Genomic DNA, 57,671 nt, shown 5'->3' with positions numbered 1-57,671 from the left:
CTGCCGGTGATATAATACCAACGGAGTCACAAGTTGCGCCAGACAAGCTAGTAACATTTAGTAAACAATGGAGACAGGGTGTTTGGCCTGGAAGGATGGTATAGCTCATTCCAGTACTTCCAACACATGATCCAAAAATCCAAGGTATGTTGTGGGACTGAAGCAGATCATTGATTGTAAAACGGATATCAAAGTTATCGGTAGCGTCAATTAGGAGGTCAATGGTGTCTAATAAAGGAGTAAGAGATTGACTTGTTGCATCTATCACATGGGCATCGATGATTACATTCGAATTTATCTCTGCTAACCTTTTTTGGGCAGCTATTGCTTTCGGAATTTGATCAATTGCATCATTCTCAACAAATAATTGCTGCCGTTGGAGGTTACTAAATTCAACATAGTCCCGATCAACAATCGTGAGTTTGCCTATCCCCGCACGGACAAGTGCTTCAGCACTAGCGGATCCTAAAGCACCACAACCAACAATCAACACGTGCTTATTTTCTATTTTGCTTTGCCCTTTGCCACCAATTGGCTTAAATAAAGCTTGACGAGAGTATCGCTCAGTCACTTTTTAAACTCCCTTTCCCGTTCTAACTAGTTCAAATGGGTATTTCTATCCGCCAATATAAGACATTTCTATTTTTTTCCTGTTTTTTGCTGTTTCCTCTGTTCGCTCATCTGAATAGCGATCACTTCTTTTTTTCCATGTAGGTACAATCGCAGCTTTCACTTCTTCATCGCTAGCACCTGAACGAAGTACCTCTTTTAAATCGAATCCACCAGCCGCGAACAAGCACGTGTAGAACTTACCATCAGCAGCAACTCTCGCTCGCGTACAGGTAGAACAAAAAGATTCAGATACTGATGTAATAAAACCTACCTCAGTATTGGTTCCTTTATAGCGGTATCTCTTAGCTACTTCACCAACATAGGCAGGATCCATCGGCTCAAGCTCAAATTCGTTAGACAGTTGATCAAACAGTTCTTTTTTTGTAATAACCTTGTCAAAGTTCCAACCATTATGCTGACCAACATCCATAAACTCTATATAACGTAGTGCAATTCCCTGCTCTTTAAAATATTTAGCCATTGGAACTACCTCATTATCGTTCATGCCTTTTTTCACTACCATGTTGACTTTTACTTCTAATCCAACCTCTTGGGCCTTTTTCATACTTTTCAAGATGCGATCTATACCTACACCACTATCATTTATCGATTTAAACAGGTTATCATCTAAAGCATCTAAGCTAACATTTACCCGCTTTAATCCTGCCTCTTTTAGTTGACCTGCCATTTTTTCAAGCAAGAACCCATTAGTAGTCAAACCTATGTCTTCCAAGCCATCAATTGCTACAAGTTTTTTAATCAAGTCCGGTAAATTTCTCCGTAACAGTGGCTCGCCACCTGTTAATCTGATTTTCTTAACTCCTAGTTCAACAAAAATAGATGCAAGACGTTCAATTTCCTCAAAACTTAACAGATGCTCTTTAGGCATAAACTGAAAATCTTTTCCGAATATTTCCTTAGGCATGCAATACGTGCACCTAAAATTACAACGATCTGTTACTGAAATCCGTAGGTCTTGCAGTGGGCGTCCAAGTTTATCTTGTAAAGGTGAGTTTGCCATGGGATGATCTCTCCTTATTTTTTTCTTATTAAAAAACATATTATTCAATCTATAATTTTTTTGTTTTTAATGTAGTGATAAGATAAAACGCCACCACAAAACTTTTGTAGCAACGTTTTATCCTATCATAACATATTTAAATGTTTGCTATAAATTACTAAATTAGCGTAAGAATTAGTTAATCTCGGGGGATTTCTAAAACAACTGTTGTCCCTTTTCCTGGTATCGATTTGATTTGAAGCTCTCCATCTACAGAACGTGCTCTTTCTTCCATACTAATCAATCCTACACCTGAAGTTAACCGATCCTTAATGAATCCTTTGCCGGCATCCTCAATCATTACTCGAACTACGTTTTCTACTTCTCGGATTGTAACGGAAGCTTGCTGAACCTCAGCATACTTACGCACATTTGTCAGTGATTCTTGAATAATTCGGTAAATTGTTATCTCAATTTGGTTACTCAATCTTCGTTCTAAGAAACATTCAAAAACAACATCAAAATTATAGTTCTCGGAAAAACGATTCAAAAAAGATCGAATCGCTGGAACAAGTCCTAGATCATCTAATACAGAAGGCCTGAGTTCCCAAGAAAAATCTCGGATTTCTTCAATTAATTCTGTTGCTTCTCTAACCATTTGTTCGTGTAGAGGGTGTTCTATCTCGTTAGCTAATCGGTTAATAGTTATCAGATGACTATATAAATTCTGTCCTATCCCATCATGTAGCTCACGGGACAACCTCTTTCGCTCATCTTCTTGAACGTTAATAATTCGAGTCATCGTATGTTTCAATTCTTCTTCCACTTGTTTTCTGTTTGTTATTTCAAACCGTATGGCTAAATATTGATAAGGCTTTCCATTTTCATTAAGAAACGGGACAATTGTCGTATCCACCCAGTAATAAGAACCATCTTTTGCTTTATTTTTAATTTCTCCATGCCAGACATTGCCATTACCAATTGTTTTCCAAAGCTCTTTGAAAAAGGATTTAGGATGGTAGCCCGAATTGATTAAAGTGTGTGAATTTCCAATTAATTCTTCCCTAGAATAGTTAGAAATTTTGACAAATTGATCATTAACATAGGTAATCTTTCCTTGTTGGTCTGTTATTGCTACAATCGAAGACTCATCTAATGCGAATTTAATATCTACTAATTCTTGGATAGACTTTTCTAATTCATTCAAAACACGCTTGTATTCTGTGATTTCTTTTCTAATTGCTAAATACTGGTATGGCTTTCCTTGATTAGTTAAGAAGGGTACGATTGTGGTATCCACCCAGTAATAGGTTCCATCTTTGGCCTTGTTTTTAATCTCACCATGCCATACTTCACCGTTAGCTATTGTTCGCCACAGATTACGGATAAATTCTTTTGAGTGATACCCAGAATTGATAATTCTATGGTCCCGGCCAATTAATTCCTCACTCGAATATTGAGAAATTTCGCAGAATTTATCATTTACATAGGTGATTTTACCGGTTTGGTCTGTGATCGCTACGATTGTTGATTGATCAAGGGCATATTTCATGTCGAGTAATTCGTCTGAGACCCTTTGAGGCTCCATCCCTAAATAAGAATGGTCGTTACTCCTTTGGATAACAATGATTGAATAATGCTCTCCCTTAAGTGAAAAGGTACTTTTACGTACAAATAAAGGAATTGACTTACCCTGTTTATTTTCCGCAAAATGTTGAAAGGTTTTTCCTTCTTTAACCAAGAAAAGATCTAAATCAGGCATAAGATCCTGGATTGCTTCACCAAGAAAATCACTTACTTCAAGATGGAGTAGTTGCATAGCTTTTGGATTAACCGTTTGGATTACGCCAACTTTATCAACGATAATGGTTGCATCTCCAGGAGTTTCACTGTTGTTCAAAATGGTATTAGGATTTGACTTTGTCATAGCTTCAGTTTCTCCTCCTAGCGCCCGAAATAATTGGAAGCTAACAAAGCTTCCACCTTCTGTACTGTTGTTTGCACCTTATCTTTGTCATCTTGACTAAAAGTACGTGAGTCTCGGAAACCGATTAGAAGAGCACCCTTAGGTACCCCTTTAAATTGTAATGGATATGCATAGGCAGATAAGAGCTTTTCGGCTAACATAATTGGGTAATCTGTAGATCTACCAATAATATTATTCGGAAACGATGCTATCGTCATTGGACTTCCGGTTGAAATAACTTTTCCAGCAATACCTTTTCCATAACGAACCGTAAGATATTTGTACTTCTCATTTCTGTTTCCACTAACATATGGCCATACAATATCCAGCTCGTCAGGTTTTTGTATAGCGATTCCAGTAAAATCACAAGAAATGTTTTCTCTCAATAAATTACATTCTAACAAAAACGAGTTTACTAAATCATCATTATTAGGGCTATTCCTTTTACATTCCATAACCTAGCAAGCCTTTCTTTAAAGCGTAGGAAACAAGTTCTGGCCTTGTTTTCATTTGTAATTTATCCATTAGATTACTTTTATGTGTCTCAACTGTTTTCACGCTAATAATCAACTGCTCACCAATATCCTTATTTGAATATCCTTTAGCAATTAAAGTTAATACTTCCTTTTCGCGGTCGGATAATAACTGATAGTTGTCAGACCCGTCATTCTTCACTGACCCCAAATATTCTTCCATTAATCGCTTGGTTGCTGCAGCATGAAGATAGGCATTTCCATTACACACAGATTCAATTGCGTTAATAAGCTCTTCATGTGGAGCACTTTTTAAAACACATCCTGAAGCTCCAGCTTGAATAGCCCTGAATAAATACTCCTCATCATCATGCATCGTCAATATTAAGATGGCTGTTTCCGCTAAACGTTTCTTTAATTCAGAAGTAGCAGACAGTCCATCTTTCCCGTGCGGCATACTTAAATCCATTAATACAACATCGGGTGTTAATTCTAATGCTTTTTCTATACCTTCATTACCTTCAGATGCTTCTCCGACTACTTCCATATCGGGTACAGCGTTTAGTAATACCTTTAGCCCCATCCGAACAACTGCATGGTCATCTACCAATAGGATTTTTATCACTCTACACCCCTCCTAATTCCCGAATAGGCAAAACAATCGTTACCTTTGTTCCCTTGCCTAGACTAGAAGACAGATGACAATCACCACCTGCAATAATCATCCGCTGTTTCATCGCTGCTATGCCCTTAAATAGTTTTCTATCTATCGCTTCTTGTACATCAAAACCCAGCCCAATATCATCAATGACTATCCTTAATGATTCTTCTTCCCATGTAAAAGATAAGTTCGCTTCGGAAGTATCAGCGTATTTAGCTATATTGATCAAAGCCTCTTGACATGTTCTGAATACCGCCAAACTTTTTTCTTCAGATACATTTCGTTCAATACCAACAGTTTTAATATTAATTATGACTCCAAATGTTGAAGTAAACAACTTTATATAGCTTTTAAGAGCAGCACTTAATCCGAGTGTCATTAGTGTAGAAGGATAGAGTTCAACAGACAATAGTCTTACTTCTTTAATCGTTCGATTGACTAATTCTGTTAATTCCCTTGTGTAAGCTTGTATATGTGGCTGCCCTATGCCAGACTGTATAAACTCTAAACCTGTGTATAAGCTATATAGGTTTTGACTAATACCCTCATGGAGCTCAAGAGCAATCCGTTTTATTTCCTCTTCTTGTGACTGAATGATATACGTACTGGCGTGATTTATATCTTTAAGCTCCATAATAGTCTATCCTCCCCCCTTAATGCACTAGCTGGTTTATAAACAATGAACAAACCTGAAAGGAAGTCACTTAGCCCTAAACTGTATGTCAGACTTCCTTCAGTTGTTTTATATAAACGATTGGCAATTTTAATTCACTATTCTTTTTTTTGTATTAGCTTGATGTGATTTAGTTATGCCGTTGCTTTCAGTAATATCGCTAAATACGCCAGCATATTGAATGACTTCTTCCGCATCATCTTTAATAGCATTAATTGTTAACCACTCAAGATAATGCCTACCATCTTTTCTTTTGTTCCAAATTTCACCCTGCCAGTATCCATTATTTTTTAAATTATTCCACATATCTTGATAGAATTCTTTTGATTGTTTCCCTGAGCTAAGCATTTTTGGACTATTTCCTATTGTCTCCTCAGCGTCATAACCAGTAAGTTTGGTGAAAGCTGGATTGATAGTAACAATTTTACCATTTTTGTCCGTAACCATCATCCCTAAAGGAGTTGTCTCCATGACCTGATGTGATAAAGTGAGCTTCTCTTGGTAATACATCCACATCGCAATAATTAAGCTCGCTAGTGCTACCTGAGACAAAGCCATAAATCCAATTGCATAGTGCCCAGTCAAGTCATAAAGAGTAGTTAGTATAAGTGGTGGGAAAAACCCTCCAAGTCCGCCCATTGCAGCTACGATCCCGTTTGCAATTCCTGCTTGTTTATTGAAGTATAACGGCATTAATTTAAAGACTACGCCATTTCCAACACCGGCGCAAACTGCTATCGACAAACAACCAACAGTATATAAAGTAATAGATGGAGCAAATGATAGCAAAATTGCAGCTACAGTAAAGCCACCAAATACATACATAAGTAGAACTAATGGATTAAATCGATCACCAAGCCATCCACCTAGTGGACGTGTGAAAGTAGCAACAGCAATAAACCCTGCAGTTCTTATTCCGGCGTCTACCTTATCTAGATTAAAATTTGTTACAAGGAAATTAGGTAAGTAAACTGTAAACGCAACAAACGAGCCAAATGTTATGAAATAAAACAAACAAAAAATCCATAACTTTTCGTTCTTATAAACACTTTTAATTTGTTGAATTAAAGGTGTCTTTACTTTAACTTCATTTTTGTCACCTAGGAAAATATTAGCTAGTATAAAAATACCAAGTAGAACCATATAAAACTGTACTGTTGCTGACCATCCGAATCTAGCCGCGATTACTGGAGCAGCAAATGCCGTAAGAGCTGTTCCTAGATTACCTACACCATAGATTCCATTTACAAAACCATGACGGTCTTTTGAGTAATACTTAGGTAAAGAGGTTACCCCAACAGAGAATACAGCACCACCGATACCGATAAATAGTCCACCAATAACTAAGTCCAAAAATGAATTGGCAATACTTATATAATAAACGGGCGGAAGTAAAAGAATAAAACTAATAATGAAAACTGTTCTTGCCCCAATTAAATTAGTATAATAGCCAATTGGAATTCGTAGAATGGATCCTAATATTACTGGTATTGCTGTAACCCAAGCAGCTTGCTGTGGGGTAATTTGTATGTCTTCTATAATAAATGATAGTAAAGATGAAAGAATTACCCAAACCATAAAACCTACGGTAAGATTCATTGTTTGCAATGGGAGTTGTATTTTTTTAATCATTCTATTTTCTCCTCACTTCTAATTACATAATATAGTTCTGCATTCTTGTCATAAGCAGACCATTGTTGTTCGTTTTGATCAACTTTACTTTCCAAAGGAACGGCGAAAAAAAAGTGCTTATCAAAATAAATGCGTAAATGAGTCTGATCCGGACAAAGTGCTAACTGACTTATTTGCCTATCAATCCAAGGTGCCCTGTCTTCTCCTTCTTTCCCATGGATACAAACTTGGACAGGAGAATTAATATATTTTTCTAGATCACTTTTCTTAACAGTAGACATAATTAACACCCCTTCATTACAGGAAGTACTTGAAATTGATAACCTTGTAGCATTGACCAAAAATTTTCACTTGCATTTTCCTCTAAATGATCAATAACTTCTTGTTCTGATAACCATCTACTCATGCCCTTGACTTCTGCTACAACTATTTCAGCTTCCATTTCTTCTTTTTCATCTAAATACCAATGGAGACGCTCGTATTTAAAAAGCTGCTCAAATGCCGATTGAACTTCAGTTGCAAGTTGACCTGATTTTTCCCTTATGAAGCAAAAATCCAAGTAAGTCTCACTTTTTTTCATAGTTAGCGCCCCCTTTGTTTTTTTCCTTTTTATAAACAAATATAGCAACAGGAAATAAGATAATGTTACAAGTCATATATATTAGTACGTTTATATAATTTTCGTGGTAATATTGGTGAACTAGTAACTGAGTAAAGACAATATTCATACTTAAAGTAATACAAAGTATAATCACTCCAAAATAACTACGCTTCATAACGTTTCACCCTCACCGCAAATATTGCACCATCCTCCACATGTACTACAATTTCAGGAAGTGCCCTTCTTGGTGGACCAGCAGTTGGAGCACCCGTGTTAACATCAAATACTCCATGATGACAAGGACATACCATTTCCTTTTGTTCCTTCACCCAATAAACAGGGCATCTCAAATGTGTACAAGCATTTTGGTAGGCTACATATTTACTTTCTTCTAAACGAATCAACACAGCACTATCATGTTCACTAGGAAAGTGAAATTCAACCGAATCTCCAACCGCAATATCGTTTACATTTGTTATTTTTTGATGTGGATATTCTTTATCTGCGAGTCCCATTAGTTCCTTAGCGGCTAGTGCCCCCCAAGGAAGGGAGGCTACTGCGAAAACCCCTGCAGCACCCGCTAATGTTTTCATAAATCCTCGTCGATCTAAAGAACGTTCATTATTTCTATTAATATTATGTGTGTAATTGTCATCTTTTTTTGGAACACTATTGTTTTTGTTAGTAGTCACTTGATTATCCCCCTAAAACAGTTTCACTGTCCCTTGTAGTACACCCGGAAGATTAACTGTTACATGTGTTTCACCTTCAAGGTAAGGCATACTTGTTACCCACTTATCGTTACCAACTTCAGTGGCTTGTTTTTTATCTGCAATTTCGTCCTCTGTAAGCCACTGCAACGTGTTTGATGGGCATACACTCGCACACATTGGTGGAATATCATCTTTAGTACGGTCAATGCAAAGATCACATTTGTACATTAGGTTTTCTTCTTCATCAAACTTAGGAATTCCATATGGACAAGCAATCGTACAGTTTTGACAGCCAATACATTTCTCTACCATCGCTGATAAAACAGCACCTGACTCATGGATTTGAATTGCTTGAGCAGGACAGCTTCTTGCACAAGCAGGATCTACACAGTGTAAACACATCAAAGGCATTGTTTGCCTATTTACTAATGGATTGACATCGTAGACATAGTTTCTATTTCTTTCTTCATGTCCGCCACACTGTGTACAGGCAGCAAGACAAGCTCTACAGCCAATACAGTTCTCAAGTTCCATATACAATTTTCTTCTTTTTTGCACATCTTTATCCTTTGGTTCAACAATACTAAAAGTCATTTAGAGCACACTCCCAGATTTAAGTTTGTCTATTTGAGCAGCACAAGCTTTAAACTCGGGCATTTTCGACATTGGATCTAATGCTGCAATTGTTAATAGATTAATTGATTCATCATGTCCAAAGTGGTAAGGGACAAATACAGTATCTTCTCTAATTGCCTCTGTGATTTTCACTTTATAATTAGCTTTTCCTCTACGCGTATAAAGGAGAATAAATTCATCATGCTTGATGTCATATTTCGCAGCTGTAATTGGATGAACTTCAACATATGGGTCTGGACACATATCATTAAGGAACTGAATTCTTCTCGTTTGATTCCCAGATAAATAGTGATAGACTACCCGACCGGTTGTTAACCTTAGTGGATACTTTTCACATGGTTCCTCAGCTGGTGGTCGATATGGAAGTGCACAGATTTTAGCTTTGCCGTCCGGATGATAAAACTTTTTATCAAGAAACATGTGTGGAGTTCCTTTGTCATCTTTATCCTTACAAGGCCAAAACACACCGTCTTGTTCATCGATCTTATCCCAAGTTGCACCATAGTAGTCAGCGTTTCCGCCTTTAGTAGCTAACCTAAATTCATCCGCTACATCCTTAGCTGTTTTTAAGTGAGAGAAATTCTTTCCTTTACCTAGTCTTTCTGCAAGTTCAACCTGCATCAGCCAGTCAGGCTTTGATTCTCCAATAGGTTCTTGTGCTTTGTTAATCTTAATAATTCGACCCTCAAGATTCGTCACTGTCCCCTCATCCTCAGACCAAGAAACAGAAGGTAAAATTACATCTGCATATTCAGCTGATTCAGATAAAAAGAAGTCTCCACATACCATGAAATCTAATTTTTTCAGTGCACCTCTTACAAAGTTCAAGTTTGGCGCCGAAACAGCTGGATTCGAGCAAAGTAAGTACAAGCCTCGAATTGTTTTATTGTCCATAAGTTCAAACATTTCATAAGCAGATACACCTGGCTTTGGCATTTCTTCTGGTTCAATGCCCCAAACCTTACTAACTGCTTTAACAGCCTCAGGATTGGTTATCTTTCTATAGCCTGGAAGTAAGTCAGACTTTTGTCCGTGTTCACGACCACCCTGGCCATTCCCTTGTCCAGTAAAGGTAGCAACACCAGCTTTTGGTCTACCAATCTTCCCTGTAACAAGAGCCATATTGGTGTATGCTGAAACATTATCTACACCTTTTTGTTGTTGTTCAATTCCTCTAGCAAACATAACAATTGCATTTGGAGCTTTTCCGTATATCTCAGCAGCTTTTTCAATTTTTTCAACTGCTACACCTGTGATCATACTTGTGTATTCCGGTGTAAAATCTTTTACAAGCTCTTTAGTTTCTTCAAAACCATTTGTGTGTTGATTAACAAACGATTCGTCTGCATAACCATTTTGAATTAATAGATTCAAAATGCCGTTAGCCAAAGCCAAATCAGTACCAGGGCGCAAATCTAAATGAACATCCGCTCTTCTAGCTATCGGTGTTTCTCTTGGATCAGCGATGATTAGATAGCCACCACGCTCTTGAACAGCCCATATCCTAAACATCGAGGTTGGATGGCATTCCGCTGTGTTACTACCAGCAATGAATAAGCAGTCCGTTTCATGAAGATCTGTCCAAGGTAAGGTTGATCCCCGGTCAACACCAAATGTTCTCAAGAATCCTCCAGCTGCACTCGACATACAAAAACGACCATTATAGTCTATATACCTTGTTCCTAGGGCTACTCTGGCAAATTTACCAGTTAGATAGCATTTTTCATTTGTCATTGATACTCCACTGAAGACTGATAGACTATCCTTACCATAATTCTCTTGTAGTTCACCAAATTTTTTAGCAATCAGATCATACGCTTCATCCCAGCTTGCTTCACGGAATCCTTCCTTAGTTCCTTTCAAAGAAGCATCATCACGAATTAACGGCTTAAGAATTCGGTCATCATGGTTTGTTTGTTGATAAGCGGTAACACCCTTTGGACACATCTTGCCCAGGGTTACTGGCCAGTCATATCTAGGTTCAACACCAATAATTTTATTTGTACTTTTATCTACTCTAAGGTTCATGCCACACTGCATCCCACAGTAACTACAATGAGTTTTAACTAATTCTTCATTAGGATGTTTTACATTTTCTATATCTCGGAAAAATTTATCCTTTTGCATTTTGATTTGCCTCCTTGATTGGTACTTCATGGGTAGCGAAGCCTGAGAATCTAGCAATGCGATATTTCCTTCGACAAGGTAGACATAATTCTGCTAAGTTGAAACCATCTTTCATGTTAAATTCAATTTCATTTGTTCCTAATACATTGATAACATCATTCGATTGCTCTGTTGAAACAAACTCATTTTCGCACACCTTACATTGCTTCATCGATTTTTCGCCATAATGCTCGCGGTAATTTTTTGCAAACACACTAAGCGGTCTAAACGGAATATGAGCAAGCTTACCAAATGGTAGATATATTAATGTAATGACCACCGAGTATTGATGAATTAATGACATCACGTAATGTCCTGCACCGTGGAGGAACACATTGATAAAGGTTAATGCAAGACCAGTAACACTAATAAAAATCAGTAGGTAAAGTGGTAAAAAGTCATACATGAAATTTTGCTCAGCTCTTGCTTGCATATTTTTTAACCTGCGATAAAGCGCCATGCAAACACCCATGATAACCATAATCGCACTAAAGTTAAGAGCGTTGTAGGACATAAAAGCGATAAAACCATCTGCAGGTACCGTCATAATATCCATACCCATACCAACAATCGTGTACATGCCGCTTTCTTCCATCGTAAAGTACATCCAACCAAAAACGAGTGGGAAAGTAACAAGGCACGATATAATAACACCCCACCCAATCAGAAGGTGTTGGGTCCATCGGTAAATTCCCCTATTCCAAATGAATTTATATGTTGCTAAATGATCCACGGATGTTTTTGGGGTGGATTTCCGAAATAACAACTTCATTCCTTTTTTAATAATGATTTTTGTTGGAGGTCTCTCTCCCCAAGCAATAAATCGATAGAAAAACCCACCTAGAAACACGATTGTTCCTACCATATATCCATAAAGATTCCAATCCACGTGAGTAAACATTCTAGTACCAAAAAAGGATAAGATCACTATTCCACATACTGCAATAAACATTGACTTTGCAAATTTTGAAGCAAATGCATCATTTATAGAGTTAGTCTTTTTTTTCATATTTTTCATTGGTTCTTTCAGGCTTATTTCTTCCATTTGAATTCCCCTTTACCAACTTATCTTTGTTAATTTAATTTTAGGCAAATAAATGGTTTTACGTAATAGGGGAACCTCCTCATCTTGTAGGGGAAATTCCCCTATTATTACTTTTTGCCACGTAAAATAAAAAAACACCTCACTTTATGTGGGTGCAACTAGAGAGTGTGGAATAGATATGGCAAGTCAATATCTATTTATCTGCTTTCAAAGTTTTCTTAATAATGATAAAATTCCACTTATGAATGTATCTATAATATCAAGCAAAGAGGGTCAAACACATGAATATAAAACAACGCTTTTATTGGCTTATTCCAGCGATAGGAATACTAATCGCTATTGGATTGTTATTTTACCAAAATCTATCCAATGTAGCTGAAGCTCCAGAAGAAAACTGGAGTAAAGCGTTGCCGATTGGAGAAACCAGCATAAATAAATATCCCTACGTAACTAAAACTGATGAGCTAACTACCGAAATTGTTGAATTTGATAGTGAGACATTAGTTAAGAGAACCTATGGAGACAAGTACACCATAATTGATGAGGAAGAATTCCCCGATATTCCTTTTAACAAATGGACAAAAGTATTTGCGTATAATAATGAATTGTTTTATTTTCAGTATAAAACTATCTATGACGGTGTTACAGGCAAGAAAATAACAGAAGCAGACAGCTTTCATCCCTTAAAGGACTATCTTGTTTACGTAAAAGGAAATACTGTTTTCGAATTGGATCCACAAACGAAAAAATCAAACTCCATTTATAATTTCGACACTACTATTGATGAGCTCGTCGCCTCCCAAACCGAAGGAGGTATTGTTTTTCTCACCTATACAAAAAAACAAGAAGATTTAAATGTTTCCGTCTATGAATATAGCAATGATTCAACAACTAACATACACCAGCAAAGTTTCTCTGTATCTCACAATGAACGAATACAAGATGCATCAGTGGCATACGAAGGCAATCGATTAGCATTTCTCTTTAGAACTGAAAGAAAAGGAGCAGGAGGAACGGCACCGGTAAACACCTTATATCTCTTTGATAACAACAGACCTACACTAAACCAAATAACATTTAATGACCCAAAAGGTTCTGCTAGATTAAATAATGTCAGTGATATTTCACTAGCATTTCACAATCAAAAGATAAAAATACTTTTCTCTGCTAATGGGAAGAGCAAAACAAAGTATAATGCAATGACAGCTTTCAATATTTATGAAGCAATTGAGCAAGATGGCAGTTTTGAAGTTTTTCGAAGAAGTAATACATCATCTTTTTCAGCTAAGCCCCAGTGGATTAATAATAATACTGTAACTTGGATCGATTTGAAGGGTGCTTCTAATAAAATTCTGCTATCGTCCAGTGACGAAGAGTTAATTGAACAAACGAGGACCCCTTCTAATACAGACTTAGTTGTTGCTTTAGGTAAAACTATTGGAATGTTGTCAGTAGCCTTCTTGGCTATATTGTTATCTAGTATATGGTTTATATGGCCACTAATATTGTTAATCATTATCTATTTATCGAGACGTAACCTACTTGACCGTGATCCTAACTGGGTCTACTATGTCGGTTTGGTGAGTTATGCTTTAGCGGTTATCTTGTTTAAACATCGCTTCTTCATTGACACTATCTATATGAAAGCACCAGAATATCTTACTTTCCAATACAGCGATTGGTTATCTATAACAGTTTTTGGAATAATTGCACATTTTTGTGCAACATATGGGGCTATACACAATGAATGGAATGTCCCGGTTAAGCTCGTCTATTTTATGGGAGTACATATTGTGCTATTAGCCTTCTTTTTTGGTCCATATTTTCTATAGTTTTTAAAAAAAGGTATTTTCTTAGTTGATATAAAATGCGACGTAGCTGCTAGTTGATTTGCGCTCCAGGCAGTCACTTTCCGCGGGCAACGCTTCAACTTCCTCGGAAGAAAACCGCTTCCTGCGGGATTTTCAGCCGTCGCTTTTCCCGCTGGGGTCGACTGCCCTCCACTCCAATCACCATCTTATTTGAACAAAAAGTAAAGGGAGACAGATAGGATTAAAACTAGCGTAGTTTAGTTAAACAAATTTTAAATAGCTGTGATTTGAAGAGTTGGAAATTATCTCAACATACAATCATGCACTTTCCCTCTCGTTAATCAGAACACCACACCAGTGTAGTCAGAATACGTAGACTCCTCGAAAATGAAGTTCAATTTTCTTGGTGCGTAGTGATTCAGGAAGATAATTCAAGTCCTATGGGAACAACGCGTGTCCGAAGACCCCGGAAGAAAGAATCGCTTTTTGATTCCGAGGAGGCTGAGGTCGTGCCCATGGAAAGCGAAGTATTCTGACGGAACGGCATATAATCATTCAACTTTAATTAGTGTCAGAGATAGAAGATACTACTTCGTATTTTATCGATTTTAGGTCATAAACAACAAACTTTTATAAAATAGAAAAAGTAAGGAAAGCTCACCGATAGTGTGCCTTCCTTACTTTTTCTTCTCTCCAATCAGAAAGCTACAACAATTTTCCCCGCTAACTATGCATGAAGTTGCAGCTATACTACTATCTTCTAAAAGCTCCTCAAATAAATTGAGTTCTTGCCCACAAATACCTTTATATTCACGAGCAACATTGGAAATAGGACAATTAAATTGTTTTAATGTGTAGGAGCCGTCCGCATTTTCTTGAAGCTCTGTCATATATCCTTTGTCCTCTTGAATTTGAACCAGCTTTTTTATCTTGCCATTATAATCTGGAACATCTTCTAACAATTTCTTATACTCATCGATTGATTTGTCAGTTCTACTGGCTAAAAGTTGATAAACAAAATCTATTCCCTGAATCTCTTCTACTTCCTTCAACAGATCAACGGAAAACTGCTGATACTGGTTAGGGAATAGTTCTCCACCTTTGTCTGTCAGTTGATATACATGATGCGGACGCCCCATCGTCTGTTTCTCTTGGAAGGATTGAATTAGCCCTTCTCGTTCAAGTGTATGGATGTGTCTCCGTAAAGCAATATCTGTAATATGAAATCCTTCCATCAATTGAACAATAGTTAGTCTATTTCCCCGCTTTAATTTGAGTAAGATCTTTTCTTTTACTGAACTTTTTTTAATCATATCGACCCTCATTTCAAGCTAGTCTTACCTTACTGATTCGAAAACGCAGTAGCTACATTTGTTTGATCATCTAGATAACCTCTTATTCGGTTACTAAACTTATCTAGTGAATCATAATTGATATTAATTATATGCAAAATCTTATCATGGTCAATGGTTAAATACTCTTTTACCAGCATTTTTCTAAGATAGATTACTTCTTTATAGCTTTCGGACTCTTCTTCTGGCAAAACCTTTTCATCAACAAGGATATCGATAATATCAGTGAAGCTACCCGGATCTCTCATAATGAATCCATCAATCATCATATTACCTACATCTAGAATAGATTCAATAATCATATGTGCCATTCTTTCCATACTTAATTTCTCTAGGAATGAATTAAAACGGTTTTGCTCCATTTCCCTGAGCAATCCCTCCATATATAACAACGTTTTCTCAATTTCGTTTCTATCAATAAAATACAATCTTAACTCTCCTTTTCTTGGCTTACCTAGTGTGAGTTACATATAGTATTATTCGACCTGTGATATCGGTCAAGGATTAAGTACTTTTATCAGATAGTAAAAACGGTATTGTCGATTTTACTAAGCATATTTTTTAAGCTATATTAATCATAACACATAATAATTATTAGCTTAAGATAAGTTCTGTTTTCTAGTTACCGTGACATTTGTTATGATATAGTTAAAATTACCACAGACTACATTAAATTAAGCTTTTAATATGGAGGAATATTATGAAGGATAATATATTTATAAAGGATACTATCGAAAATACTGAAACAAGATTCGTTAGTTTTAAAGGAAAAAATAGGAGATTTGATATAGCGCTTATTACTACAAATTATTATTCTAACGATAAATTAGTTTTAGATTTTAACGGCAACAGGTTTGCTTTGCTAAATAAGGAAAACATATATGAAAAAGGCCTTTTAGAGCATGCATATATGCTGACACAAATTGAGGCTGAGGATTTACGTGCGTTCTTGTACGATATTATTTAGAAAAAATTTGCACATAGAATCTTAGGATAGTTCATAAATAAATCCTCCTCTAATGGGTTAATATAACCAAAAGAGGAGGATTGTTATGTCTAAAAAGGATAAACAAAAGTATTCAGACTTCTCCAATGTTGAAGACATGAGGAATTATCTTATTCCTGAACAAATGCCTGAAGGTCCTTATGGCTCACCAAGAAATAAAAATGAACCTGTTACTAATAAAAGTTCACCATGGAGGGAAGGTCAAAGGTACCATAGTGCCTTTAATTTTCCTAATAAAGATTTCCATCAAGACCTTCCTAGACAATTGGAAGGAGCACATCCCTTACATGACCATGAAGGGGATGTAAAGCCAGAAGAAGAAGAGTAACTAAACATGAATCCGTAAAGGGGAAAGCTACCGAACTGGTAGCTTTTTAATTAGTAAATACGCTTTATAACAAAATATGCACAGCCAAAATTACAATACTCATATAAATAATCATCTAGTGTACTGATTTTAGTATCAAAAGCGGCTTTTGGATTTTGATCATCATAAAAACCCTTCAAACGTAATTGCTCGTAACCCCAGTCACCTACAATAAAATCATATTTATTTAATATTTCGCTATAACGTTCTGTAAAAGGCTCTTCTTGAAAGCCATCTTTTACATTTTCTATAATTTCATACGTTTTCCCTTCAATTTCAACCATGACAATCCACTCCTTAAACTGTATATAGTGTACCATATTTTTTTATAAATTGAATTCTAATCTTATCCTTATATGGTAAAAATTATAATTATTTGATTATTTTAGCTAGCATGGCTTTAGATAAAAAACTCACACTAAAAATGGGGAAATTTATTAAGTCAGGAGGGTTTTAATGAACACCAAAAAGTTCATTTTGTCATCTCTTTTTGCTAGTACTTTAGTTGTTTCAGGTTGTGCTACTGGTAATCAGGGAGGTCACGATATGGAACGCACCCTAAATGGTAATGACGGCAATCACAATTTACAAGGGGATAATGCTAGAGATGAGTTTCAGGCAGATGAAAAAGATGCCGATCAAGAAATAACGTCGCGTCTTGGCTATGTTAAATATAGCAAAGATGAAATTGATATGGAAGCAGAGAGTAATCATTATGTAGCGATGGATAGATGGGAAATGGCTGATACAATTACTCGTATGATCATTCGATATGATGGGTTTGAAGAAGTGGCAACATTAGTAACTGATAAAGAGGTATTAATCGCTTATAACAAACCAGAGAATATGGAAAGAGAAAAAGCAGCTACAATTGCCCGTAAAACAGGTCTATCACTTCTACCTCGTTTCTATGATGTTTATGTTTCTGACCAATCCGTAACGTTTCGAGACATACAAAGCCTACAAAATTCTCTGACCATCGATGATGAATATGATAATACACTAAATAGCATTATTGAAGAAATGAAGAAAACTCCTCAAGGTGAAGAAGTTTATGAAGAACATACCACCGAAAAGGAAGAAGCCGAGAACATGAATAGATGATGAAATTAAGCCTTTCATACTAGATCTCCATAGTCCAACCAATTAAGAGGTCACTTCCGTATCCCTCACTTAGACTTCGAAGCCTGACGTCTTAAAAGTGTGGGGGGTTACGGATTTTATTAAAAAGGGTGCTATTTCCAATTATCTTTCCAGAAATGTCGTACACACTACTTAGTATCTAAAATTATCTAGGAGGTGCTAATAATTATTCTGACTCGATACCTTAACGTATTGATTTTAATGTTGTTTATACTCGTCTTCCATCCTTCAGAATCAAGTGCTGAAGAAGACAAAGAAATAGACGTTAACAAGGAAAAGTTGGCGTTATACAAAAAGAACGAGGCTGTCACAAACATACCTTGGTTTTATTTGGCCGCGATTGATAAATATGAAAAAAACATAAAAAAAGATGCTGACTCTGAAAATTTAATATCCATTGCTATTCCGGAAATCAAATGGTTTGGTATAGGAAACCCTAGTAAAAACACAACAGCTTCATGGATATCTGCATTCGAAGGTTGGGGAAAAGATGGAAATGGAGATGGAAAAGCTGATCCCAATAATGATGAAGATATTTTATACAGTATGGCCTCCTATATTGAGCAGCAAGGAACCTCAAGAGAAGACATTAAAATTGCTTTATGGAAATATTATCAGCGTGAACTAACTGTACAAACAATAGCGAATATCGCTAAAGTGTATCAAACTTTTAATACCATTGTCCTAGAGGATAATGACTTCCCTTTACCTTTAAATATGAATTATAGCTATCGAAATACTTGGGGAGATGCTCGAGGATTCGGTGGCAGAAGAATCCACGAGGGGACCGACATTTTTGCAAATTATGGTGTTCCAGTGAAATCTACTACTTATGGAGTAGTAGAAATGAAAGGTTGGAATAGATTTGGTGGTTGGAGAATCGGAATACGTGATATTAAAAGTAGATATCATTACTACGCACATTTAAATGGTTATAAAGAAGGGATCAAGGTTGGCGATGTTGTAAAACCCGGGGATATTATTGGTTCTGTAGGAGCAACTGGCTACGGACCACCAGGGACATCCGGAAAATTCCCTCCACATCTTCATTATGGAATGTACAAGGATAATGGTTATAGTGAGTGGTCTTTTGATCCATATCCATACCTTAGCAGGTGGGAACGAGAAGCAAGAAACAAAAAATGAACATAATTCCGTTTATTATCATAAAAAAACCCTTACCTATAGTGGTAAGGGTTTTGTACTTTAATTTTGTTTTGATGACTTAACAGCATATGTGATGCTTGCTGCAAGTCCTCCCCAAATAATTACTACTCCAATAATCATCATTACAATAGCACTAACAGACATTATTGAGCGACCTCCTCGTCCTCGGAATCACTTTTTTCATCAGCTTTATTTGATGGCCATTTTTTGAGTGTAAATAATGCACCTACAAACATTGCACCAATAGCTACTACCCAACCAAAATTAAATAAATATTCTATTGGATACCCACCGTAGTTTTCTAACAATTCACTACGTAGATTTTGTAGCATCATATATCCTAAAACTACTGGTGTAATTATACCAAGACATACTCTCCACCAAAGTCCAAGTTTAATATCTGACACACTGTCTGCGTGACTCTGAAAATCCTTCAGTCCCTTAGCAAACCAAGCTATCGCTACTACTTGGAATAATCCTGAGAGTGCAACACCATAGCTATTTATGAAACGATCTACTGTATCTAATAAATTAAGTCCGCCTTGATTTGCAAAGAATAATGAAAGTACTGCAGCTAGACCGCCACCAAAAGCAACAGCTTTTCCGCGAGAAACATTAAACTTTTCTTGAACTGCAGCAACATATGTTTCAGAAATTGAAATCATAGATGATAATCCTGCAAGTACTAGAGATGCGAAGAATAGGAATCCAAATAGTCCTGCCATTGGCATTTGACTAATAATTTCAGGGAATACCATAAAGGCTAGACCTACACCACCTGCTACTACTTCTGAAACTGCTTCATTAGACTGACTAGCCAAGAAACCTAGTGTCGCGAATACACCAATACCAGCTAATAACTCAAACGACGAGTTGGCGAATCCCGTAATAAAAGCGTTATTTGTGATATCAGATTTTTTTGGTAAATAAGAAGCGTACGTTATCATGATTGCAAATGCAATAGATAAACTAAAGAAAATTTGACCATATGCTGCTACCCATACAGAACCATCTGCAATCATCGACCAGTCAGGTTTAAAGAAAGCATCCAAACCTAGAAGGGCACCTGGTAAAGTAAGAGCACGAACCACAATAATTAAAAAGATTACAACTAAAGTAGGAATAAAAATCTTATTTGCTACCTCAATACCTTTTTTCACTCCTCTTCCTAGGAAGAAAAATACAATTAGCCATACTGCTAATAATGGAAATAGAACCATAGGTACCATAGAACCAAATGTTCCTGGATCTGCTAACTGCAAGTAGTCTGCTACGAAAAATCCTGTTGCATCGCTTCCCCACTGTTGCCCAAAAGAAAAATATGAATACATAATTGCCCATGCAATAATAATTGGGTAATAGGTAGAGATAACGAATGAAACGGCAACTTGCCACCAACCAATCCATTCCATTCCTTTGCTAATCTTGCTGTAAGACTTTGGTGCAGAACCACGATACTTATGTCCTATTGTGTACTCAAGGATAAGTAGCGGAATACCTGCTGTTAATAATGCAAATAAATATGGAAGAAAGAAAGCTCCGCCTCCATTTTCAAATGCTGTAGCTGGGAAACGCCAAATGTTACCTAATCCAATTGCTGAACCCATTGCTGCAAGTAGGAAACCAAGACGTGTTCCCCATTGTGAACGATTTTCCATTAGTTACTCCCCTTTCAAATTTTAACATTCTAATACTAATCAAAAACGATTAAAACAGAGAATGTTTAAAATTTTAAATCTTTTCTGATAATTACTGATTATAACTAGTCCTTTAGTCATTGTCAAAGGTATAATCATCTATTGTAAGAAAAATTTACAAAAAGTCATATCCTTTACCTAGAATGGGGTAAAATATCTACAAAAAAATATAACCCCCCACTTTATAGTGGAGGGTTTTGTAAGATTTAAAAGTAAATATTTAATTTGTGGTTAGTTTTTTTATGATAAGACCAATAAGCACTACTAGAATTAATGTAACTAAAAGAGATAGTAATACTTGACCAGTGAATCCAAGTATTAAATATCCAAATACAGATGCTCCAGCTCCTATAAATGCATATGGTAGCTGAGTGATCACATGGTCAATATGATTCGCCCCGGCACCTGTAGAAGAAAGAATCGATGTATCAGAGATTGGTGAACAGTGATCTCCAAATACAGAACCTGCTAACACTGCCGCAAGTGCAGGTAAAACTAAATTAACATCTGTTACAGCTGCAATTTCTCCAGCTATCGGCAGCATTATTCCAAATGTTCCCCAAGATGTACCAGTAGCAAGAGCCATAAAACTTGCTACTACAAATAGTAGTAACGGAAGTAAAGCTGGATTTAAGGACGTCTGTTCAACAAGATGCGCTAAATATCTACCGGTTCCTAAACTATCTATAATTGATCCAATCATCCATGCTAAGATCAATATATAAATAGCAGGAAGCATCGTTTTTATTCCTTCCCAAATAACCTTTGCTGAGTTAGCCTTTGGTTGTAGTTGAACTAAATATAAGACTAAAGCAATCAAAACAGCTGATAACCCACCTAAAAATAGAGAAAGGTTCACATCTGTATTTTCAAAAATGAGTAATACGGTTGCTTGTCCCTCTGTATTAGCTAATCCGGTTCCAATCATAGCTAGGATAGTCCCTATTATTAATGTGCCAATCGGAACAATCAGATGGTATATTCTTCCATTTTTGTTTTCTTTAAATGATTCCTTCAAGTCTCCAGGAATATTACCCTTTTCAACATCATATAGTTCACCAGAATCTTTTGCCCGTTGTTCGTGCTTTTTCATCGGGCCAAAATCTAAATTAAATAACGCGACGAAGAAAACCAAGAAAATTGCAGCAAATGCATACATGTTTAGTGGAATCATTTTAACAAATGCTTCTAGTGGTTGATAATCGGTGATTTCATTTTCAACTAAAATAAATCCGATTGTACCAATTATATAAGCTCCCCAGCTTGATACTGGTGAAATAACAGTAATTGGTGCGGAAGTAGAATCAATTATATAAGCAAGCTTTGCTCTCGATATTTTGTATCGGTCAGTAACCGGCCGAGCGACTTGTCCAACCGCAAGGCTATTGAAATAATCATCGATAAAAATAATAACGCCTAAAATTGCTGGTAGGATTTGTCCGCCTTTACGTGTTTTAACTTTCTTTATTGCCCAATCTCCGAAAGCTTTACTTCCACCTGATGCGGTCATAAATGCGGTAGTGATTCCCAATAATAGTAAAAATCCAAATAAATACAAATTCCCAGTATTTGCTCCTTCATCTGTTACAAAAACATTTCTAAAAACAAGCCATATTTCGTTTAGGGATCCAAGTAAGTTGAAATTGTGCAGCATGAACGCCCCTACTACAACACCTACGCCTAATGATAGTAAAACACGTCTAGTTACGATAACAAGTATGAGCATCAACAGTGCAGGTATTAAAGAAAAAATCGTGCCTTCCATGGTATAACCTCCATTACTAATTTGTGGAAATGTCAAAAGTTGATAACTACGATCATATAAGCTTAAAAGTTAAATGTGTGATTTTTATTATAACGTCGTAAAACTTTTTTATGTTCACTAATCACAAAGGAGAATCACTATATTAAAAAAGACAGCAATAGAAAGTTACCTATTACTGTCTTTACATAGCATTAATTAGATAAAGTGAAGTTTACGAAATGAAAAAATGATGTACTACTCCTAGATTAGTAACAAATCTAGTAAAGCAATTAAAATTTTGTTAATTTCACCTTCACTTATCCGATCAGACAAGGTTATTCGATTTAATTTCCTAGGATATTATATCAACCAGTTGAATCTATTTCAAGGGATCAATTGGTATTGATAAAGATGGATCGTTATTTCCACCCTTATTATAATACTGTGGAACATCCCCAGGTTCAAAAATTCGGGTAATAGGTATATCCTGTTCTAGCTTTATTGGTGCAGACGCAAAGGGAATCACTACACTAACCTCTACTTCAATATGGACTAGAATATTAATATACGCACCATTTATTCCCGACTCAACAAATTCATCCGTTATTTCTGTTGAAACAATTCCAAGTGTCTTTATGTTTACAGGAACGGTTGGGCCTAAATTTGCAAGTAGCGGAATGCCAAGTACTTGCCCAATTGGAATTTCTAAAAGATTTTGATTTTCCTTAACTTTATCAATTGGCAGTTCTTCTTCTGGTTCTATTTCGACATCTAGGGGTGCCCCTGGGCCTGGAATATCCCCCTTTTCTATACGGTCTAAAAAAGTCTCCACTCGGTAGTGGATATCTCTTTGAATTTGATTTTCAACATCCGTGTTAAATATATAATTTACCACTCTTCCCTCATCATTAGTTTGGCCTTCTACTAAATTCGTGGTATCTAAGTCTTCCGAGATTCTTTTATTTACAGCAATCCCCATCGCTTTATTTGCATATTGTTCGGTTCTCGTTGTAGCAATATCCATCAATACCGGTTTAATCCCTTCATTTATTATTATAATACTGATCACAGTTGCTATTAAAAAGAAAATTACAGTTACCATAAAAATATGCTTCGCTGGAGGCGGAGTTACTCTTCTCTTAATCATCATAGGTCGTCTTCTCAATAAAAAAACCCCCTCAAAAAACAATATGCTTTTTGAGAAAGCCTTAGAATTCATTATTGAATTTTCTTCGCAAAGCCTGTATCACAAGCAGTAATAACAACGTTAAGGTGGGTAGATAAGTCCAATTCATACGGAGCAACATCTTGATCTTGCTCCTTTATGATTCTAACAACAGGTCTTTCATACAGATTTTTGTTTTGTTTTAAAACAATTCCTGTTTTACCATCACTCAACTCTACTGTTAAGCCTTTTGGATAAACAGCAATAGTTTTTCTAAACGTTTCAACTAAACGTTTATCAAATAAAACTCCTGAGCCTGCATATAGGATTTCTAATCCCTCATGTGGAAGCATTGCATCCCGGTAAACCCGATTACTTGTGACAGCATCAAATACATCAGCAACACCCATTAATTTTGCGTAAGGATGTATTTCTTTATCTGTTAATCCCCTAGGATAACCAGAACCATTTAATCGCTCATGATGTTGGAATGCGCAATGAGCAACTAATAGTGGAATATTAGGTGATTTCCTTAATAAATTAAAACCTTCTTCGGTATGAGTTTTGATAATCTCATATTCATGCTTGGATAACTGACCACTCTTTTGCAATATATCTTCAGGTATAAATACCTTACCAACGTCATGAAGCATGGAACCAAGACCAATTTGTTCTATTTCCTTTTTTGGTAGCCCTAATTCCGTTGCAAGTGCTAGTGAATAGATTGTAACATTAATAGAGTGTGCAAATATGTAGTCATCACTAATCAATATATCCGACAGAATAGATAAAACCTCTTCTCGGTTACTGACTTGATCTACAATAACACGAACGATATCTGTCATTTTTTGTCCTGTCTTATCAAAAAGGAAAGAGTTTTTTATTAGTTGATCTTGTTGAAAATGTTTGAAAGAACTTTTAATCATTTGGATTGCTTCAATCCGAACTTCATCAGGAATTGGTGGGTTTACAATGATGTCTTCAGTAAAGGCATCTTTGACATAAACATATGTAATTCCAAATTGTTGAAGGCGCTTTAACATTCTAGGAGTTAGTTTTACATCTCTTTGAACTAAAACTTGTCCATTATCATTATATATTGTTCTAGCAAGCTCTGTACCCTGTGCAATAGATTTTGTAGCAACTAGTCTCATATTTTTCTCCTAACCCCACCATGTTATCAAACGACACCTTGTTTAAATAGTACCAAAAAAATCAAAAACAGGCTACAATTACCTGCAAATATTGCGAAAAAGCGCGTTTTTGTGTCGAATTTAGAAGAATTAACTTTTAAATTAAAGACTCATTTGTTGTTCTTAATATTCCAAGTTGATATAAAATACGACGTAACTGCTACGTTGATTTGCGCTCCGGGCAGTCGCTTTCCGCGGGCAACGCTTCAACTTCCTCGGAAGAAAAACCACTTCCTCCGGGATTTTCAGCCGTCGCTTTTCCCGCAGGAGTCGACTGCCTGCGCTCCAATCACCATCATTTAGTGTAGGTATCTAATCTAATACAACACTATACTAGCGTTGAAAATACACGAAGACTCACAAAAAATGTTAAAAACCTTTGCGTGATGAAAACTTCTAATTAGAGTATTGATATTTCATGAAATAAACGTTTTTTGTGTTGTTCTAACTTGAACAGAAAGCTATTCTAAGCTGCGGAAAAATGCGACACTCCTATGGGAAAGGAACAGTCTGAAGACCCCGCAGTGAGTGTTCTTTACGAGCGAGGAGGCTGAGGCGTTCCCCATGGAAAGGGAGTGTTTTTCCGCAGCGGCGAGATAGCACTATTCCCATAAAGACCGTAAGGAAGTCAGATAGTTACGCCGCAGTCTATGGAGATTTAGTGTCTACCTACTGCTAAAAAATGAATATTATGAGACAAAAAAATCGGGTTACCTTATCCATAAGGCAACCCGAAAAACAATTATTCTGCAATCTTAAGTAAGGCTTCTTTTGCATTTATTCCCTTGTACCAGCCTTTATTTTCTGCTTCATTAGTTACTTTATCTAACGGGGCATCAAGTAGTTGTTCGATTGTTTTCACACCTATTGCTCGTGCAGCGACAATTTTTCTTTCCGCCAATTTATCATTCAATAGATCCACGTCTAGTGCACCGCACATAATGTAGCCAATTTCGTTCGAAACAATAAGCAAATTAGTTTTGGGTAGTTTCACGCTAATTGCTGTAAAAGGATGATTTTCAATCATTAGTGGTTTAACAGAAATCAATCAAATGCACTCCTTTCTCTTTCAATATATGGAGAAGAAAGGCTAATGTGCATAAGATTTTATAATTTTTCTTTTAATGTATGGACAAGTAAATCTCTTAACATTTCAGGCATAAAGTATTTTTTATAGGTTGATCTAGAAACCTCTGGCAATAACTTGCCGAATGTAAACATATCGGCTGTTGCAACTGTATAGATTTTATCCATATCAATTTTATGACTGTCTATCGTTATTTCTTTAACTTGACTATCGTTTTTTTTATTATTAGTAAATTTCACTTCTATTCCGGCAAAAACCATCTTACCAATAATCTCACCTCTAAATCCAAATCCTTTTAACTGTAGTTCCATAAAAGCCTTAGTAAGAGACCCTCGAACAACTTCTAAAAGTTCATCTCCCTTAAGTTCAACAACACAAGGATTAATCGGGTGAGGACAAATGCGATGAACATCTCCATAGGTCACTGCTCCTACCTCTAAACTCTCTAACAAAAGTCCAGAATTTAACATAGCACAATCAGCATTAGTCCAATCCTTTAAAGTCTCAACCAATTTTCTAATGAGCTCAGTCTCCTTAAACCAATCCACCTCTAATGGTTTAGTCAGATGCACAACAGGTTGGTTTAGTAATTGACTCGAACGTTCAGAATGGAGTTCAAGTTGTTGCTGAGTAATACTATCTCTTTTGTTCAAATATTCGATATTAGTTGTGTACGCTTCTTTTTTAACCAACCTTTTATTTTGATGATCCCATGTAAGTATAATTTCTCCCACGTATTTACCATGCTTTCCGGCAGCTGTTAGCAATGTATTGTCAATATATTCACCATCTCGAAACAGATGATGAGTATGTCCTCCGATAATCACATCTATTTGAGGATATCGGCGGGCAATTGCTTCATCTTCATTTATTCCCAAATGTGACAACAACAAAATAACGTCAGTTTCTGCCTCTAGCTCTTTGATATACCGGTCGAGTGCGTCAAAAGGAGAATCTACATGCCAACCCAACAAATTGTAAAAAGCATTGAATGGAGCTGTCAATCCAATTATTCCAATTTTAACTCCATTGATTGATTCCATCGTTGTAAATGGTTTTAACCAACTTGGATTTGTACCTTTAATCGTTTCAAAATTTGCACAAATCAACTCAAAATCAGCCCTATCGTAAAGGTGGTAAAGGTCATCATATTTTAGTGTTATTCCCTCGTTATTCCCAATTGTTGCGACATGGTACTCCGCCTTATTTAACAATTCAACGTTTGTTTTCCCCATAGTGGCTTCAGCAATAGGGTGAAAACGATCAATGTAGTCTCCATTATCAAGTAACCAATACGATTGGTTTGCCTTTGTTCGTTGCTTTTTTTTATCGTTAAAATAGCCCACAATTTTTGACCAGCTTTCAAAATGGCTATGGATATCACTCGTATAATAAAAAAATATCTTTTCTTCCATATGAATTCTCCCTTATCCTATTCCTTGCCATATCAAACGAATACCAATAACAATTAATATAATCCGTAAAACCCATTCTAACGTGCTACTCTTTAACCTTTTGTTCAACATTGCACCAATAGTTCCACCTATCCATGCTCCAGGGATAAATAGCCACACATACTCCCAGGGAATGTGTCCTAAAATTATATGTGTTAGTGAACTAATAAGACTTAGAAAAAATATCATATACATTGATGTTGCGGTTGCAATGTGAGCAGGAAATCCAAATAAAAGCACCATAATGGGTACCATTAAAGATCCACCACCAATTCCAAATAAACCTGATAATGTTCCAACTGCCATGGCAATCACTATAGCAGTTATCGAAGAGAATGAATAAGTTTGTTTAGTCCCATTTAAAAAGACTTCTCTATCCACAGTCCATTTGTTAGGAACTGCTCTCTTTCTTTTTAATATATTAGCCTTAAAGAAAAACATTAAGAAGATAGCGAACATTAGTAAGCCAAAATATAGAGAAAATATTTCTGTATGTAAAAACTGATTTAGCCATGAACCAAAAATCCCACCTGGGACACTTCCTATTACAAAAAGACCACCGCTTTTGTAGTCAATCCTTTTTTCCTTAAAATAACTTATGCTTGATGATAAAGCTGTAAATACCATTACCAACAAAGAAATCCCAACAATATTGTGGGAATTTGCCCAATTGAAACTATCAAATAACTCATATAAAATTAAAAGACTGGGTACAAGAATAACCCCTCCACCTAAGCCAACGAGACTACCAATAAAAGCAGACAAAAAACCAATGATGACGCAAATAAAAAAAACCAAGTTCAATCACTACCGTCCCACAATTTTCTATTTGTCTATTTTAACATGTTTATGGTGAAATTTTACTTTATTTTATTCATAAACATTATCCTTACATAGTTTAAAAACATGAAAATAAAAGAGCCCGAATATCCGGGCTCTTTTATTATTAGTTTTTTGCTATTTCTTATCCAATAGAACCTTCCATTTCGAACTTGATAAGACGGTTCATTTCTACTGCATATTCCATTGGAAGCTCTTTTGTGAATGGCTCAATAAAGCCCATTACGATCATTTCTGTTGCTTCCTGTTCTGAAATACCGCGACTCATTAGATAGAAAAGCTGTTCCTCAGAAACTTTAGAAACTTTAGCCTCATGCTCTAATGAGATATTTTCATTAAAAATTTCATTATAAGGAATCGTATCAGATGTTGATTTATTATCCATAATTAATGTGTCACACTCAATATTTGAGCGAGCGCCATCTGCCTTACGTCCAAAATGAACAATTCCACGGTAGGTTACTTTACCACCATGTTTTGAAATTGATTTGGAAACAATTGTCGATGATGTGTTTGGTGCAAGGTGATGCATTTTAGCACCAGCATCTTGGTGTTGCCCTTTTCCAGCAATAGCAATGGAAAGAGTCATTCCACGAGAACCTTGACCTTTTAAAATAACTGCTGGGTATTTCATGGTCAATTTAGAACCAATGTTACCATCTACCCATTCCATAGTTGCATTTTCATCACATATTGCACGTTTGGTAACAAGATTATAGACATTATTTGCCCAGTTTTGAATTGTCGTGTAACGACAATAAGCATCTTTTTTAATGAAAATTTCAACCACAGCACTGTGCAGAGAATTAGTTGTAAAGACGGGAGCAGTACAACCTTCTACATAGTGTACAGATGCACCTTCATCAACAATAATTAACGTACGTTCAAACTGACCCATGTTTTCCGAGTTAATACGGAAATAAGCTTGTAGTGGAGTATCAACCTTAACACCTTTAGGAACATAGATGAATGATCCTCCAGACCATACAGCTGAATTAAGTGCAGAGAACTTGTTATCAGTTGAAGGTATCACTTTACCGAAATACTCTTTAAATAAATCTTCATTTTCCTTTAGAGCAGTGTCTGTATCTTTAAAAATAATTCCTTTTTCCTCTAAATCTGATTTAAGGCTATGGTACACAACTTCAGACTCATATTGTGCGGAAACACCGGATAAATATTTTTGTTCTGCCTCTGGAATTCCTAATTTATCAAACGTATTTTTAATCTCTTCAGGTACTTCATCCCATGAACGTTCTGTTCTTTCGGACGGTTTTACGTAGTACGTGATCTCATCAAAATTTAATTCCATAAGATCTCCGCCCCATTGTGGCATTGGTTTTTTATAAAACTGCTCCAATGCTTTAAGACGGTAATCAAGCATCCACTGAGGTTCTGATTTCATTCTCGAGATTTCTTCAACGACTTTTTTTGTTAAACCTTTTTCTGTTCGAAAAATAGAAATATCTTTATCATGAAAACCATACTTATATTCTCCAACTTCAGGCGCTTTTTTCGCCATAATTTATACCTCCTATTAGGTTTGCGTTCGTGTCTATCCTATCGACTATTTTCGTCTACTCCCTTTTCCATCGCCTTCCAAGCAAGAGTCGCACATTTAATGCGAGCCGGGAATTTAGAAACACCCTGTAGTGCTTCGATATCACCTAAATCAATATCTTCTTGATCCGTTTCTTCTCCAAGCATCATGTTAGAGAAAATCTTAGACATCTTAAGTGCCTCTTCTACAGGTTTTCCTTTAATAGCCTGTGTCATCATTGAAGCGGAGGATAGACTAATTGAACAACCTTCGCCTTCAAATTTGGCATCTTCCACTATACCGTTATTTACTTGTAAGTGTATTTGAATTCTATCCCCACAAGTCGGGTTATTCATATCAATTGTTAAGGATTCATCAGCTAATGCTCCCTTATTACGAGGATTCTTATAATGGTCCATAATTACTTGTCTGTACAACGTATCAAGGTTATTAAAAGACATCGCCAAAATACTCCTTTGTCTTATTTAATCCGTCTACTAAACGATCGATTTCTTCTTCTGTGTTATACAGATAGAAACTTGCTCTAGCTGTAGCAGTTACATCAAGCCACTTCATTAAAGGTTGTGCACAGTGGTGGCCAGCGCGTACGGCAATTCCCTCTGAATCTAAAACTGTTGCAGTGTCATGTGGATGTACATCATTTAAGTTAAACGTAATTAGACCCGCTCTATCGTCTGGTCCATAAATAGTCAGCCCATCTATTGTTCGAAGTTGCTTCATAGCGTACAGAGCTAGTTTTGATTCATGCTCCTCTATATTTTCTAAACCAATGTCATTTAGAAAATCAATCGCAGCTCCTAGTCCTATCGCACCAGCAATAATTGGTGTTCCACCTTCAAATTTCCAAGGCAACTCTTTCCAAGTCGAATCATATAGGTTTACAAAATCAATCATTTCGCCCCCAAATTCAACTGGTTCCATATTATCTAACAGCTCTCTTTTTCCATATAAAACACCAATACCTGTAGGACCACACATCTTATGTCCAGAGAAAGCATAGAAATCACAATCTAAATCCTGTACATCAACTTTAAGATGCGGAACACCCTGTGCCCCGTCTACAAGCATAACTGCGCCATTCTCATGTGCTATTTGAGCTATTTGCTTAATAGGATTTATCGTACCTAAGACATTTGAAACGTGCATAATAGCAACAATTTTAGTTTTATTTGTTATAGCTTCCTTAACGTCAACTAAATCTATTGTTCCATCAGATTGCAAAGGCAAATACTTTAACGTTGCACCAGTAGCTTTTGCAGTCTGTTGCCATGGAATAATGTTACTATGATGCTCCATTGGTGTAATTAAAATTTCATCGCCTTCAGTCAAATTACTACGTCCATAGCTGTAAGCAACTGTATTAATAGAGGTCGTTGTCCCTCGTGTAAATATTACCTGTGAAGCACTTTCAGCATTAATAAAATTTCTTACTTTTTCTCTAGCACCTTCATACTTATCTGTTGCCCTATTACCCAAAGTATGAACTCCTCGGTGAACGTTGGAGTTATCAAATTTATAATAATCTTCCATTGCCGATATTACAGATAATGGTTTCTGTGAAGTTGCAGATGAGTCTAAATAAACTAATGGATGTCCATTAACATTTTGATTTAAAATAGGAAATTGTTGTCTAATGGCATTTACATCCATTAATGTACTTTCCCTTCAATTACCTGTGTTAACTGATCCCTTACAGCTTTAATTGGTATTTCATTAACAACTGGAGCAAGGAAACCATGTATTATTAGACGTTCTGCTTCAAACCTCGAAATACCACGACTCATTAGATAAAATATTTGCAACGGATCTACGCGACCTACAGATGCTGCATGCCCAGCTGTTACATCATCCTCATCAATAAGTAGAATCGGATTCGCATCACCTCTAGCATTTTTGCTTAACATTAATACACGGGATTCTTGTTCTGCATTTGATTTAGTGGCACCATGTTCAATTTTACCGATACCATTAAATACAGAAGAGGCACTATCTTTCATAACTCCGTGTTGTAAAATATACCCTTCGGAATTCCTACCGAAATGTACGATTTTTGCAGTGAAGTTCTGTGTTTGCTCACCACGACCTACAGTAACTGTTTTCGCATGAGAAACTGAATTATCACCAATCAAGTGTGTAATGTTCTCAGAAACCGTATTACCATCATTCATCTGACCCAATGCCCAATCAATTGTTGCATCACGGTAAGCAACGCCACGACGATTTACATATACTGTTGTACCTGAAGCAAAATTATCAACAGCACCGAATGATACATTAGCATTGTCATGTGCAATTACTTCAGTAACAATATTTGCTACTGCATTTTCAGTTTTATTATGTGAGATATAATTCTCAACATAAGTTAAAGAACTATTCTCTTCCGCAACAACTATAACGTGGTTAAAGGATGCTACTTCCAAATCCTCTTGCCAGAAGATAGCTTGAAGAGGATCTTCTATAACTACATTTTTCGGAACATAGACGAAGACTCCACCATTCATTAATGCAGTGTGCAATGCAGTTAGTCGATTTTCATCAACAGATACAGCATCTTTCATAAAATAGCGTTGAACCAAATCACTATGTTCGTTCATAGCTGAAAAAATATCGGTGAAAATAACACCCTTGGCTTTAAGCTCCGATGATAGTGATTGGTACGCAACGGATTGATTTCGTTGTATAAATAAATTTTGATTTTTATTGTCTAAATCTAACAACACTTTTATTTCATTTGGGAGCTCTTCTAATGATTGTATTGCTTTACCTTCAGCATCATGTTTATAATCTTTGAAATTCCATTTACTTATATTAGTTTTATCCGGCTTAGGCATTGGCAGTGTGTCAACTAGTTCCAATCCTTGAAGGCGCAATGACTTCATCCATTCCGGTTCATTTAGACGTGCTGAATAATTGCTAACATAATCTTTTTCATATGGTAGCTTTGTATCTATAGCCATAATAACCCTCCTTGCTTACGCTTTTTGACCTGCGATTTCATCTTCAATTCCTAATTCCTCTTTGATCCATTCATAGCCCTCAGCTTCTAAACGTTGTGCAAGTTCCGGACCACCTGACTTAACAACACGTCCTTGCATCATAACGTGAACTTTATCAGGAGTAATGTATTCTAATAAACGTTGATAGTGAGTAATAATTAAACAACCGAATGACTCATCACGTAACTTGTTGATTCCTTTTGAAACAACTTTAAGTGCGTCAATATCTAAACCAGAGTCAATTTCATCTAAAATTCCGATTGCAGGTTTGATCATCATTAATTGCAGGATTTCATTACGTTTTTTCTCCCCGCCTGAGAAACCTGTATTAAGATAACGTTGAGCCATGTTTTTATCCATTTCTAAATAATCCATTGCTGCATCCATCTCTTTAATAAATTTCATTAAAGAAATTTCATTACCTTCTTCACGGTGTGCATTAACCGACGAACGTAAAAAGTCAGAAGTTGTTACCCCAGTGATTTCACTTGGGTATTGCATTGCTAGGAATAGACCAGCTTTTGCTCTTTCGTCTACTTCCATTTCTAGTACATCTTCACCATCTAAAAGGATGCTACCTTTAGTAATTACATACTTTGGGTGTCCCATAATTGCCGCAGCAAGTGTAGATTTACCTGTACCATTTGGTCCCATCACCGCATGAAATTCTCCACCAGTAATAGTTAAGTTAACACCTTTTAATATTTCTTGATCCTCGATTGTTACATGAAGATCCTTTATTTCTAATGTAGACCCAGCCATATTTATACCTCCAGAACATTATTATGATAATATTGCAGACATGGATACTTATATCCATTCTCAATTTATTCTCATTACAATCTTATATCATTTCGAAACTATTATCAACAGATTCAACTATCCATCTAATACGTTTTCAAACATAAATGTTAATAAAGTCATTCTTCAACTAAAAAATGGTCTCTTTTAACATTAATTCTCAAATCATTGTATTTTTGTATTGATACGAATACCTTTGCCTTTTTACTGTTATTATTACTCCTTGTTATAGTTATAGTTAAGGCTGTTTTCCTTCTGAGTTCGAAAGTATTACCAACCCACCTTATTTTCACCTAGTTTCTTCTATATTATATATTTTATATTTTAAATTGTTGTAATCATTTCCTATAATGGACTTAACATTGTATTTAAACCTAACCAAGTTAGTCTTATACAAATCAAATCAATCATTCACAATATATTGAAAAATATATTGAAAAACCCCTTACCAGAGTTTGATAAGGGGTTTTAAATTTATTTATGTGCTTTTTTTTCCATTTCTTTAGCGATTTCTAAGCTTTTCTGATAGTCAGCTTCTCTATCTTTTTCAATTTTTAATCGTTTGGTCAATTTTCTGCTATACTCGGCAAATCCTACTCCGCGAGACTGCAGCATCGCTTTTTCCATTTCAGCAGTATAATTTAAACCTAAACCACTATTAATAATGAATCCACCCTTTCATAATGTTGACAAAATTAATTGTACCATTACGTCAATAAATCTGACAAAGCGCATTTAAAAACATTAGAAAGGATGTGCTTTAATGAATTATCCTCACATAAATATAATTCATTTTCTTTTCAGATACGTTAGATTTCTTTCCATTTTGTTCGTTTTTCTAACAATTAACGATTAATTTGATCCACCAACAGGAACAACTTCGCCGTTATAGGTCTCTGTAATAAATGTTTGGATTTCTTCAGATTGAAGAACCTCGACTAATTTATTAAGAGCTTCACTGTCTTCATCTGCAGCTCTGACAGCTATAACATTTACGTACGGAGAGTCAGCACCTTCAACAAATAATGAATCATCTAATGGTGAAAGGCCAGCTTCAATTGCATAGTTAGTATTAATTGCTACTAAAGCATCTTCTTCTCTTTCATAAACTTCCGGTAATACTGCTGCATCTACATCAGGAGAAAATGTTAAGTTCAATGGATTTTCTACAATATCTTCAATTGTAGCACTAGCTTTGTCGACACCTTCTGCAAGAGTAATCAAGCCTTGTGATTCAAATAAAGCGAGAATACGGCCATGATCTGGAACAGAACGACTAATAATTACCTCTGTACCTTCTGGAATATCATCCATACTAGCAATATTTTTTGAATATACACCCATAGGCTCAACATGAATTCCACCTAAATTTACAAAGTCATAACCAAAATCTGCTTTTTGGCTTTCAAGATAAGGAATGTGTTGAAAATAGTTAGCATCTAGAGTTTCATTAGCCAAGTCTTCGTTTGGCAAAATATAATCCTGATATTGTTCGATCACTAAAGAGATACCTTCTGCTTCTAATAAAGGCTTCGCTTCCTCAAGTACTTCAGCGTGAGGAATACTTGTAGCTCCAACAACAATCTCTGTGAGCTCTGCAGTTTCGTTTTCAGCTGATTCATTTTCAGCTGGTGCTGTTTCACTTTCTCCATTGGTATTATCTTCTTCTGAAGTACCACATGCTGCTAAAACCAAAATAAATAATGCTGATAAAAATAAAACTAAAAACTTTTTCATTTTTTTTGTCCCCTTTTTTTCTTTTTTTTATCTTTTATCTAATTTATTGGTAATAAAATCACCAATAAATTGAAAAATAAACACAATGATAACAATAAGCACAGTACATACAAACACAACGTCAAAAGCACGTCTCTGGAAACCATAATAATAAGCAAAGTCTCCTAGCCCACCTGCTCCAATAACTCCGGCTACTGCCGTATAACCAATTAAAGCAATGGCAGTAACTGTTATACCTGATACTAGTGCGGGCATTGACTCAGGTAATAGTACTTTAAAAATAATCGTTCTTGTTTTGGCTCCCATTGATTTCGCAGCTTCAATTACTCCCTTATCAACTTCTCTTAAGCCAATTTCAACCAATCTTCCGTAAAATGGAGCAGATCCTATAATTAAAGCTGGCAGGGCAGCATTAGGTCCTCTAATTGTTCCTACAAGAAAATCAGTAAAAGGAAACAATAGTAATATCAAAATAATAAATGGTATTGCTCTAAATACATTAACAACAGTGGCAACAGACAAATTTAATGACTTACTTTGCCAAAGTCCGCCTTTAGAAGTTAAATAAAGCAATAGGCCTAATAATATCCCTAGGACAAATGTTCCTGTTAGGGCAATCAACGTCATATAGAATGTTTCACCAGTGGCTTCCCATAAGTCGGCTATTTTAACATTTGGAAAAAGTTCATTAAGCATTTGGTGCCACCTCCACTTCTACTGAAGTAGACTTTATAAATTCAATCGCTCTTGCTAATTCATTATTTTCACCATCGATATTAACGACTAGAGTACCATAAGCGCCTTTTTGTGTTTGAGTAATTTTACCTTGCAAGATATTAATCTCTACATCAAATTCCTTTGCCACTCTACTTATCAATGCCTGGTTAGTTGTTTCTCCTATGAAGTGTAACCTGATATTTTTGCCAGTCGTATAACTAGTTGTTAAAAACTCATAAGCATCGTCTTGTTCCTTGTCCCCCATTACCTGCTCAACAAACTTTTTAGTAACTTGTTGTTTAGGGTGTAAAAAGACATCTAGTACATCGCCTTGCTCAACTACTCTTCCATTTTCCATAACCGCAACTCGATGACAGATCTTACGAATAACATGCATTTCATGTGTAATTAATATAATCGTAAGACCTAATTCTTTATTTATATCAATCAATAACTTCAGAATTGAGTCAGTTGTTTCGGGATCCAATGCCGATGTAGCTTCATCACATAACAATACTTTCGGGTTGTTAGCCAGGGCTCTCGCAATTCCAACTCTTTGCTTTTGACCACCACTTAATTCTGATGGGTAAGCATCTTCCCTACCGGACAAACCGACGAGTTTGATTAGCTCTTCTACTCGCTCTAACCTTTCAACCCTTGGTACACCTGCTATTTCAAGTGGCAATGAAATATTATCTCTTACTGTTCTAGACCATAACAGGTTAAAATGTTGAAAAATCATACCAATCTCTTGTCTCGAAAGACGAAGTTCTTTCTGATTTAGGTCAGTTATCTCTTGACCGTCTATCGTTATATTACCGTCAGTTGGTTGCTCCAAACGGTTAATCAGCCTGATAAATGTACTTTTTCCAGCACCACTATATCCAATTACTCCAAATATTTCACCCTTATTTATATTTAGATTTATATCATCTACGGCAATAATCGTATTTGATTTTGTCGTAAATGTTTTCTTTAATCCCTTTATTGTTATCAGAGATTTCCCCTCCTAACTAAACAGTTGCTCTAATTATTTCCCTATTATACTAACCACTTCTAACTATTTTAAGATTGATATCCAAATTAGAAATGGCAAAAAATGAATCTTCTTTTGCACTGTTTTGTGTATTTTTACATTAAAAAAACGCCTCTGTTCAGAGAACAGAAAGACGCAAATAAGTACTTTCGGTTCTCTCATCTGCCAAAGCTTTATGCTTCGCAGGAATTGGCACCATTTTAAACAGTTAACTGTTTAACGGTTGCCGGGCTTCATCGGGCCAGTCCCTCCACCTCTCTCGATAAGAGATTATATATTTAATTATTAGATTATTAACAGCGCTAAGCAAGATTCTAGCATGCACAATCATATAGTGTCAACAGATTTTTTCTTTTTTCGACAAGGTTGTAAAATTATATATAAATGTTGGACTTTTCAAAAATTAAACATTATAAACGGTTATTCGGATAAAAAAATTCTCAAAAAAAAAGATCAGAAACCCTCATTTCTGATCAGAATACGTCTTTATTCGATTATATATGTTAGTGACTGATTCAAAAGCATAAATACTTTCTTGGATTACACCATTTCGAATAATTATCAAACATGGAACACTTTTAATTTCCTTTTTCATCATAAATTCTGGAAATAATGAGGCATTCATCTCGTAGAAAAGATCTGTTTCCCAGATATGTTCTATTGTGTTAAGCATTCGGCGGGCTAACTGACATGTCCCACAAAATGGTGTATGAACAAAAATATATTTATAACTAATACTATTGTCAATCTCAGTTAAGTTTTTAACTTTTAACATTTACCATCAACAGCCTTCTAAATCAAAAATATTGGATTAACTTTAATCCGCCGATTCAATAATGCAATTGCCAATTCAGATTCTGGTGTAGCAGCCACCTCCCTGAAAGTTTTATCAATATATATATGTTCTGCATGTGGAAGTTCTATCGATAACTGCTTGCGTAACTTTTGCCCTGCACTGTCCTCATCAACCAAAATAAAAACATCTTTATTGTCAAGATCGTAATTAATTAGTAACTCTTCCAAACGTTCAACACCTAAAGTTCCATTAGTACAAATAATTTTCACGTTTTCAATTATCAGTTTTTCTATTTGTAACTTATCAGTACGTCCCTCTACAATAATAACCTTTTCTATATTCGTCATATGAGACCACCTGCTCTTATCATATAGATACCATAGTTATAGTACAAGAAAAAATGAAACTGTCGAAATAATCCATTTAAGGGAGCCTTCCTAATTTTACAAGCCTTTATTTAGTTAGTATAACAAAAAATTAATAATAATCCCCTGTTACAAAAAAGTAACAAGGGGATTTATAATTGGTTCCTATTACATTGTATTTTTTTATTGTACTTTTATGTACAGATCCAATAACATTAATTAAATTAATCTTCCTCTTGAATCATTTTTTCATATTGTTCTGCAGTCATCAAATCATCTATCTCAGAAGGATCATTCGGCTCTACAACAATCATCCAAGCTTTTTCATATGGTGACTCGTTAACAAATTCAGGACTTGAATCCAACTCATCATTGACTTCTACTACTTTACCACTTATTGGGGCATAGAGTTCTGAGACAGTTTTTACTGATTCAACACTACCAAACGGTTCATCAGATTCTAAAGTATCTCCTTCTTCTGGCAATTCTACAAAGACAATATCTCCCAATTCAGCCTGAGCATGATCAGTGATTCCAATTCTCACTTTATTTCCTTCGACTTTAACCCATTCATGTTCTTCAGAATAGCGTAACTCTTTTGGTAAACTCATGATAAAACCTCCATTTAAATATATTGCATATATTAATATAAAAGCATTTAACCTTTATTTTCAAACATTTTAACCTTATTTCCAAGTTTGCTCAAAAATCTCTTCTTTAAAACCAATAGTAACTTTTTGTCCATCTGTTACTATTGGCCTTTTTATTAACATGCCATCTGATGTCAGCCAATCCAATTGTTGACTTTCAGTTGCGTCAATAAGTTTATCCTTTAAACCCAATTCCCTATATTTCTTTCCACTGGTGTTAAAAAATTTCTTGAGAGGATAACCACTATTTTCAATAATTGTTTTTAATTCTTTTTTTGACGGAGGGGACTCAACAATATGTATTTCGTTTATTTTAATATCTTTTCTATCAAACCATTTTTTAGCTTGTTGGCATGTACTGCACTTGGGATACCAGTAAAAATTCAAAGCCATTTTCAAACCTCCCTTTTCCACATATTTTATCATATTACCCTTAATATTACTTATTTTAATGCCCTATACAAAACGAATTCCCCTATTGAAAATCAATAGGGGAATTCGGTAAAAGTTATTACACTACATATTTTTCTGCATCAATAATTGTTTTTGCGACTTCTCGCTTTTTACCAATTACATTTGTTGGATCGTGTCTAGTCAGCTTTCTCATTGCTGATAAAGTAATTCTCAATGTATCACCTGACTCACTAGCAATAATCGTTTCTTTTGCATGAGCCTCTATACGATTGAAAGCTTCTTGTACGTAGACTTCAGTGTATAGAACTTTTTGTTTATTCTTCTCTTCGCCATTTTTTGAAATCGCTTTTTCAGTTCTTAGTATTGCCGATTCCATATTGTAGATTTCTGAGACGATATCTGCAATATTAGCTAATATTTCTTGCTCGTGCTCTAGTTTTGGACCAAATTTCTGAGCAGCAATTCCTGCTGACAATAATCCGATTTTTTTAGCATTTCTTAGTAAATACTTTTCTTTTTCTAATGTTTCAGTCCCTACTTCTTCGGGCATTAACATCATTAATTCTTCTTGTAATGCTTGTGCCTTTTGCAAAAGTGGCAAATCACCCTTCATTGCTTTCTTTATCAACGATCCAGTAATCAGTAAACGGTTAATCTCATTGGTACCTTCAAATATTCGTTGAATCCTGGAATCACGATACATACGTTCAACTTCATACTCTTGCATAAATCCGTAACCACCATGGATTTGGACAGATTCATCCGCTACGAAATCAATTAATTCAGATCCGAAAACTTTATTTATTGAACATTCAATTTGATATTCAGCTATTGCCTTGGCAATCTCCTTGCCATCTTTCAACTCTTCATCAGTTAATCTTCCCATCCGTTGTTCAAAGAGGCCAACTGTCCGGTAAACAGCACTCTCGTTTACATACGTATTTGTAGCCATTGTTCCTAGCTTCTCCTGAATAAGAGAAAAGTTAGATATGGCCGTGTTGAATTGCTTTCGTTGATTCGCATATTTTGAAGATAATTCAATCCCTAGTTTGGCTCCACCAATTCCGCCTACAGCTAGTTTATATCTACCAACGTTTAAAATGTTAAATGCAATCACATGCCCTTTTCCGATTTCACCTAACACATTCTCTACAGGGACTTTGGCTTCATCTAAAATCACCGTCCGTGTAGAAGAGCTCTTTATACCCATTTTCTTTTCTTCAGGACCAGTCGAAACACCTGGGAAATCGCGTTCCACGATAAATGCCGTAAATTTATCCCCATCAATTTGTGCATAGACAATAAATAGGTCAGCAAATGCTGCGTTAGTAATCCATTGTTTTTCACCATTTAAAACGTAATGGGTTCCTTCATCATTGAGTTTTGCATTTGTTTTTGCACCAAGAGCATCTGATCCCGAACCAGGCTCAGTTAGTGCATAGGCAGCTAACTTTTCACCAGTAGCTAAATCTGGCAAATATTTTTGTTTTTGTTCTTCATTTCCGAAAAAAACAATTGGTAATGTACCAATTCCAACATGTGCACCATGTGTAACTGAAAATCCACCAGACCTAGAAAATTTCTCTGTAATTAGTGATGAACTAATCTTATCTAAACCTAACCCACCATACTCTTCTGGAATATCAACACCTAACAATCCCAATTCCCCAGCCTCTTTTAATAACTGAACGGAGTGCTCGAATTGATGATCCTCAAGTAAAGGTACTTTTGGAATTACCTTATCAATAACAAAATCCTCGGTTGTTTTAGCTATCATTTTATGCTCTTCAGTAAAATCCTCCGGTGTGATAATATCCTCCGGTGTCAGATCTTCGATAATAAAAGCTCCACCCTTAAATACTTTCTCTTTAGTTTCTCCCATGTTTACGCTTCCTCTCTTATAATAATTCGAATACACCAGCAGCTCCCATACCACCACCAATACACATCGTAACTACTCCAAATTGTTCATTTCTACGTTTCATCTCATGAATCAAGCTTAGTGTTAATTTCGTTCCTGTACAGCCTAATGGATGGCCAAGTGCTATTGCTCCACCATTTACATTTACCTTATCCTCATCAAGATTCAACTCACGAATTACGCGAATTGACTGTGACGCAAAGGCTTCATTTAGCTCAAATAAGCCAATGTCACTTAATGAAAGACCAGCAATTTCTAATGCTTTAGGTATTGCTTTAATGGGACCAACACCCATCACTTCAGGTTCGACACCAGCAACTGCAAAGGAAAGAAATTTGACAAGTGGGGTTAACCCTTCAGACTCAGCCTTTTTTCGATCCATCACCAATACCGAAGCGGCTCCATCACTCATTTGTGATGAGTTGCCAGCGGTTACTGAGCCAGTTCTTGAAAAAGCTGGTCTTAGTTTCGAAAGTATCTGTACATTCGTCTCAGACCTTACACCTTCATCAAATTCAAATAACCTTTTCTTTTCTATTACTTTATTATCAGGACCCATTTCCCTATTAGTAATTTCAACAGGGACTATTTCATTTTGAAATCTCCCGTCTTTTAAAGCCTGAGCCGCTCTTGCATGACTCCTTGCTGCGAAAAAATCTTGATCTTCTCGAGAAATACCAAAACGATTAGCTACTTCTTCTGCTGTGTGACCCATCGTCATATAGTAACCTGGTGCATTTTCCACAAGTTCAATATTCGGTTTGATAACATGCCCACCCATTGGAATCATGCTCATTGATTCTGCACCACCAGCGATGATCGAATTACTATGACCGAGCATAATTCTTTCTGCGGCATAAGCTATGCTCTGTAGTCCAGAAGAACAATATCGATTAATAGTGATACCAGGAACAGTAATCGGCAGTCCTGCTAGGCCAGCAATATTCCTAGCCATATTCATTCCCTGTTCAGCTTCTGGCATCGCACAGCCAATAATGACATCGTCAATATTGCCTTGATAGTCTCCAGCACGCTTCAAAGTTTCCCTAATTGTTAATGCTGCAAGATCATCTGGCCTCACATGTGCTAACGAACCTTTATTCGCTTTGCCTATCGGTGTTCTTGCACCTGCGACAATAACAGCTTCCTTCACATTCCTTCCCCCTCTTTAAACTAAATTAGTTACGTAGCGGTTTTCCTTTTACTAACATGTATTGCATTCGCTCCTGAGTTTTTCGTTCACCTATTAAACTTAAAAACGCTTCACGCTCAATATCCAATAAGTATTGTTCATCAACCAATGACCCTTCCTTAACTCGACCACCAGCTAATACAAATGCTAGTTTTGTTGCAATTTTCACATCATGTTCGGATGCATAACCACTAAATGCTAGTGATTTAGCTCCAAGTAGCATTGTTGCATAACCAGGTTCACCAACCACTGGAATTTTTTCTCTTTTTGGAGATTGATAGCCAGCTTTTGTTAGACTAAGAACCTTTTGCTTTGCGTCATGTATTAAATGGTCCTGATTAACGCTAATACCATCCTGTTTATTCAAATATCCATTTTCTATTGCTTCTTGTGCGGATGTAGATACTTTTGCCATTGCAATTCTTTCAAACACTGTATTTGTTACCTTATGAAGATCTAAATCAACTCCTGGTGGAAGATTTCGTATTTGTTTTAAATATAATTCTTTGTTTCCTCCACCGCCCGGTATTAGACCTACACCAAATTCAACCAAACCCATGTAAGTTTCTTGCGCCGCTTGTATTGCACTTGAAGGTAAACATACCTCAGCACCCCCACCTAGCGTCATTCCAAATGGTGCAGTAACGACTGGTTTATTCGCGTACTTTATATTCATCATGGCCTTTTGAAATTGCTTTATAACCATGTCAATTTCAAAATAGTTACCATCCTGTGCTTCCATCAGCATCAGCGCGACGTTAGCACCAACACAGAAGTTCTTACCTTGATTTCCGATAACAAGACCCTCATAATTTTTTTCTACTTCTTCAATTGACTGATTAATCATTTGAAGAATATCCATACCGATGGCATTGCTCTTTGAATTAAATTCTAAACCCGCTACCCCGTCGCCTAGGTCTATTAAACTCGCACCGGTATTCTTTTTTATTACTCCATTCTTTTCCTTTAATAAATGAAGATTTATGTCTTTAGAGTTATATGTTTGAGTTTTATACTGACCATCTTGATAGTAAGAAACTGAACCATTTTCTTTCTTATAGAATGAGTCATTTCCCTTTTCAAGCATATCTGTTATCCATCTAGGAATGGACTCGCCTTCTTCTACCATTCTTTCAACAGATTTTTTAAATCCGATTGCATCCCACATTTCAAAAGGTCCTAATTGCCATCCAAAACCCCAACGCATCGCTTGGTCAATTGAATTAATATCATCTGCTATTTCACCTACTAAATCAGCCGAGTAGATAAGTACTGGTTTCATAGTTTCCCATAGAAATTCACTCGCAGGATCCCCTTTAACAGATAATAGCGCTTTCATTTTTCTGTTTATGCCTTTCTCCTGTTTTGCTATCTCTGTTGCTTTTGTTTTTAAAGACTTTTGTTCCTTGTATTCTAAAGAATTGTAATCCAACTCGTATATTGAACTACCTGATTCCGTCTTTTTCTTTAAATAAAATCCTTGACCTGTCTTTGCTCCTAACCATTTATTATCAAGCATTGTTTGAATAAAGGAAGGAATTTTAAAAAACTTTTTCTCCATCCCATCGACCTTATCATAGACATTGTTTGCAACATGAACGAATGTATCTAACCCAACTACATCAAGAGTTCTATAGGTTGCACTTTTAGGTCTACCGATTAATGGGCCTGTAATTGAATCTACTTCACCAATACTTAATCCCTTTTCTTGCATTTTTTGGGTCGTAACTAACAACCCATAAGTACCAATTCGATTAGCTATAAAATTGGGGGTATCCTTCGCTTCTACAACACCTTTACCTAATACATCTTCTCCAAACTTTTTCATGAATGTTAGTACTTCTTTATTCGTGCATTTTGTAGGAATTATCTCTAATAACTTTAAATAACGAGGAGGGTTAAAAAAGTGCGTTCCAAGAAAGTGTTCTTTTAAATCTTCGGAGCATTCTTCGACCATCCTCTCAATTGAAATTCCGGATGTATTCGAGCTGACAATCGACCCTTCTTTTCTATGAGTGTCAATTGAACTTAAAACTTTTTTCTTGATTACTAAGTTTTCTACAACCACCTCAATAATCCAATCCACTTCTCCCAAGCGACTAATGTCATCTTCTAAATTACCTACCTCAATTAAATCTAAGCTTTTTTTACTAGTAATTGGTGATGGTTTTTGTTTCAGCAATGCTTTTTTACTTACTGTAGTCAAGCGATTCCGAACCGCCATATCCTTCAATGTCAGTTCTGCATGTTTTTCTTGATCAGTTAATTCTTTGGGTACCATGTCAAGCATCAACGTTTGAATTCCTACGTTTGCAAGATGGGCCGCAATTCCTGCCCCCATAACACCAGATCCTATTACCGCTGCACGCTCAATCCTTCGGACCATACTCTCTCCCCCTATCAATTAATTTGAATGAATACTCATTCATTATAATCCGTAAAAAAGGAAGATAATTACTTATCTTCTTATATCTTAACTATAAAATATTTTCAGATATTTCGCAATCCTTTTTTAATAAATCAAAGGATTGCGAAATATCTAAGTCTAAAGTAGTTTATTTCAAATCACCTTATTTGCTAAAAATACCCTTAATTGCAAATGTTATATTAGCTGGTCGCTCAGCCAACCGTCTCATAAAATATCCATACCAATCATTACCGTACGGTACATAAACTCGCATTTTATATCCTTCATCAACTAATTCCTGTTGAAGCTCGTTACGGAATCCATAAAGCATTTGAAACTCAAATTGTTCTCTTGAAATATTATAGTCTTTCTCAACTTTTTTTGTGTATTCTATCATAGCATCATCATGAGTGGCTACTGCCGTATAATTTCCGTTTAACATATGAATTTTAATTATCTTTTTGTAATTATCATCTACATCTTTCTTTTCTGGAAATGCTACCTTTGGAGACTCCTTATACGCACCTTTAACAAGACGTAAATTAGGTTTAAATTCATTTAAATCTTCAATATCTTCAACAGTACGATATAAATAAGATTGAAGTACTGTGCCTATACCATCATACTCACTTTTTAATTCCTTAAAGATATCAAGAGTAGATTGGCAACGCTCAAAATCCTCCATATCAATTGTTACAAACACATTATGCTTTTTACCAGCCTCTAGAATTTTCCTCATGTTCTCCATTACTAGTTGATGAGAAATATCTAAGCCCATTGAGGTCATTTTTAAGGATAATTGAGAATCCAACTTATTTTCTGCAATTGTTTCAATAGCCTTAACACATTCGTCAGCAGCCTCGCGCGCTTCATCTTCACTATCAATAAATTCACCTAGGTGATCAATGGTTACTGCCAGTCCTTTATCGTTTAATTTCTTAATAATTTTTGCAGCATCCTGAATAGTTTCACCCGCAACAACTGTGCCTGCACCAAATCGAAATCCATATCTTTTTGCTAATTTTGTAAAAAATTTGTTTTTTGATAAGAATAAGAAAAAATTCCGTAATAATCGTTCCATAAGAAATCCCCCTACGCCTCAGCTATTCTGGTAAGTACTAATAATTTCCACTAAATTCACTATTAAACTCAATACCTTGTTCATTAACATTCTATCATCTTTTTATACAAAGAGGTATTAATTCATGTTAAATTCACCAGTCTTTTTGAGAATATTCCTTTATCAATTAATAAGTTGTTGCTAGCATAAGTTCATTTTCTTTGGGAACTATATCATTGATAATAGTTAAGGAGGCCAATAAAATGGAACAACAAAATCAATCTATCGGACAAAACCAGGCTCAGCCGATGCCTCAGCCACCGAATATCGTAAGTTCAAAAGATTTACTGTATCTTACTGATATGCTTTCATGGAACTTAAATGCTTCCAAGAAAGCACACTTTTTCGCTCAACAATGTACAATTCCTGACGTTAAAACAGAGTTAGAGAAAGCATGTCAAATGCACGAAAAGCATTACAACGTTATCCTTCAACATCTAAACCAACAAAGCCAACAATCTATCAATTAGAAGAAAGGAGCCTTACCGATGAATCAACAGCAAAACCAAAAAGTCCAAAACCCAGAAACACAAGTTCCAAAAACACCACAAATGAATGATAAAGACTTCGTAAATGATATCTTAACAACTGAAAAATATATGACTGACTCTTATAGCACTGCACTAAATGAAGCAAGTAATCAGGCTATTTATCAAGATCTTAGTACTATTTTCCAAGAAACACAGGATTGTCAACGAAACCTCTATAACTTGATGTTTAAAAATGGATGGTATAGTGTCGAAGCTGCAGATCAACAAAAAGTTCAACAAGCTTATCAACAATTCACAGGTTATACAAATCAACTTCCACAGCACTAGAAATGAATAAAATACCTAACAAGGCTCTTGTGAGAAGTTCACAAGGGCCTTATTAAATTAATCTAGAGACATACACTTATCATAGGAGGTTTGTAATATCCTTTTTCTAGTACCCACATCTAACCGGGATAACAAGATATCCGAATTAAAACGGAATCGTTCTCATTTACAAATAGGAATGATTACGATAAAATAGAGCAACAGTTACAACCAATAAATCCCGTTTTTATAATGGCTGTTTTCTAAAAGATTGTTGTTTTTGACGCAAAATCTATAAATTTCGACGTAACCTGCTTGTTGATTTCCGCTTCGGGCAGTCGCTTTCCGCGGGCAACGCTTCAACTTCCTCGGAAGAATACCACTTCCTGTGGGATTTTCAGCTGTTGGGACTGCGATTACTCGTCCCATCGAAAACATTTGCTTTTCCCGCAGGAGTCGACTGCCCTTCGCTTCAATCACATCATATAAGTGGAGTTAGTAAGAGTACTAGCGTTCTAAATACACTAAGACTCATAAAAAAATACAAACCTCCACGCAATGAAATTTTCAAGTTAGTAAGTAGTGGTATTTTATGAAATTAACGTTTCTTGGGATAACGTCTTACTTGAACAGAAAGCTATTTTAAGTTTCGGAAAAATACGACACTCCTATGGGAAAGGAACAGCCTGAAGACCCCGCAATGAGCGATTTTTCTCGTGAGGAGGCTGAAGCGTTCCCCATGGAAAGGGAGTGTTTTTCCGAAGCGATGGACGATCACTTATCCTATAAGAATGGGGTACAGTCACGGAAAAGTTAAGACGTATTTTATATCAATAGCAAAAATCTAACAGAAAAGAGCCATTATAATTTACTTAGAAATAAAACACGCATTGAAACGGAGAGTGCATATGTCAAAGCCAATTGTCTCAATGAAACAGGTTAATTATGCCTATGAAAATAAACATGCTTTGAAAAATATTAATTTTGAAATCAAACAAGGTTCATTCATTGGTCTTGTGGGGCCAAACGGTGGTGGTAAAACCACTCTAGTCAAATTGTTACTTGGAATTCTAAAGCCACATCAAGGGTCAATAGATTTATTTGGAACACCTATTCATAAATTCAAGGATTGGAATAAAATTGGCTTTGTTTCACAAAAAGCAAATTCTTTTAACCGCGGCTTTCCTGCAACTGTTCACGAAGTGGTATCCATGGGGTTAACAGCAAAAGTAGGGTATTTTAAATTTTTTACTAAAGAGCATAAACAAAAAATCGCAGATGCAGTTGAACATGTTGGAATGTCAGAATACTTACATGAAAACATTGGAGACTTATCAGGGGGACAGCAGCAACGTATATTTATTGCCCGTTCTTTGGTTAGTGACCCTGAATTGCTAATCTTAGATGAACCTACTGTTGGTGTTGATGCAGAAAATGTTCAGAAGTTTTATGAATTATTACATCATTTAAACAAACACAAAAACATTACTCTATTACTTGTTACACATGATATTGGTACGATGACGCGTAATGCTACTGATATTGTGTGCCTAAACAAAACCTTACATTTTCACGGAAATCCGCTAGAGTTCTCTAATCTATCGGAAAATGATTTATCCGAATTTTATGGTCATCCGTTGAATCTAGTTACACATAACCATTAATCGGAGGAAACAGCATGCTTGCTAATTTTTTTGAATACGAGTTTTTACAAAATACTTTCTATACAGGATTATTAATTGGATTAATCGCACCCTTACTTGGTACATTTATTGTTGTGAGGCGGCTATCACTCATCGCAGATGCACTTTCCCATGTAACGTTAGCAGGGATTGCTTTTGGTTTATTATTAGAGAAAAAATACGCAGTAGGAATCACCCCTTTTTATACAGGAATGGCATTTTCTGTTATTGCATCAGTCTTTGTCGAACAACTGCGACGTGTATATAAAGCCTATCAAGAACTAGCCATCCCTATTATACTATCTGGTGGTGTAGGACTTAGTGTAATCTTTATATCTCTAGCAAATGGATTTAATACCGACTTATATAATTATTTATTTGGTTCAGTTTCCGCAGTTAGTCGCGCAGATATGTGGATGATAATTGGAATCTCAGTTATCGTATTGACTACGCTGTTTTTATTTTATAAAGAATTGTTTATGTTGTCTTTCGATGAAGAACACGCGGTTGTATCTGGCATACACTCAAAAAGAATACACTTTTTATTTATAGTATTAACTGCGCTTGTGATTGCAGCTTCAATACGTATCGTTGGTGTTCTATTAGTCTCGGCCTTAATGACATTGCCAGTCGCGGCCAGTATTCGTATTGCCAAAGGATTTAAGCAAACAATCCTACTATCGATAATATTTGGAGAAACTTCTGTTATTTTAGGTTTAATTTCAGGCTATTATTTTGAAATTCCACCTGGTGGCACAATTGTTGTTATTTCTATTATAATATTATTAATATGTATCTCTGTTAAACGACTCTGGTTTACATTGTCTAGAAAGAAGGCGATACAATGAAGGCACAAGAAGCATTAAAATTATTAAAAGAAAAAGGCTATAAGCATACAGATAAACGGGAAGATATCATCAATTATTTTTCTACCGAAGATAGGTATAGAACAGCCAAAGATCTTCTAAGCTACATGGAACCAAACTATGAAGGAATTAGCTTTGACACCATATACAGAAATCTTCATTTGTTTAATCAAGTGGGGATTTTAGAATCCACTGAATTGAATGGCGAAAAACATTTTCGAATTAAATGTGTTCACCATCACCATCACCATTTTATTTGCAACGAATGTGGTGTTACAAAAGAAATTCGCTCTTGTCCAATGGACGACATACAAGGTGAACTACAAAACTTTGCTATTGAGGGACATAAGTTTGAAATCTATGGTCTCTGTCCACAATGTCAATAATAAAAACTGAGTGGCAGCTATTTATATTAGTTGGAGTGGGTGGAGCTATTGGAGCATCCGCCCGATATGCCATTTCTTTTCTTCCCATCACAAACGGGTTTCCTTTTGCAACACTCATCACGAATTTAATTGGCTGTTTTGTTTTAGCATACCTGCTAAGCAATGTTAGTCTGAAGAGGCTTTTCCCTACAAATATTATAACTGCAATAGGTTCAGGAGTTATAGGTTCATTCACCACATTTTCAGCCTTTGCGTTAGAAACAATCATTTTATGGAACACGAATAACCTACTTGCTATCATCTATGTTTCTAGCAGCATAATTGGGGGGATTTTTTTGTGTTTTCTAGGTAACTTACTCGCTGTTAAAAGAGTGAAGGTCTAAAAAATGGATTTAGTCTTAGTAGCAATCGGTGGGTTTTTCGGAGCTATGGCACGATTTGCAATCGGAATAAAGTTGAACAAACCCAAAACACATATGCCTTATGGCACATGGATAGCTAATGTAAGTGGTTCGATTCTATTAGGTATTTTGTTTGTATTGCTTGACAAAAATATTATTGATCAATGGATATGGCTATTGTTAGGCGTCGGGGTTTGTGGTGCTTTTACTACTTTTTCTACATTTAGTAGTGAAACTTTGTCGATGCTCTTTGCTAAAAAGTTCCGAAGTGCTCTTATCTATGTAGTATCTACCTTACTTGTTAGTCTTATTGTAGTTATCCTAGTTATTATACTATCAAACACCCTTACTAAATAAAATAAGTAAGGGTGTTTCTTTTTAAGCAACTACTTTTTTAATCACTTTTGACTCTTCATGGTCAAGAATATTTAATCCTTTTACTTCGAATACTTTCTTGTTCATATAATGCTCTATATCTTTAGCTTCTTCTTTCTCACCAACAATATAGATACGGTTCCATTGGTGATCTTTTGCAAGTTTATCCATTTTAGGAGCTAAATCCTTATACCAGCGTTTCTGATTTGCTCGGAATCGATCATCAAAGTTGTCCTGTTGGATGTTCTTTCCGGCCATACCAGATGCTGCATCAATCTTTGGAGGACCTGCAAACTGTCTCCAGTCTTCTGTATCAATATCTAATTTATAATGTTTTGTTTCTAAAACTGCACCAAGTTCTGCTTCAATTACTTTTACATTACTTTGCTGAACAAGTACAATTCCTACTTTTGGAAAAATAGTTTGCATTTGATATAACTGTCCAGTTACTGGAGTATCCTGCCAATAAAATTCTGTTTTGACACCCATTTGTAATTTTTCTGCAAACCAAACGGATTCATCTGGACTGGCAAATAAAACAATACTTTTTTGTAAGTTTAATTTGTTATCATAAACGTATCTCTCTACCTTTTCTCGGACTTTCTTAAAATAGTTAAGTTCCTCTTTATCGCCACTTTGCTCTAAATAATTTTCAAAGCTATTCAACCCGTTTTTAAGTTGAATTTTCCATTCTCCACCCTGTTGATCTGGGTCAGATGGATCGGTATTTAGATACATGGACAATACACGATTGGGCTTTTCCAACTTCACGTTTTGCAAATCCTTCAATTTACTTTCAAGTTTCATTCTTTCCCACTCTCCTTTTGATGGATTTGAAATCGTATATATTAGTGTGTATCCTAAATTTGAAAAGACAAAACGTATTTTTTATTATTCGGTTTTTAAATAATTCAAAATCACGGCATAGAAAGCGATGGTAAAATATGGCGAAAAAAATCAGGGGCCAGTTAATTCAATTCGGATTCATCGGTATAAGTAATGCAGTTGTTGATATTGTTACGATAAATGTACTTTTATTTATCTGGCCTACTAAGGACTCATCTTTATTGTTAGTGTTTAACACGATTGCCTACATACTTGCTATTTTAAACAGTTATGTTTGGAATACTAAATATACATTTAGCCATCATGCAACAATCGAATCCAAAGAAATCATGTTATTTATTTTACAAGCTGCTTTAGCTTTAGTAATTAATAACATAGTATTTGTTGGTATGTTTCAATTACTAGAGAATCAAACGGCCTTTCTTTCGCCAACATTTGTCAACCAAAATATTGCTAAAGGAATGGCAATGTTCTTATCCTCTTCCGCAAGCTTTTTTCTAATGAAATATTTTGTGTTTAGAAAGACTCACAAAAAAGAAAAGAAGACATTGAATTAATCTGAAGGTAGTAAAAAGCCATTAAAGATAATTGCAGAATCTTTGATGGCTTTTACGAGTAATTTTTTCATAAATAGTATGATGAATGGTTAATATAAAAGAACTCGGTGAGCATCATTAAAAGAGGTGTAATTGATTTAATAAATCCAAGGAGGTGAAATCATGACTGTAGGAACACAGATGCAACAAGCTATCTCTAGTTGTGAAAGTGTCTTAGCTAGCCTTCACAGTTTTGCTTTAGAAACACAAGACCAAACAGCGAAGCAAATGTTCCAAAATCTTGGTAACCAACAGCAACAGGTTCTAGATAACCTAAAAGCTCGACTCCAATACATTGAGACACAAGAACCACAATATAAAAACCAATAGATTTAAAAAATAACAAAAGGGAACATTTCCCTTTTGTTATTTTACTATCATAACTGGGCAGGTTGCTCGCTTGGCCACTTTATGACTAACACTTCCTAACACCATCTCTTGCAATGAATTTAACCCTCGACTGCCAATAACACAGACATCCATTTTGTTTTCATTAGCATATTTAACAATACTTGGTCCTGGTTCACCATGGACAATTTTAGTTTCATACTTGATATTTGCATGCTTAAATTTCTGTTCGGTTAGAATTAGTTTTTCTTTTCTACTACGATCAACATCGATCGAATTCCAATTATGTAAAACATCTGTTTTTGATTTACTACCATCGACAACATATATGACTGTAATTTCTGCGTTCGGATTATTATTTGCTAGGGTTAAAGCTTTTTCGGCAGCTCTAATAGAGTGTTCAGACCCATCAGACGCTAACAATATTTTATTAAACATAATAAAATCTCCTAACACAAATTTTTTTTAATTATAGCAAACAAAACTATATATAGAAACAACTAGTCAAAACATTTACAAATCAGACAAAATTTTGACTTTTTTAAAAAGTTATTCCCCTATAGGGAAAAATCAACGAAATTACACTTATATTATATTTTTGCTAATAATTACCTCCCTTCTTTTGTCGTTATTTCTTTGGCTTTTGACAAATAATATTTTCAGAAGGAGGACTTCCTATGGATCATGTAAAAGCTCTCGGGATAAAATTTATTGTTATTGCTATTGTATTATTTTCCATATTGGCAATATTCAATAACGCTTCACTAACAAACATATTAATAATAAGCATACTCGTTACTGGAGTATCCTATTTGATAGGAGATCTATTCATTCTCCGTCGCTATGGTAATTTAATTGCTACTGTAGCAGATTTTGGATTAGCTTTCATTTCTGTTTGGCTTTTAAGTACCCTCTTTTTTCAGGTTGAATATGGGATTTTTTCGGCTTCACTATTCATAGCCTTCTTCATAAGTATTAGTGAAGCAATTTTCCACATGTATATGCAAAGAATAGTCTTTAAACAAGATAAGGAAATTTACATTAACAGAAGAGTATTATCTAACAATTTTCAAACTGAATTCTCAGAGGAAAAACTGGATCGAGACATTATTGAACTACGTGATGATAAAAAAGACGATAATTAAAACCTATATTTAAATACCGTCGCCTTAACTATCAAACAACTTCTAGTCCCATAAAGGCAGGAACTTTTCCTTTCCTGTCTTTATGATTTTAAAACTTCCGAAAAGAAATGAATCAAAGATGCAGGTAAGCTTCTGTTGCAAGCATTAGTCCTACTTCCTTATTATCCTTCCATATTTTATCGTAATTTTTTAAAGGGACTGGTCTTGGACCTACAAGTGGCGATATCTCTGGTGTAAATGCTGGTCTTTTCAGAGTGGTTAAAAACCAATCTGTATACCCCCCACCACTAGGATTTGGGCCTGGGTCTACCAATTGATATTCTGTTTTTTCACTAAATATTTCAGCAATTCTTTTAGAAGTTTCTAACAATTCTCCTTTGCATTTATATTTCCAAAATATTTCTTCACCAGATGAGTGGTAAGCTACCGCTAGTTTAAAATCGTGATTTAATGTAAATGTATATACTGTTTTTGATTCCGGCTCACTCAATGGAGTCGGTCCTTTATACATCATTGAAGCTGGATGACCCACGTTATCTTGAATACTATCCCAGTCTGCAGGGTATTGACGGTTAAGGTCAACACCACGTATATTGGCCTTCCAAGTTGAAAAATCGTTCCCATTATTTATTGCTATGACTTCGTCAGGTCTTTTGGCACTATTCACACCTAATTGAACAAGTGACACACCATCTGGATTAACCATAGGAACAAACCAAATTGTAGCCTTGTTCAATAATGTTTTAACATCATAACCACCAATGCTATTATTAGCTTCGTAAGCCTGACTATAATAATCAATCATGTTCATCAATAAGGATGTCGTTAACCATTCTCTAGCATGGTGTGCTCCATTCAAGAAAATTTCCGTTTCACCAAATCCTAGTTTAACTGCATAAATATTTCTATTATCAACAGATTTACCTATAACATCATAGGTAACTAAATTGGGATACACCTGATTTAACTTTTTTAAGTCTTTTACCATTTGTTGATAGGTGTAAATCACCTTAGGGTTTACTATACTTTCCATAGGAAACCTCCTCCTATCATCTTCACACCGTTAGAATGGAAAGTTTAGACGGCATTTGTTCTACACTATTATATTATTAATAAAGTAACCAATGGTGAAGGTGTTAAAATGTATTTACAAAAATAGGCGCCTGGAATCTCCCAGCGCCTAATTCTTATATACTATTTTAATGCACGATTGGCTAACATCTGAATGACCATGTCATCCATCGGTGGATTATGAAGTCCCGCCCTAACATCACGATAATATTGCTCAAATCTTAGTTTTTTAGAAAGACCCCTTCCTCCAACGATTCGCATAGCTAAATCTACCACTTCACTAGCAATATTAGTGGCTGTCGTTTTGACTGCAGCAAGTTCTGGACCAAGATTTTCTCTTTCCTCGACCCGGGTATCCCATTTCTCAGCAACGGCATACATAAAATGCCGAGCCTGAAGAAGCTTAAGATCCATCTCACCTATTTTTTGTTTCACATGAGGTACTTCTGATATTGTTGTACTAAGGCTGTTTGGTTGATAGGTTTTGGCGAATTCAACCGCGTCATTTCTTGCTGCAATAGCTATTCCTAAGTAACATGCAGGTATATGTAATAACCAACCTTTTGGGGAGCGCTTTGGAGTAGCAGTACTAATTTCCACCAATAAATCTTCAGTTAATTTTACATTTTCAAGAACTAAATCATCGCTACCAGTACCTCTCATTCCTAAAGTGTCCCACGTATGTTCTACTTTTACACCCGGATGGTCTTTTTCAATTAGGAAACTTCCAACAGCCTTCTTATCCTCTACAAATGCTGTAACTATATAATAGTCAAGGACACTAGCCATTGTTGTGAATGTTTTTCTTCCGTTTAGAATATAATAATCTCCATCACGTACTGCTCTGGTTTCAGGAATACCACCACGTGTAGGGCTACCTGTTGCCGGCTCTGAAGCAGCGCGATTGATAACCTTCCCCTTTTCACCAATTTCTGAAGCAATCATCTCAAATTTTTCCTGTGTCCATAGTTTTTGCTCGCTTAATTCCATTATTACTCCCATATGCCAACCAATTGACAATGCAGTGGATCCATCACCAACGGCAAGCCTTTCCTGGAGAAGTAAAAATTCGTATAGACTAATTGCTTGGCCCCCATACTTTTCAGGAAGAGGTAAAGTCACATATCCTTCTGATTTTAAATCCTTTAAGTTACTCAACGAGAAGGAAGCATTTTTTTCCATTTCAGGTATTCTTTTTTCCACACGGGTTGCTAACCTTGCTGACATTTCATACAGCTTTCTTTGGCGATCACTTTTAATAAAAGGTGTAAATAAATCGGTCATAGCTTTCACTCCTGTTTAGTTTTTGTAATAGATTAATTATCTATCATGTTACAAAAACTGTTCCATTTAAGCCAATTTAATACATTAGTTCTTTGAAAATTCAATGTTATATTGGCCATTTATAAAACTCTGTGTTTCAATTCAATCAACCCTTTGTTATAGTATGAATGGTGATTGAAACAGTTTAGATATAAGGAAGTGATAACTTGAGGCTTATTCGTCAGGGGTTCCATTTTTATCTGATTGGTATTTTAACCTTAACGTTCGGGATAGCACTAACCATTTTGTCTAGATTGGGTGCTTCTCCTTTTGATGCACTTTTGGTCGGTCTACACAGGACATTTGGATTAACAATTGGCAGTTGGGAAATTGTAGTTGGGTTCTCGATGGTATTATGCAATGCCCTCGCACAGAAAAGTCGACCAGAATACTATGCACTTCTTACTTCCTTAATTACTGGTATTGGTATTGATTTGTGGTTGTTCGTTTTAAGTAACTGGATTAACCCCCTAACGTTAGTTGGTCAATCATTTGCACTTGCATTGGGTATAGTGTTTACTGGAATCGGAGTTGCAACTTATTTACAGTCGAATTTTGCACCGAATCCACTAGATCGATCGATGCTTGTACTATCTGATTTAACAGGGTGGAATGTAACCTATTCTCGTGCACTAATAAGTATTATGCTAGTTATTCTTGCATTCTTTTTCCAAGGAGCCATTGGGATAGGAACATTAATTAATGCCTTGCTTACAGGAGTACTCATTAATTTCTTTATGCCATATATAGCCATAATTAAAAATAAAACAGAGAAACAAAAAGAACATTTCGCTTGAATCAGCAAAAAGCAGTCAGTTATGTTTACTAAAGGAACCCGTTTTAAGGTGCATATCAATAAAATGAGATAAAAAATGACGTGTCAATTTACACGTCATTTTTCCTTATTTAAATAAGGTTTGTTGGACTTTAAATAAAAATTGACATCAAAATGGTTACAGTTTTCCAGTAATGACATTACTTGTAGTACAATAAAAATCTGGTTGTCACTGTCAATTTGATTGTTATTTACGAGGGCAATTATGGAGTTCATCGAAGCAAAGAATAGTTTAGGAAGTAAGTTCATTGGCGTTCGGGCCATACAAAATCAGTTCGTGAAATAACATAATAAACCAGATTATTTTTAGCACCACAAATAACAAACAAAAAAGCTTGGTTTTTATGCTCTAGCGTTCTTTTCTATATTTGTATTGAACGCCAACTATTCACTTTCCATTTTTTCATCTTCTAACGTTCCACTAAAGATAAAAGGAACCATCTTCCCACTAGATAATTCGACCACAACTTGAGTTTCAAATTCTTCTATATCCAAAGCATCATAACTAATATTCATTTCTTTACTATCATATCCAGAAGGTAAACTTATCGTTTCCCCACCTGGCTCCTCTTTTATTTCCTCCCATTCGTATAATTCTTGCCCTGAACCATTTATCGAATAGGCGTTACCCTTCTTATCTTGTAAGTAGTTAGAGTTTTGTAACTCTCCTTCCATTTTAATACCTGGTTCGACGACGATCTTCGCATTTCCACTCGAATTGTTCAATACCAAGAAATTAAAAGTGGTCATATTATATCTTTGCTGCTGAAATTCTTCGACCTTTAAGAGAGTTATTTCTATATTTTCTCTTACTTGTGTATCAGAAAACTGATATTCTTTTGGATAAGTTTCAGATTGGCAACCAATAAGTAAAAAGGTAATTATTACAATTAACACTCGTATTTTATGCAATCTACTCCCTCCCATCTATGCAAATTATAACATTGAACAAAAATTAGCGCCGCATTCCCCTTCAAAATCTTCGATTTAGTGGGGGTTAGGCGCTAAGGTCTTACTTTCCTTGTTCTTCAATATACTTTTAAATACATCTATCGTTGCTCCACCTGTAGTTAATATCATATA

Annotated in this window: 63 protein-coding genes and 1 riboswitch (1 of these 64 running past the window's edge); of the genes, 16 read left to right on the top strand and 47 right to left on the bottom strand. The window is 35.7% G+C overall.

The genetic code is table 11. The features are described from left to right. From GH741_RS18980 to GH741_RS18920, 13 genes are all read right to left on the bottom strand, one after another. Nucleotides 1-571, bottom strand: partial view of a MoeB/ThiF family adenylyltransferase gene (locus GH741_RS18980; RefSeq protein WP_338079571.1) — the 5' portion only. It extends 440 nt beyond the left edge of the window; 571 of the gene's 1,011 nt are visible here — the first part of the coding sequence; its start codon is at nt 569-571; the stop codon falls past the left edge of the window. A gap of 45 nt (nt 572-616) precedes the next feature. Beyond that, the gene (moaA, locus tag GH741_RS18975) at nt 617-1,633 is read right to left on the bottom strand and encodes a GTP 3',8-cyclase MoaA (protein ID WP_240795570.1); all 1,017 of its coding nucleotides are present in this window, start codon (nt 1,631-1,633) and stop codon (nt 617-619) included. Nucleotides 1,634-1,811: 178 nt separating this feature from the next. Then, on the bottom strand, nt 1,812-3,539 hold the full coding sequence (locus tag GH741_RS18970) for a PAS domain-containing sensor histidine kinase (protein WP_153738340.1): 1,728 nt from the start codon (nt 3,537-3,539) through the stop codon (nt 1,812-1,814). A gap of 17 nt (nt 3,540-3,556) precedes the next feature. Beyond that, complete coding sequence (locus GH741_RS18965; protein ID WP_240795569.1) at nt 3,557-3,982, bottom strand: GAF domain-containing protein; 426 nt, start codon at nt 3,980-3,982, stop codon at nt 3,557-3,559. A 40-nt stretch (nt 3,983-4,022) separates the two neighbouring features. Further along, a complete protein-coding gene (locus GH741_RS18960) occupies nt 4,023-4,676 on the bottom strand; it encodes a response regulator (RefSeq protein WP_338079570.1) in 654 nt (217 codons plus the stop codon). Nucleotide 4,677: 1 nt separating this feature from the next. Then, complete coding sequence (locus GH741_RS18955; protein WP_153738338.1) at nt 4,678-5,346, bottom strand: sensor histidine kinase; 669 nt, start codon at nt 5,344-5,346, stop codon at nt 4,678-4,680. A 129-nt stretch (nt 5,347-5,475) separates the two neighbouring features. Continuing rightward, on the bottom strand, nt 5,476-7,017 hold the full coding sequence (locus GH741_RS18950; protein ID WP_153738337.1) for an MFS transporter: 1,542 nt from the start codon (nt 7,015-7,017) through the stop codon (nt 5,476-5,478). Continuing rightward, nucleotides 7,014-7,298, bottom strand: a complete 285-nt coding sequence (locus GH741_RS18945) for a hypothetical protein (protein ID WP_153738336.1) — start codon at nt 7,296-7,298, stop codon at nt 7,014-7,016. The genes GH741_RS18950 and GH741_RS18945 overlap by 4 nt, the downstream gene beginning before the upstream one ends. A 2-nt stretch (nt 7,299-7,300) precedes the next feature. Further along, nucleotides 7,301-7,597 carry a hypothetical protein gene (locus tag GH741_RS18940; protein WP_153738335.1) on the bottom strand — a complete coding sequence of 99 codons (297 nt, stop codon included), beginning with the start codon at nt 7,595-7,597 and terminating at the stop codon, nt 7,301-7,303. A 185-nt stretch (nt 7,598-7,782) separates the two neighbouring features. After that, nucleotides 7,783-8,310, bottom strand: a complete 528-nt coding sequence (locus tag GH741_RS18935) for a Rieske (2Fe-2S) protein (RefSeq protein ID WP_338079569.1) — start codon at nt 8,308-8,310, stop codon at nt 7,783-7,785. Between the two features lie 12 nt (nt 8,311-8,322). Continuing rightward, the gene (locus GH741_RS18930) at nt 8,323-8,925 is read right to left on the bottom strand and encodes a 4Fe-4S dicluster domain-containing protein (protein ID WP_153738334.1); all 603 of its coding nucleotides are present in this window, start codon (nt 8,923-8,925) and stop codon (nt 8,323-8,325) included. Next, nucleotides 8,926-11,094: a molybdopterin oxidoreductase family protein gene (locus GH741_RS18925; RefSeq protein ID WP_153738333.1), complete on the bottom strand. Its 2,169-nt coding sequence runs from the start codon at nt 11,092-11,094 to the stop codon at nt 8,926-8,928. It abuts the gene before it with no gap. Beyond that, the gene (locus tag GH741_RS18920) at nt 11,081-12,178 is read right to left on the bottom strand and encodes a hypothetical protein (protein WP_205677356.1); all 1,098 of its coding nucleotides are present in this window, start codon (nt 12,176-12,178) and stop codon (nt 11,081-11,083) included. Before GH741_RS18920 ends, GH741_RS18925 begins: the two co-directional genes overlap by 14 nt. A gap of 281 nt (nt 12,179-12,459) precedes the next feature. Here GH741_RS18920 and GH741_RS18915 point away from each other — a divergent pair, with 281 nt between their 5' ends. Then, the gene (locus GH741_RS18915; protein ID WP_153738332.1) at nt 12,460-14,010 is read left to right on the top strand and encodes a hypothetical protein; all 1,551 of its coding nucleotides are present in this window, start codon (nt 12,460-12,462) and stop codon (nt 14,008-14,010) included. Between the two features lie 656 nt (nt 14,011-14,666). On the opposite strand, the gene GH741_RS18910 is transcribed toward GH741_RS18915, so the two are convergent. Together GH741_RS18910 and GH741_RS18905 are read right to left on the bottom strand one after the other, a co-directional pair. Beyond that, on the bottom strand, nt 14,667-15,302 hold the full coding sequence (locus GH741_RS18910) for a helix-turn-helix transcriptional regulator (RefSeq protein WP_170287665.1): 636 nt from the start codon (nt 15,300-15,302) through the stop codon (nt 14,667-14,669). Nucleotides 15,303-15,331: 29 nt separating this feature from the next. Next, on the bottom strand, nt 15,332-15,769 hold the full coding sequence (locus GH741_RS18905) for a DUF86 domain-containing protein (protein WP_153738330.1): 438 nt from the start codon (nt 15,767-15,769) through the stop codon (nt 15,332-15,334). Nucleotides 15,770-16,041: 272 nt separating this feature from the next. On the opposite strand from GH741_RS18905, the gene GH741_RS18900 reads away from it, so the two are divergent. Both GH741_RS18900 and GH741_RS18895 read left to right on the top strand, forming a co-directional pair. Next, a complete protein-coding gene (locus GH741_RS18900) occupies nt 16,042-16,308 on the top strand; it encodes a DUF3055 domain-containing protein (RefSeq protein WP_153738329.1) in 267 nt (88 codons plus the stop codon). Nucleotides 16,309-16,393: 85 nt separating this feature from the next. After that, a complete protein-coding gene (locus tag GH741_RS18895; protein ID WP_153738328.1) occupies nt 16,394-16,675 on the top strand; it encodes a hypothetical protein in 282 nt (93 codons plus the stop codon). 50 nt (nt 16,676-16,725) lie between these two features. On the opposite strand, the gene GH741_RS18890 is transcribed toward GH741_RS18895, so the two are convergent. Continuing rightward, a complete protein-coding gene (locus GH741_RS18890) occupies nt 16,726-16,998 on the bottom strand; it encodes a YutD family protein (RefSeq protein WP_153738327.1) in 273 nt (90 codons plus the stop codon). A gap of 172 nt (nt 16,999-17,170) precedes the next feature. Here GH741_RS18890 and GH741_RS18885 point away from each other — a divergent pair, with 172 nt between their 5' ends. Beyond that, nucleotides 17,171-17,818: a YhcN/YlaJ family sporulation lipoprotein gene (locus GH741_RS18885; RefSeq protein WP_153738326.1), complete on the top strand. Its 648-nt coding sequence runs from the start codon at nt 17,171-17,173 to the stop codon at nt 17,816-17,818. Between the two features lie 240 nt (nt 17,819-18,058). After that, nucleotides 18,059-19,003, top strand: coding sequence for a M23 family metallopeptidase (locus tag GH741_RS18880; RefSeq protein WP_153738325.1), 945 nt, complete (start codon nt 18,059-18,061; stop codon nt 19,001-19,003). Between the two features lie 60 nt (nt 19,004-19,063). On the opposite strand, the gene GH741_RS18875 is transcribed toward GH741_RS18880, so the two are convergent. The 25 genes from GH741_RS18875 to GH741_RS18760 all read right to left on the bottom strand — a co-directional run bounded on the left by GH741_RS18875 (nt 19,064) and on the right by GH741_RS18760 (nt 45,878). Then, nucleotides 19,064-19,168: a methionine/alanine import family NSS transporter small subunit gene (locus GH741_RS18875; RefSeq protein ID WP_153738324.1), complete on the bottom strand. Its 105-nt coding sequence runs from the start codon at nt 19,166-19,168 to the stop codon at nt 19,064-19,066. Then, nucleotides 19,168-20,682 carry a sodium-dependent transporter gene (locus GH741_RS18870; protein ID WP_153738323.1) on the bottom strand — a complete coding sequence of 505 codons (1,515 nt, stop codon included), beginning with the start codon at nt 20,680-20,682 and terminating at the stop codon, nt 19,168-19,170. The genes GH741_RS18875 and GH741_RS18870 overlap by 1 nt, the downstream gene beginning before the upstream one ends. Before the next feature lie 259 nt (nt 20,683-20,941). Beyond that, the gene (locus GH741_RS18865; RefSeq protein ID WP_153738322.1) at nt 20,942-22,486 is read right to left on the bottom strand and encodes a Na+/H+ antiporter NhaC family protein; all 1,545 of its coding nucleotides are present in this window, start codon (nt 22,484-22,486) and stop codon (nt 20,942-20,944) included. A gap of 358 nt (nt 22,487-22,844) precedes the next feature. Then, on the bottom strand, nt 22,845-23,630 hold the full coding sequence (yunB, locus tag GH741_RS18860) for a sporulation protein YunB (protein ID WP_240795568.1): 786 nt from the start codon (nt 23,628-23,630) through the stop codon (nt 22,845-22,847). A 53-nt stretch (nt 23,631-23,683) separates the two neighbouring features. Then, nucleotides 23,684-24,784, bottom strand: a complete 1,101-nt coding sequence (locus GH741_RS18855) for an HD-GYP domain-containing protein (protein ID WP_153738321.1) — start codon at nt 24,782-24,784, stop codon at nt 23,684-23,686. Nucleotides 24,785-25,565: 781 nt separating this feature from the next. Then, entirely contained in the window at nt 25,566-25,850 is a 285-nt protein-coding gene (locus tag GH741_RS18850; RefSeq protein WP_420809416.1) for a YunC family protein, read from the bottom strand. Between the two features lie 80 nt (nt 25,851-25,930). Beyond that, entirely contained in the window at nt 25,931-27,325 is a 1,395-nt protein-coding gene (locus GH741_RS18845; protein ID WP_153738319.1) for a bifunctional metallophosphatase/5'-nucleotidase, read from the bottom strand. Between the two features lie 12 nt (nt 27,326-27,337). Further along, nucleotides 27,338-28,168: a sulfite exporter TauE/SafE family protein gene (locus GH741_RS18840; RefSeq protein WP_338079568.1), complete on the bottom strand. Its 831-nt coding sequence runs from the start codon at nt 28,166-28,168 to the stop codon at nt 27,338-27,340. A 160-nt stretch (nt 28,169-28,328) separates the two neighbouring features. Further along, nucleotides 28,329-29,726, bottom strand: a complete 1,398-nt coding sequence (sufB, locus tag GH741_RS18835; RefSeq protein ID WP_153738318.1) for a Fe-S cluster assembly protein SufB — start codon at nt 29,724-29,726, stop codon at nt 28,329-28,331. 38 nt (nt 29,727-29,764) lie between these two features. Then, entirely contained in the window at nt 29,765-30,205 is a 441-nt protein-coding gene (gene sufU / locus GH741_RS18830; protein WP_153738317.1) for a Fe-S cluster assembly sulfur transfer protein SufU, read from the bottom strand. After that, nucleotides 30,195-31,415 (bottom strand): cysteine desulfurase, encoded by a 1,221-nt coding sequence (locus GH741_RS18825; protein ID WP_153738316.1) that lies wholly within the window; start codon nt 31,413-31,415, stop codon nt 30,195-30,197. Before GH741_RS18825 ends, sufU begins: the two co-directional genes overlap by 11 nt. After that, complete coding sequence (sufD, locus tag GH741_RS18820; RefSeq protein ID WP_153738315.1) at nt 31,415-32,722, bottom strand: Fe-S cluster assembly protein SufD; 1,308 nt, start codon at nt 32,720-32,722, stop codon at nt 31,415-31,417. Before sufD ends, GH741_RS18825 begins: the two co-directional genes overlap by 1 nt. A 15-nt stretch (nt 32,723-32,737) precedes the next feature. After that, nucleotides 32,738-33,523, bottom strand: coding sequence for a Fe-S cluster assembly ATPase SufC (gene sufC, locus GH741_RS18815; protein WP_153738314.1), 786 nt, complete (start codon nt 33,521-33,523; stop codon nt 32,738-32,740). Between the two features lie 513 nt (nt 33,524-34,036). Continuing rightward, nucleotides 34,037-34,189 (bottom strand): YuzK family famiily protein, encoded by a 153-nt coding sequence (locus tag GH741_RS21690; protein WP_170287664.1) that lies wholly within the window; start codon nt 34,187-34,189, stop codon nt 34,037-34,039. Between the two features lie 225 nt (nt 34,190-34,414). Then, nucleotides 34,415-35,299, bottom strand: coding sequence for a MetQ/NlpA family ABC transporter substrate-binding protein (locus tag GH741_RS18810; RefSeq protein ID WP_153738313.1), 885 nt, complete (start codon nt 35,297-35,299; stop codon nt 34,415-34,417). 27 nt (nt 35,300-35,326) lie between these two features. Then, complete coding sequence (locus GH741_RS18805; protein ID WP_153738312.1) at nt 35,327-35,995, bottom strand: methionine ABC transporter permease; 669 nt, start codon at nt 35,993-35,995, stop codon at nt 35,327-35,329. Further along, nucleotides 35,988-37,013, bottom strand: coding sequence for a methionine ABC transporter ATP-binding protein (locus GH741_RS18800; protein WP_153738311.1), 1,026 nt, complete (start codon nt 37,011-37,013; stop codon nt 35,988-35,990). Before GH741_RS18800 ends, GH741_RS18805 begins: the two co-directional genes overlap by 8 nt. A gap of 194 nt (nt 37,014-37,207) precedes the next feature. Further along, a riboswitch (SAM riboswitch) is annotated at nt 37,208-37,321 on the bottom strand. Between the two features lie 194 nt (nt 37,322-37,515). Then, the gene (locus tag GH741_RS18795) at nt 37,516-37,827 is read right to left on the bottom strand and encodes a thioredoxin family protein (RefSeq protein ID WP_153738310.1); all 312 of its coding nucleotides are present in this window, start codon (nt 37,825-37,827) and stop codon (nt 37,516-37,518) included. Between the two features lie 17 nt (nt 37,828-37,844). Beyond that, on the bottom strand, nt 37,845-38,195 hold the full coding sequence (locus tag GH741_RS18790; protein WP_153738309.1) for a toprim domain-containing protein: 351 nt from the start codon (nt 38,193-38,195) through the stop codon (nt 37,845-37,847). A 242-nt stretch (nt 38,196-38,437) separates the two neighbouring features. Further along, on the bottom strand, nt 38,438-38,824 hold the full coding sequence (gcvH, locus tag GH741_RS18785) for a glycine cleavage system protein GcvH (protein WP_153738308.1): 387 nt from the start codon (nt 38,822-38,824) through the stop codon (nt 38,438-38,440). A 75-nt stretch (nt 38,825-38,899) separates the two neighbouring features. After that, on the bottom strand, nt 38,900-39,256 hold the full coding sequence (locus tag GH741_RS18780) for an arsenate reductase family protein (RefSeq protein ID WP_153738307.1): 357 nt from the start codon (nt 39,254-39,256) through the stop codon (nt 38,900-38,902). 118 nt (nt 39,257-39,374) lie between these two features. Further along, the gene (locus GH741_RS18775) at nt 39,375-41,159 is read right to left on the bottom strand and encodes an acyl-CoA dehydrogenase family protein (RefSeq protein ID WP_153738306.1); all 1,785 of its coding nucleotides are present in this window, start codon (nt 41,157-41,159) and stop codon (nt 39,375-39,377) included. Between the two features lie 16 nt (nt 41,160-41,175). Next, on the bottom strand, nt 41,176-42,351 hold the full coding sequence (locus tag GH741_RS18770; RefSeq protein ID WP_338079567.1) for an acetyl-CoA C-acetyltransferase: 1,176 nt from the start codon (nt 42,349-42,351) through the stop codon (nt 41,176-41,178). A 25-nt stretch (nt 42,352-42,376) separates the two neighbouring features. Further along, on the bottom strand, nt 42,377-44,776 hold the full coding sequence (locus GH741_RS18765) for a 3-hydroxyacyl-CoA dehydrogenase/enoyl-CoA hydratase family protein (RefSeq protein WP_153738305.1): 2,400 nt from the start codon (nt 44,774-44,776) through the stop codon (nt 42,377-42,379). A gap of 184 nt (nt 44,777-44,960) precedes the next feature. Then, nucleotides 44,961-45,878, bottom strand: a complete 918-nt coding sequence (locus GH741_RS18760; RefSeq protein ID WP_153738304.1) for a proline dehydrogenase family protein — start codon at nt 45,876-45,878, stop codon at nt 44,961-44,963. Nucleotides 45,879-46,120: 242 nt separating this feature from the next. On the opposite strand from GH741_RS18760, the gene GH741_RS18755 reads away from it, so the two are divergent. Next, on the top strand, nt 46,121-46,387 hold the full coding sequence (locus tag GH741_RS18755) for a hypothetical protein (RefSeq protein WP_153738303.1): 267 nt from the start codon (nt 46,121-46,123) through the stop codon (nt 46,385-46,387). An 18-nt stretch (nt 46,388-46,405) separates the two neighbouring features. Then, complete coding sequence (locus GH741_RS18750; RefSeq protein ID WP_153738302.1) at nt 46,406-46,735, top strand: spore coat protein; 330 nt, start codon at nt 46,406-46,408, stop codon at nt 46,733-46,735. 204 nt (nt 46,736-46,939) lie between these two features. On the opposite strand, the gene GH741_RS18745 is transcribed toward GH741_RS18750, so the two are convergent. Continuing rightward, entirely contained in the window at nt 46,940-47,143 is a 204-nt protein-coding gene (locus GH741_RS18745) for a hypothetical protein (protein ID WP_153738301.1), read from the bottom strand. Nucleotides 47,144-47,622: 479 nt separating this feature from the next. On the opposite strand from GH741_RS18745, the gene GH741_RS18740 reads away from it, so the two are divergent. The 5 genes from GH741_RS18740 to crcB are packed head-to-tail and all read left to right on the top strand — an operon-like array spanning nt 47,623 to nt 50,406. Then, a complete protein-coding gene (locus GH741_RS18740; RefSeq protein WP_153738300.1) occupies nt 47,623-48,378 on the top strand; it encodes a metal ABC transporter ATP-binding protein in 756 nt (251 codons plus the stop codon). A 14-nt stretch (nt 48,379-48,392) separates the two neighbouring features. Continuing rightward, nucleotides 48,393-49,244 (top strand): metal ABC transporter permease, encoded by an 852-nt coding sequence (locus tag GH741_RS18735; protein WP_153738299.1) that lies wholly within the window; start codon nt 48,393-48,395, stop codon nt 49,242-49,244. Next, nucleotides 49,241-49,648, top strand: a complete 408-nt coding sequence (locus tag GH741_RS18730) for a Fur family transcriptional regulator (protein ID WP_153738298.1) — start codon at nt 49,241-49,243, stop codon at nt 49,646-49,648. The genes GH741_RS18735 and GH741_RS18730 overlap by 4 nt, the downstream gene beginning before the upstream one ends. Next, the gene (locus GH741_RS18725; RefSeq protein WP_153738297.1) at nt 49,639-50,031 is read left to right on the top strand and encodes a fluoride efflux transporter FluC; all 393 of its coding nucleotides are present in this window, start codon (nt 49,639-49,641) and stop codon (nt 50,029-50,031) included. Before GH741_RS18730 ends, GH741_RS18725 begins: the two co-directional genes overlap by 10 nt. A gap of 3 nt (nt 50,032-50,034) precedes the next feature. After that, entirely contained in the window at nt 50,035-50,406 is a 372-nt protein-coding gene (gene crcB / locus GH741_RS18720; RefSeq protein ID WP_153738296.1) for a fluoride efflux transporter CrcB, read from the top strand. 21 nt (nt 50,407-50,427) lie between these two features. Here the strand turns inward: crcB and GH741_RS18715 are convergent, their stop codons facing one another. After that, the gene (locus GH741_RS18715) at nt 50,428-51,231 is read right to left on the bottom strand and encodes a VLRF1 family aeRF1-type release factor (RefSeq protein ID WP_153738295.1); all 804 of its coding nucleotides are present in this window, start codon (nt 51,229-51,231) and stop codon (nt 50,428-50,430) included. Nucleotides 51,232-51,368: 137 nt separating this feature from the next. On the opposite strand from GH741_RS18715, the gene GH741_RS18710 reads away from it, so the two are divergent. Beyond that, nucleotides 51,369-51,827, top strand: coding sequence for a GtrA family protein (locus tag GH741_RS18710; RefSeq protein ID WP_153738294.1), 459 nt, complete (start codon nt 51,369-51,371; stop codon nt 51,825-51,827). A gap of 162 nt (nt 51,828-51,989) precedes the next feature. Beyond that, nucleotides 51,990-52,196 carry a DUF1657 domain-containing protein gene (locus tag GH741_RS18705; protein ID WP_153738293.1) on the top strand — a complete coding sequence of 69 codons (207 nt, stop codon included), beginning with the start codon at nt 51,990-51,992 and terminating at the stop codon, nt 52,194-52,196. A 36-nt stretch (nt 52,197-52,232) separates the two neighbouring features. On the opposite strand, the gene GH741_RS18700 is transcribed toward GH741_RS18705, so the two are convergent. Further along, nucleotides 52,233-52,652, bottom strand: a complete 420-nt coding sequence (locus GH741_RS18700; RefSeq protein ID WP_153738292.1) for a universal stress protein — start codon at nt 52,650-52,652, stop codon at nt 52,233-52,235. Between the two features lie 239 nt (nt 52,653-52,891). On the opposite strand from GH741_RS18700, the gene GH741_RS18695 reads away from it, so the two are divergent. Further along, the gene (locus GH741_RS18695) at nt 52,892-53,359 is read left to right on the top strand and encodes a YndM family protein (RefSeq protein WP_153738291.1); all 468 of its coding nucleotides are present in this window, start codon (nt 52,892-52,894) and stop codon (nt 53,357-53,359) included. Nucleotides 53,360-53,471: 112 nt separating this feature from the next. Here GH741_RS18695 and GH741_RS18690 read toward each other — a convergent pair whose 3' ends face one another. Next, the gene (locus GH741_RS18690) at nt 53,472-54,392 is read right to left on the bottom strand and encodes a M14 family metallopeptidase (protein ID WP_153738290.1); all 921 of its coding nucleotides are present in this window, start codon (nt 54,390-54,392) and stop codon (nt 53,472-53,474) included. A gap of 161 nt (nt 54,393-54,553) precedes the next feature. Continuing rightward, nucleotides 54,554-55,714, bottom strand: coding sequence for an acyl-CoA dehydrogenase family protein (locus GH741_RS18685; protein ID WP_153738289.1), 1,161 nt, complete (start codon nt 55,712-55,714; stop codon nt 54,554-54,556). 206 nt (nt 55,715-55,920) lie between these two features. Here GH741_RS18685 and GH741_RS18680 point away from each other — a divergent pair, with 206 nt between their 5' ends. Beyond that, the gene (locus GH741_RS18680; RefSeq protein ID WP_153738288.1) at nt 55,921-56,550 is read left to right on the top strand and encodes a YczE/YyaS/YitT family protein; all 630 of its coding nucleotides are present in this window, start codon (nt 55,921-55,923) and stop codon (nt 56,548-56,550) included. Between the two features lie 422 nt (nt 56,551-56,972). Here GH741_RS18680 and GH741_RS18675 read toward each other — a convergent pair whose 3' ends face one another. Beyond that, nucleotides 56,973-57,500, bottom strand: coding sequence for a hypothetical protein (locus GH741_RS18675; RefSeq protein ID WP_153738287.1), 528 nt, complete (start codon nt 57,498-57,500; stop codon nt 56,973-56,975). Between the last annotated feature and the right edge of the window lie 171 nt (nt 57,501-57,671).

Source organism: Aquibacillus halophilus (assembly GCF_009649745.1).
Taxonomy (GTDB): domain Bacteria; phylum Bacillota; class Bacilli; order Bacillales; family Amphibacillaceae; genus Aquibacillus; species Aquibacillus halophilus.
The sequence above is the reverse complement of the archived record's forward strand: the minus strand, read 5'-3'. Positions and strand labels throughout refer to the sequence as shown.

Coding starts and splice junctions, on each gene's coding strand:
- moaA (WP_240795570.1), bottom strand. CDS start 1,633: ATGGCAAACTCACCTTTACAAGATAAACTTGGACGCCCACTGCAAGAC.
- GH741_RS18970 (WP_153738340.1), bottom strand. CDS start 3,539: ATGACAAAGTCAAATCCTAATACCATTTTGAACAACAGTGAAACTCCT.
- GH741_RS18955 (WP_153738338.1), bottom strand. CDS start 5,346: ATGGAGCTTAAAGATATAAATCACGCCAGTACGTATATCATTCAGTCA.
- GH741_RS18950 (WP_153738337.1), bottom strand. CDS start 7,017: ATGATTAAAAAAATACAACTCCCATTGCAAACAATGAATCTTACCGTA.
- GH741_RS18945 (WP_153738336.1), bottom strand. CDS start 7,298: ATGTCTACTGTTAAGAAAAGTGATCTAGAAAAATATATTAATTCTCCT.
- GH741_RS18940 (WP_153738335.1), bottom strand. CDS start 7,597: ATGAAAAAAAGTGAGACTTACTTGGATTTTTGCTTCATAAGGGAAAAA.
- GH741_RS18930 (WP_153738334.1), bottom strand. CDS start 8,925: ATGACTTTTAGTATTGTTGAACCAAAGGATAAAGATGTGCAAAAAAGA.
- GH741_RS18925 (WP_153738333.1), bottom strand. CDS start 11,094: ATGCAAAAGGATAAATTTTTCCGAGATATAGAAAATGTAAAACATCCT.
- GH741_RS18920 (WP_205677356.1), bottom strand. CDS start 12,178: ATGGAAGAAATAAGCCTGAAAGAACCAATGAAAAATATGAAAAAAAAG.
- GH741_RS18915 (WP_153738332.1), top strand. CDS start 12,460: ATGAATATAAAACAACGCTTTTATTGGCTTATTCCAGCGATAGGAATA.
- GH741_RS18910 (WP_170287665.1), bottom strand. CDS start 15,302: ATGATTAAAAAAAGTTCAGTAAAAGAAAAGATCTTACTCAAATTAAAG.
- GH741_RS18900 (WP_153738329.1), top strand. CDS start 16,042: ATGAAGGATAATATATTTATAAAGGATACTATCGAAAATACTGAAACA.
- GH741_RS18895 (WP_153738328.1), top strand. CDS start 16,394: ATGTCTAAAAAGGATAAACAAAAGTATTCAGACTTCTCCAATGTTGAA.
- GH741_RS18890 (WP_153738327.1), bottom strand. CDS start 16,998: ATGGTTGAAATTGAAGGGAAAACGTATGAAATTATAGAAAATGTAAAA.
- GH741_RS18885 (WP_153738326.1), top strand. CDS start 17,171: ATGAACACCAAAAAGTTCATTTTGTCATCTCTTTTTGCTAGTACTTTA.
- GH741_RS18880 (WP_153738325.1), top strand. CDS start 18,059: ATGTTGTTTATACTCGTCTTCCATCCTTCAGAATCAAGTGCTGAAGAA.
- GH741_RS18875 (WP_153738324.1), bottom strand. CDS start 19,168: ATGTCTGTTAGTGCTATTGTAATGATGATTATTGGAGTAGTAATTATT.
- GH741_RS18870 (WP_153738323.1), bottom strand. CDS start 20,682: ATGGAAAATCGTTCACAATGGGGAACACGTCTTGGTTTCCTACTTGCA.
- GH741_RS18865 (WP_153738322.1), bottom strand. CDS start 22,486: ATGGAAGGCACGATTTTTTCTTTAATACCTGCACTGTTGATGCTCATA.
- GH741_RS18855 (WP_153738321.1), bottom strand. CDS start 24,784: ATGAGACTAGTTGCTACAAAATCTATTGCACAGGGTACAGAGCTTGCT.
- GH741_RS18850 (WP_420809416.1), bottom strand. CDS start 25,850: ATGATTGAAAATCATCCTTTTACAGCAATTAGCGTGAAACTACCCAAA.
- GH741_RS18845 (WP_153738319.1), bottom strand. CDS start 27,325: ATGGAAGAAAAGATATTTTTTTATTATACGAGTGATATCCATAGCCAT.
- sufB (WP_153738318.1), bottom strand. CDS start 29,726: ATGGCGAAAAAAGCGCCTGAAGTTGGAGAATATAAGTATGGTTTTCAT.
- sufU (WP_153738317.1), bottom strand. CDS start 30,205: ATGTCTTTTAATAACCTTGATACGTTGTACAGACAAGTAATTATGGAC.
- GH741_RS18825 (WP_153738316.1), bottom strand. CDS start 31,415: ATGGATGTAAATGCCATTAGACAACAATTTCCTATTTTAAATCAAAAT.
- sufD (WP_153738315.1), bottom strand. CDS start 32,722: ATGGCTATAGATACAAAGCTACCATATGAAAAAGATTATGTTAGCAAT.
- sufC (WP_153738314.1), bottom strand. CDS start 33,523: ATGGCTGGGTCTACATTAGAAATAAAGGATCTTCATGTAACAATCGAG.
- GH741_RS21690 (WP_170287664.1), bottom strand. CDS start 34,189: ATGGAAAAAGCGATGCTGCAGTCTCGCGGAGTAGGATTTGCCGAGTAT.
- GH741_RS18810 (WP_153738313.1), bottom strand. CDS start 35,299: ATGAAAAAGTTTTTAGTTTTATTTTTATCAGCATTATTTATTTTGGTT.
- GH741_RS18805 (WP_153738312.1), bottom strand. CDS start 35,995: ATGCTTAATGAACTTTTTCCAAATGTTAAAATAGCCGACTTATGGGAA.
- GH741_RS18795 (WP_153738310.1), bottom strand. CDS start 37,827: ATGTTAAAAGTTAAAAACTTAACTGAGATTGACAATAGTATTAGTTAT.
- GH741_RS18790 (WP_153738309.1), bottom strand. CDS start 38,195: ATGACGAATATAGAAAAGGTTATTATTGTAGAGGGACGTACTGATAAG.
- gcvH (WP_153738308.1), bottom strand. CDS start 38,824: ATGAGTTTACCAAAAGAGTTACGCTATTCTGAAGAACATGAATGGGTT.
- GH741_RS18780 (WP_153738307.1), bottom strand. CDS start 39,256: ATGGCTTTGAATTTTTACTGGTATCCCAAGTGCAGTACATGCCAACAA.
- GH741_RS18775 (WP_153738306.1), bottom strand. CDS start 41,159: ATGGGAGAAACTAAAGAGAAAGTATTTAAGGGTGGAGCTTTTATTATC.
- GH741_RS18765 (WP_153738305.1), bottom strand. CDS start 44,776: ATGGTCCGAAGGATTGAGCGTGCAGCGGTAATAGGATCTGGTGTTATG.
- GH741_RS18760 (WP_153738304.1), bottom strand. CDS start 45,878: ATGGAACGATTATTACGGAATTTTTTCTTATTCTTATCAAAAAACAAA.
- GH741_RS18755 (WP_153738303.1), top strand. CDS start 46,121: ATGGAACAACAAAATCAATCTATCGGACAAAACCAGGCTCAGCCGATG.
- GH741_RS18750 (WP_153738302.1), top strand. CDS start 46,406: ATGAATCAACAGCAAAACCAAAAAGTCCAAAACCCAGAAACACAAGTT.
- GH741_RS18745 (WP_153738301.1), bottom strand. CDS start 47,143: ATGGGACGAGTAATCGCAGTCCCAACAGCTGAAAATCCCACAGGAAGT.
- GH741_RS18740 (WP_153738300.1), top strand. CDS start 47,623: ATGTCAAAGCCAATTGTCTCAATGAAACAGGTTAATTATGCCTATGAA.
- GH741_RS18735 (WP_153738299.1), top strand. CDS start 48,393: ATGCTTGCTAATTTTTTTGAATACGAGTTTTTACAAAATACTTTCTAT.
- GH741_RS18730 (WP_153738298.1), top strand. CDS start 49,241: ATGAAGGCACAAGAAGCATTAAAATTATTAAAAGAAAAAGGCTATAAG.
- GH741_RS18725 (WP_153738297.1), top strand. CDS start 49,639: ATGTCAATAATAAAAACTGAGTGGCAGCTATTTATATTAGTTGGAGTG.
- crcB (WP_153738296.1), top strand. CDS start 50,035: ATGGATTTAGTCTTAGTAGCAATCGGTGGGTTTTTCGGAGCTATGGCA.
- GH741_RS18715 (WP_153738295.1), bottom strand. CDS start 51,231: ATGAAACTTGAAAGTAAATTGAAGGATTTGCAAAACGTGAAGTTGGAA.
- GH741_RS18710 (WP_153738294.1), top strand. CDS start 51,369: ATGGCGAAAAAAATCAGGGGCCAGTTAATTCAATTCGGATTCATCGGT.
- GH741_RS18705 (WP_153738293.1), top strand. CDS start 51,990: ATGACTGTAGGAACACAGATGCAACAAGCTATCTCTAGTTGTGAAAGT.
- GH741_RS18700 (WP_153738292.1), bottom strand. CDS start 52,652: ATGTTTAATAAAATATTGTTAGCGTCTGATGGGTCTGAACACTCTATT.
- GH741_RS18695 (WP_153738291.1), top strand. CDS start 52,892: ATGGATCATGTAAAAGCTCTCGGGATAAAATTTATTGTTATTGCTATT.
- GH741_RS18690 (WP_153738290.1), bottom strand. CDS start 54,392: ATGGAAAGTATAGTAAACCCTAAGGTGATTTACACCTATCAACAAATG.
- GH741_RS18685 (WP_153738289.1), bottom strand. CDS start 55,714: ATGACCGATTTATTTACACCTTTTATTAAAAGTGATCGCCAAAGAAAG.